Below are 55,609 nucleotides of genomic sequence, written 5' to 3' on the forward strand. Positions count from 1 at the left end.
CATCCGAACTCGACACTCAGATGATCACCGAAGGGCTGCGAGCCCTCATCTCCGGGCCGGATCGGTCAGCGCACCCCGCTTAACTTCGAAGAGCCGTTATACAGCAGCCGTCCGCTACCGTTCTCGGCGTAGGCGAGTCGAAAAACGTCGCGTTTAGGAAACTCCCAACTGTAAATCTCGACGGATGGCGCGTCATGTGGAGAGACTCCGACGAAACTCTTTACTCGCTTACGTATATGGAGACAGGCGGTCGAGTAGTGAGCCGTGGGGCTAACAACGACTATTTTATGGAGTTGAGCTCTATGTCAGAGATTGATTGGTCCGAACGAATGAACACCGCATCCCGACCGCTCGACTTCGGCGACAATTAGTCGCCGAGAATGCGGGCTACCTGAGACTCAATCAAGGGCAGATGGGTGACTAACCGAGTGACAATCATGGTGCCCCACCGTCCACGGACGCTGGCGGATTGTTGTAGCAGCTCAAAGCCCCTATAGCCCCTGGTTGACAGGCCATGATCGTTCCTCGACACGGAAGAGGTCAACCTCTTGGACGGACACCGTCCTGTTTCGACCATTCAGCTCCCGCAAGTGGGCAGTTTATCTGGATGATCGGATGAACGTTCGAGCAGCGGGTTGAAACTCCGCTTTGGAGTGATAACTTCGTGCTTCCCATGCCCGTGCATCGATTTCCGGGAGTTGAAGATGGCGGTTGTCGAATTCGATTACAATGGCCGCACCTACCGCGTTGACCATGGCAGATATGATTCGACCAACATTCACTCTCTGAATCTGATACGCCAAAACATTACATTAAGCACGGATCTTATTACCAATGAAAAGATTCTTGTAGACTGGACTCAGATCTCAGTTCTACGAATCGTATCGTGACTCCACCCGCTCTACAGGGTCCCTGTCGAAGCTTCGCGACGCGCGGACCATCGAGGCCGCACTGGGTGACTGACTGAGTGACAATCGCCAGCGATCAGGGTGGACGTCTGCGGACGTCGCAGGACCGAAGTCAGAGCTCAGACGCTGTGTCGATGGTGCCTCGACCGACGTGTCGGTTGCCCGGGGGTCAAGGGGTCTTGTTTCATTCCTTGTTGGTCTGATCGCTAGCTGCCTCATCTGGACCCGCCGAAAAGCCAAATAGATAGGGGTCCGATGCTCCTGGCCTTATCCGCGAAAGCAGTCTCGACGAGGCCGCCTGAAGGACCGAAGGATCGGCAATTTCAGAATCGAAATCGTCTTCCCTGAACGCTCTGAAAAACAACTCAGTCCAATCGCTCGTTGCACGAGACCACACTGTCAGGTGGTCCGGGAACCAGAGGATCCAAACCGAGTCGAGGACTACCTCGGCCGGCATCGAAGGCATGTGAGGCGCCATCACGTCCCTGGTTGCCTGTTCTACCGAAATGTATTCGAAAGGATGAACAATGAGAAAGGCGTTGCGTGAACTGCCGAGAGGCGCCTTTCGGTTGAGCTGTTGCCCCGCTGCCGTTAGCTGTGGAAAAGCAGACAGAACTATGTCCCTCGCGAGCTGAAACACTACAGAGGTCTCTCTACCTACCGTATTCATCCCGCGCTGTTCATCCCGCTCCATTATTGCGTGCGCGCGCCGATATCCACCTTTCAAGGACTTCACCTCAAAAGCGGCGCGGGTTGCATTTCCAAGGATATCGCTCAAGCCACTCTTGTGGTCCAGGTCAAAGAGGAAGTCAACGCCTCCGTCGTTGTCAATCTCAGAAGGCGGTCTACCCAGAAATGCCGTGAGAAGTATTGCCGCTAGATGCTCACCACTGTTCACCTTAATGCCATCAAGTTGCCCTCCGAGTGAGATCAACTGGTCTACCGCTGCATTGAGAGACCTCGCCTGTATTGCGATAAAGCGTGTGCCAACCGCCGAGTCATCTTCTTCCATTAGTGCAGGCTCGTTGATATCCAGGCCGGGTGTCAACAGCAGTCGGCTGACACCGACGAGGCAGGGCCTGTAGCAGCTGTCCCGGACGGGCAAGGCAAGCCTCCGGGACGCGGCAGGCACAAGGCCACAGGCGTGGTGTCTAGCTGGGTGACAACCGGCAGCAACCGCAGCGGACAACCATGGACTTCGGAGGACTGTTCACGCAGCTCAGCAATACCGCGAGCCACGTCAGCACCTCATGATCGATCTTTGACACGGAAGTTGTCAGCCAGCCGGGCGTGCTGACGCCGACATGCAGAGTATGTGCAGCGGTCGAACGTCTTGATCAGGCCGCGAAGGGTCTTCGCAGCTCACAGGCACGCTCGCGTCCGGGCGCTCTCCCATGCCTAAACCGGGTGCTTGACCAGCATGGATCCCCTCGCGTGTCCGAGGGACACATGTCCGAGGGACATGTGACCCGTCAACTGATGTGCGACGCGGATCCGCCAGGTGATGCGCGAAGGCCTAGAAACCTGCTGAGCACCTTGGCCGGCCACCGCACGGATCAAGTAGCCGAGTTGAGTGCATGAACGAATGCGAGCATTATTCCATTTAAGACTAGCTGCGATCCTAAATGTGGCGATCAAGTAGCGGCATGGGCACCTCGGCGCCACCTGGCCCGTAGGGAGCTATGTAAGCTGGCTCCGCACAACATGCAGTCTCTAGTGATCCGGGGGCGGGCTTGATAAACAGCGAGGACCTTGCGGACGTCATATTGCTTGGCCATGAGCTTGACAGCATCGAGTTCAAGGGTCCTGGCGATCTTAGCGACAAGGCCTTCCTTGCAAAAGTTGCTAGGGCGTGTCTCGGCATGTCGAATCGCCGAGACGGAGGAATGGTGATTATCGGCGTTGAGGATAAGAATCCGAGTGCTTCTGTCGGCTTAAATGAATCTCAGATTGGCGACTGGCTCGACTTTGACAATGTAGCTGATGCCCTACACCGATACGCCGATCCTGCGATCCGTTTTGAGCTAGCGCAACGGAATCTTCCCGGCGGAGCGGCGGTCGTGGTGATCGAAGTTATCGAGTTCGAAGAAATTCCGATTCTTTGCCGCAGAGACTATACTGGAACGCTCGTGACGGGGGCACTATATGTGCGTAATCGGCACAAGCCCCAAACAACTCCGTTTCCGACCCACGAGGATATGCGTCGGCTTCTAGATTTGGCAACGGAGAAGGGTGTGCGCCGCTTCCTTGAACAGGCCGAGCGTGCTGGCTTTGCACCGCCCTCAGCATCGACTACTACCGATCTCGGCCTCTACGCTGAGCAGCTGGGAGGCTTCGCATGAGCGAGCAGCTGGCAGCATTGAAGGCGAAGGGCCATTGGCGCGTTGCCATCCGGCCCTTGCCCTTCGTTGAGTCGCGCCTCCCCCCGGCTGATCTAGAACGCGTGCTCGCCGAACGCCAGGTACAAATACGGGGATGGCATGTTCCCCATATTTCGAACCGAGAGCCAGTCATAAACGGAACCGACTGGATTGGTCAGGAATCCTCGTTTGGATATCACGTGGAAGCATGGCGCTTTTTCACTTCCGGGCAATTTGCTCTAGTCAGAGGGTTTCAGCAGGACTGGCGCGAGTCTAGTCCCTATCAACCTTGGGACTCTCCGCTAGAAATTTCGGCGAAACGCATTCAGGTCTCGGCCGTACTGTTCTTCTTCACCGAGGTGCTAGAGCTGGCGACGCGCCTTTCCTTATCGCCCGCCGGATCTGATCGGATGAACATAAGGATTACAACCGCAGGGCTTGCGGGGAGGCAGCTTGTGGTTGAAGATCAGAGACGGGCCGAATTTAATCAGCCTTACATTTCAGGCGAAGACGAAGTGACCTTCGAAAAGGAACTGTCAAGGGATGATCTGGTCGCTAATGGTGCGGCCATCGCGGTGAGTGCTTCTCGAAAAGTATTTGGCGCGTTCGGTTGGAGATCGGAGAACCCCGCCATCCTAGATGACTATCAAGCAAGCTTCTTAAGGCAATAGCAAGATTGAGGGCTTACCTCTAGGCACCTCTTCGCGTTAGCAGCAACATTGCTGTACCACCTCAATGGGCGACGATCTGCCGCTGTCGGCGAACGGAGGAGTCGCGACACCCTGCCGCAACTCATCAGCGATGTCTACGCTTCTTTTTACGTGTCCGCTTCACCGGCCGGCGTGCCGAGGGCCGGAGCCCTTGGCCCACCGGCTGGAGCTTCATCTCCTTGACGAGCCGGTCGAGCGTGGATTCGCTCTGCGCGACCGAGCTGAAGTAGGAGGTGTCCTCTAGTGAGCCGTTCTCGTCGAAGACCCAGCCGTAGGCGCGGTCTGCTTGCAACTGATACTGCTTGACTTTCGCGTAGAGCTGCAGCGCCAGACACACCGCCCGGGCGGTGGCCCGCTCAACGACCTTGGCGATCACACAGAACCGGGAATGGTCATCGACCGCGGTGACCAGCTTCGCCTCCCGCAGCACCCCGGTCGCCGGATCAACCAGGCGGACACCGCCGACGATGTCCATCTGCCACAACTGCATCGCCGCCGGGCGTTCCCACCGCACGAACGAATCCGTCGACCGTTTCCGCGGCCTCGACCGCAGCAACCCCTGCCGCTGCAGGATCCGATCGATGGTCCGTTCCGAGGGCACCGCCAGACCCCCGCGACACCACGGACCCGGCCCGCGCAGCATCTCCAGGCGAATCCGATGTGATCCCCACCGCGGATGCTCCCGGCGCATCTCCGCCACCGCGACCTCGACCCCGTCCTCGACCTGGGCCGGCGACGAGTGCGGCCGATGCGAACGATCCACCAACCCGGCCAGCTGCTCACTCAGATAACGGCCCACCCACCGATGAACCGTCGACCGGTGCACCCCGACGCTGGCAGCCACTTCCGTGACATCCGCACCCGCCAAGACCACTCGCACGGCATCCAGACGCTGCTCGACAACCGACAAGACAACCAGAGCCAATCCCGGCCTCCCCGAAACACAGACGCCCCGCGGAGACGTCGAGCACAGGGTGCCGAAACAGACCGCTGTCGCAGATCACCTGGCGAACGCGTGTCGCACATCAATCGACGGAGGACACATGTCCGAGGGACAGTACTGCCGAACTCATCTCTTCTGGATCAAGGCGCCGCGCAAGCGCGACGCAGTGCGCGTGCTGGAATCACCCTGCGGGCGGCCTCCGGCCGTCCTCGCGCGACCCAGCACGCGATCACGACAACGCCACGGATCGATCTGAGATCAGTTGTCAGACGACGAGCAGCGAGACTCGGAGCCCCTCGTAGGTTCCCGGCGATCGGGTCACCACAACGCCACGTACAGCCGCCGCTTCATGAACGACATGTCGCGCGGCAAGGCTTCCGGGCCAGCTACCGATCTCGATCGCGGTGTGCTCGGTCAGCGGCAACGACTGGACGCCAGGAGTCAGCAGGATCGGATCCCAGCCACCGCGACCGGCGTTCAACACCGCCTCGGCATCCGCCATGGCAGACGTAGGCATTAGGATCTGCAACCAGCCGGCCTCGGCCTGGTTCAGCAGCTCACCAAGCTCAGGATGACCGTTGAAGAGGTCGACCAGCGATGAGGCGTCAAGGATCCGTGGGGGCCGAACCCTCACGCAGCAGCCTGACCGCGTACGCCCCAGACCCGCTCGGCCTCGGCGTCCGCTCGGTCCTGCGCCGCCTCCAGGGCCTCCAGCTCATCGGCAGGCAACGGCTCAGGCGCAGTCCGTCCAAGAGCCAGCGCGAGACGTTGCGAGGCGGTCAGGTGCGGCGGGACGCGGTCGTCGGGAATCACGCTGAGAGCGTACTACCGGAGCGCCGTCTCGGTCAGGCCGTGACGATCGCGTGGGTGACCGGCTGCCGTCGGGGTCGGGGCGATCGGCTGCCGCGCCGGCGGAGCCGGCTTGCCCTCGATGATGTTGGTCAAGCTGGGCCATTCATGGGCCAGTAACCGAGATCAACAGGGGTCACCGGCGGGCACGAGCGGGCACCCAGTTACCCATGCTGAGCAGACGTTTCGGTCAGATCACCCCAGCGGGGAACGATCTTCCAAACTGATTACGCGAGTTCGATTCTCGTCGCCCGCTCCATCGGCAAAAGCCCAGGTCAGAGGCGGTTTTTCTCGACCTGGGCCTTCGTCTTTGGCCGCCCAGAATGATCTTGCGGGTCGTTGGTGAGCCAGTAGCTCAGCGCTCGAGTTCGTCGGCGACGATCACGATCAGCGGCTCGTCGGTCGAGGGCACGTGCTGACGGGGTCACCCCACGCAGCCGGGCCACGCGCTGCCGCCCAGCTCGAGCGCGGCCATGTCGAGGACCTCAAGCACCGGACCGCACCGGTGAGCGGATCCGGCGGACGAAGTGCAGCACCACCCGCCGGTTGTGCAGGCCCGCGCCTCCCGCAGATGGAACCCCGCACGCCACTCGCGGTGCCGCCGCCACCAGCCGACACAGACGGCGGCGATGAAACTCGGGGTGTCGCCGGCCATCGGTGGTCACCTCGTCGTCGACTGGGAACCGGCGGAGGACGAGGGCGACAAAGTGCTTTGTCTTCGACGGAGGCACCCTTACCGAGCAGCCGCCATCGAGTGGCGTTTCATCTCTGGCGCCGAGCTCAACGAGTGCTTACCGCCCCCCTCTCTCTTCCGCCGGATCCGCACGGCGATCGACGCCCGCAATCGCGGCGTAGCCGTCTCTGCCGAGCATGGCGACGAACCAGCAGTCCGCCGGCCGCGACCCGCAGCCGGGTTTCAGGCCGAGCGCAGCACGATGTAGCCGGAATGGGTGGTCTCCTGCGCCAGGCCGATGGTGCCGTGGCTGTCGATTCCGACGACACCGACGTCGACGTCGCCGAACGGCTCGGGGAACAACGTGGTGTGCCCGCTTTGCCAGCGGAACGGCACGGCGCTGCCTTCCGGGGGCTCGGGCCAGGTCAGGCCGACGACGTCACCGCGGTCATTGATCGCCCTGCCGACGCCGGTGCGGCCAGGCAGTCCGATATCGATCATTGTGCCGGCGCGCCAGAGCACCGGCCGGGACGGATCGGCCCAGCTCGCGGAACCGGTGATCATCCCGGTGTCACTTAGCGCGGTCGCTCGGCCGCTGGTGGCCGTCGTGCGAGCCAGCAGGTCGGTCATCCGGCCACGCTGCCAGAGGAACGGACGCCCATCGGACGCGCCCTTGGCGGTGCTGTTGCCGATCACCTGCCCGCGATCGTTGATCGCCACGGCAGCGCTGCTCTCGCCGCCCAGTGTCCCCAGCCGCACCATCCGGCCACCCCGCCAGAGCACCGCCTGTCTGGTCTCGGCTCCGCGCCGTTCAACGTTGCCGATGACGTCGCCGCGGTTGTTGATCCCCACAGCGGTGCTGATCGTTCCCTTGGGCACGGGCAACAGCGTGAGGCGCCCGCGCTGCCACAGGAAGGCGCGGGTGTCGAGGTTCTGGTCGTACGCCGTGCCGATGACCTGATCGCGATCATTGAGGTCGGCGGTGTCGAGGTCGAGGCCGGCGGGCTCCCGAAGGTACGTGACGGTTCCACGGCGCCACAGGAAGAGCTGGCCGTTTCCCTGCTCGACCCGCCCGGCGATGTGGCCCAGGTCGTTGATCGCCCGTGGGGACGCATGGTCGATGTCGAGATCGGTGGGGGTACGCCGGCCGTGCCACCACACCACGCCCCGCAAGTTCTGCGCGGCGTCGGCACTTTGGCCGATCATGTCGCCGCGCTCGTTCATGTCGTCGGCGGTGGATCCGCTGCCGCCCAGCGAGGCCAGTTGAATCAGCCTGCCGATGTCCGTGCCCGACTGGGCGGCGGACGCCGGGGCCGCCACCGGGGTCGCGGTGGCCAGCATCGCACCGGTGGCCACCAAGGTAATGCTCAGTCTTCGGATCGTTCGCATTTTGCGCCTCCACTTCGCACCCGTCGTCAGCCAACCGCCCACAGTCGGGCCAGCACCGGAAGACCTCAATCAAGCCCTACGTCAGCCGGTGGGCGTCGAGCCAGGGCCAGGACGCTCGACATTGAGGACCTTCGACCAGAACCCCAACGGATGGAGTCATGACGTGTCTGCTGGCGGCGGCGCAGCGAGCGGCCACGTCGGTACAGCATGGCGGCGGCCAGCATGACAACAAGGACAAGCCGCGTCCCCTGCCCGAGGTACCAGGGCAGGGATTTGCAGCCGCTGCGTCCTGCCCCGTTGCAGGATCGGGACAACGACGAGGCGACGGAGACAGCCGTGGACGATCTTGCCGTGCCCGTCATTGTGCTCGCGGCGGGTCTGGGGTTGTGGCTTCAGTACGTGATCATCAAGCTGGCCGTCTACCAGGGACTCCTGATGTTCCTTCGCGACGCGGCCCGGCCCCTGATGCGAGAGGGCCACGACGTCTCACAGCTGCTGGACCAGCTTGCGTCTCACTTGGCCGGCCTCACTCGGAGACAACCTCCTGCGGACTGAATTCCTCGACCAGGGGCCTTCGTCATTCCAGTGCTCGGGGCCCAGCTTCCAGGCTGACTGATCAGCTGTCGGGGAGCGCGGTTACCCGAAGAAGCCGTCCTGGTTGACGGCCGTGTACATGCCGGCCTGCTTGAAGCCCACGATGTCCGGGCGCCCGTCGCCGGTGATGTCGGCCAGGAAGCGTGGGTGGTCCACCACCTCCCAGCCGCTGCTCCGGCCGAAGTCCGCCGAGGCGAACCTGACCGGAGCTTCGAATGTGCCGTTTGTGCGTCCGGCCGCCGTGAAGACTCCCGGGTTGCCGAAGCCCACCACGTCGCCGCGGCCGTCGGCGTTGATGTCGGCTGCCAGTCTCAGGTGCGAGGTGGGGTTCCAGCCGGTGGGGAAACCGAAGTCCGCGATGGCGCCGAGAAAGGCTGCGAAGGTGCCGTCGCCGCGGCCGCGGGCCACGCGGGTGGCGTCGGTGAACTTGATCAGGTCGGCGAAGCCGTCGCCGCTGACGTCGATGATCGCGTCGGGGACCACCGAGGCGCCCATGGCGAACGCCGCGCCGCCGTCCTCCTCGGCGGCGTAGTCGCCGTTACCCAGGGAGGTCAGCGTCAGGAACTGGGGGACGACGCCCTGGTTGCTGGTGATGGTGCCCAGGATGTCGGCGCGCCCGTCCCGGGTGACGTCGACGACGTTGAAGGTCGTGGTCCGGCCCAGGATGTCGTGGACGGGGAACACCGTGGTGACGGGCTTGCGTGCCGCGAAGCCGCCGTCGCCGAGGGCGAGCGCCACCTCGACGCGGGCGTCCCGCATGCAGAACAGGTCGTTCCGGCCGTCGCCGTTCGCGTCGGCCAGCTTGCTGATGGTGCAGGTCGCCTTGCTGAGGCCGGGCGCCACCTGCTTCTTCGGGCCGAACCAGCCGCCGCCGATGGCGACCGCGGTGAAGACGCCCTCCCCCGATACGCCGACGATGTCGGCGCGTCCGTCGCCGGTGATGTCGGTGACGAACCGGTCGTGCTGCTCGACCCGCCAGCCCGTGTCGTACGCGAAGTCGTTGCTGACCTGAAAAGACGCCGCGAACTGTCCGTCGCTGGTGGCGACCGCCGTGTGCACGCCGGTGTCGCCGAAGCCCACGACGTCGGCGCGGCGGTCGCCGGTGATGTCGACGACGAGGCGTGGATGCCGGGCGCCCTGCCAGCCCTGGTCGGTGCCGAAGTCCGGCATGATGAACCGCTGTGCTTGGGCCGGTGTCACCGCGGCCACGGTCGTCGCGGCCGACGTCAGGACGATTGCGATCACCATGCGTAGTGGCTTCATCGGTGTGCTCCAGTCAGGGCTGTGATGCGGTCGAGGAACTGCTCAGGGCGTACGAGATGGCCGGCCTGCTCGTCGACCGCGACGGATGCGCCGGGGATGTGGCCGGCGAGCCAGGCGCCGTGGGCGGCGGGGACCATGACGTCCTGCCGCCCGTAGCGGACCATCACCGGAACCCGGATCTCGGTCACCTCGAAGCCCCACGGGCTGAGGAAGGCCAGGTCGTCGTCGACCCAGCCGTGGACGCCGGGCCGGTGCGCCTCCCGGACCGTCTCGACCAGCACCTGCTGAACGTCGACGCGGGCGAGGACCTGGCGATCGGCGGCGGCGAGCTGCCAGTCGTCGGCGAGCACCTTGGCCGGGTCGGCGGTCATCCGGGCGAGGTCGGCAGCGGCCAGCGCGGCAAGCTCGCGGTGCAGCACCTGCTCGCCCTGCCGGGCCCAGCCGAACTCCGTGACGTTCTCGGGGTCCATGCCGGCGGTCCAGTCCAGCCCCGCGGCGGCGAAGGGCGCCACCCCGACCACGCACTCGGCCGCGGTGACGCGGTCCGGCAGCCGTGCGGCCACGGCGAGGGCGTGCGGGCCCCCACCGGAGCGTCCGGTCACGGCGAACCGCGAGATGCCCAGCGCGTCGGCGACGGCCGCCACGTCGCCCACGCAGTCCACGACCCGGCGGCCCGGGTGCCGGTCGGAGGCGCCGTACCCCGGTCTGTCGTAGGTGATGAGGTTGATGCCGGCGCGGCGGACCGCGTCCTCGTCCGGGTGCCGCCAGAGCCGGGAGCCGGGAGTGCCGTGCAGGGACAGGACCGGCGTCCCGTCCGGGGCGCCCCACCGGGCTACGCCCAGAGTGCGCCCGTCCGGAGTTGTCACCCTCCGCAGCCGCTCACCCATGGCGGCCGTCCTCGCCGGCCGGGAGGACGGCGATCGCCTCGATCGACACGAGCAGGCCGTGCGGCAGCCGTACGTTCGCCGGCGCGGACCGGGCCGGCGGCGGGTGCGGCATGTGCCGGGCGTACACGGCGTTCAGCTTGGCGAAGTCGTCCGGGTCTCGGTAGAAGATCGTCGTCTTCACCAGGTCGGCCATCGAGGCGCCGGCCGCGGCGAGCACCGCGCCGAGGTTGGTCAGCGCCTGCTCGGTCTGTGCCTCGATACCCGGCGGGATCGTCCCGGTGGCCGGGTCGATCCCGGCCGTACCGGAGCAGAAGACGAAGCCGCCGGCGACGATCGCCTGGCTGTACGGGCCCAGCGCGGCGGGTGCACGATCGGTCGTGATCGCGTGCCGGATCATCATGGGGTTCCTCTCGGGTGGTTACCCGACCCACTCTCGACCCGCGGCCGCGCCCGGACATCCGTGCTGACCACGGATTCGGACTTCCGTGGTGGCCACCATCAGGACATGGGCGTCGCGCCCATCGCCGCCAGCGCTGCCTCGCCCTGGGCCCGATGAGCCCCGCCGAGGAGGACCAGCGTCCGCGCCCACTGGTAGCGGCAACCGGCCTCCCGCAGGGCGGCGGCCGCGGCGGCCAGCCCGTCCCGGTCGCCGCCGCGGACCAGCAGGGCCGCCGCCCGGTCCACCAGGGCCAGCGCAATCGGGTTGCCCGCCGTCTCCCGGCGCGCGCGATCGACGCGGTCGGCGGCGTCGACGTGCCCGCTGAGCACCGCCGCCTCCGCCCACAGCGCGGCGTACCAGGGGCGCCACATGCCGCTGGCCCATTTCGTCAGCTTCTCCGGCGGCGTGTCCATCAGCTGGACCGCCTGCTCGGGCAGGCCGCGGTGCAGCAGCAGCAGCGCGTCGAAGAACTCGCCGAAGTGGGCATCCGACAGCGAGCGCCCGGGCGTCTGGAGCGCACCGACGATCTCCAGCCACGCGGCCCGCGCGTGGTCGTCGCCGCGGAGTCCGTGCATCGTCGCGGCGGCGTACGCGGCGCGGGTGAGGTTGCCGGCGCGCGGGCGCCCGGCGCACTCCCAGCCCTCGCGGAACTGCTCGGCCAGCGCGGCGGCCTCGCTCCAGTCGCCCGCCAGCATCGTCACCACCAGCAGCCGCGCGCCGGCCAGGTGGCCGGCCTCGGTGTTGAACGGCAGGTCCCGGAGGCCCTCGGCGAGCCGGCGCGCGGCCGGCAGGTCACCGGCGGCGACGGCGCACTCGGCGGCCATGACGAAACCGTCGAAGTGTTCCATCGCGGCCACGGCCGTCACGGGCATCGGCGCCAGCAGCTCGGTGCGCCGCAACGCGCTGGCCGCCGCGGCGCGGACGTCCCCGCGGCCCAGATGCACCGCCGTGAGCTGATCGAGCGCGGCGCTCTCGATCAGCGGATCGCCGACGCGGCGGGCCAGCGTCAGCGCCCGCTCGATGAGCTCCACGGTGGCCGGATCGGATTCGGAACCGTGGAACGCCTCGGCGGTGAGCAGCCGCGCCGTCGCGGCCGGATCGCCGCCGGCCAGCGCCCACCCGCGCGCGATCAGGGCCGCTGCGGCGCCGGCCGTGGGCTCGGTCGCCATCAGCCCCGGACCGCGATCGATCAGCTCGGCGTTCCGGGCGAGGTCACCGGCGGCACCCGCGCGGTCGCCCGCGCGCAATGCCGCCTCGGCGGCGAGCAGCCGCAGCCGCAACGCGTCGTCACCGACGTGCCTCGACTCGGCGGCGCCCGCCGCGCTGCGCAGCGCGTCGGCGGCGCCCGCGTCGTCTGCGGCGAGCCCGGCCGCCTGCTCGTAGCGGCGTTGCGACTCGCCGGGAAAACCGCGGATCAGGCTCAGGTGGGCCAGTGCCAGCGCCAGCCGGTACGACTCGGCGCGGTGCCGCGGGCGCAACGCCGCTCCGGCCAGCGCGCCCCGCAACTCGTCGGCGACCTGGTCGAAGGCCGCCCGCCACGCACCGGTGATGCCACGCGACGCCGGCATCAGCACGGCACTCTGCTCCAGGCACCACAGCAGGTGACGCGACCGGGCCTCGTCGGCTTCACCGGCCTCGGCGAGCCGGTCGGCGCCGTACTGTCGGACGGTCTCCAGGGCGCGATACCGGGTGTCGCCCGGACCGGCGACCGCGACCAGCAGGCTCTGGTCGGCGAGCCCGGCCAGGACGGCGTGCACGTGACCGGCCGGCACCGGCGGCCAGTCGCCGAGCACCGCCGCGGCGGCGGTCGCGGTGAACGACGCGGCGAAGACCGACACGCGACGCAGCACCGCCCGGCCGGGTTCGTCCAGCAGCGCGTCGCTCCAGTCGAGCGTGGAGCGCAGCGACCGGTGCCGGTCGTCGATCCGCGGGCTGCCGGCCAGCAGCCGCAACCGATCGGTCAGGCCCGCTTCGAGCCCGTCCAGCCCGAGGGACGGATACCGGGCGGCGGCCAGCTCGATCGCCAGCGCCATGCCGTCGAGGGCGCGGCAGATGCCGGCGACACGGTCCGCGTCGCCGGACCACACCGGCCTTCCGCCGGCGGCGGCCCGCCCGAGAAACAGCTCAACCGCGTCGCCCGGGCCGCCGTCGTCCGCTTCGACCGACAACCCGGGTACGGCGAACACCCGCTCGAACGGAACCAGCAACCTCGCCCGGCTCGTGGCCAGCACCGTCAGCCGCGGCGCACCGGCGAGCAACCGTTCCAGCAGCACCGCCACGCCGTCCCGCAGGTGCTCGCAGTTGTCCAGCACGACCAGCGTCTCCCGCGGGGCCAGCCATCTCCCGACGTCATCGGTCGCCGAGCTTCCCGGGCGCTCACCGAGCCCCAGCGCGGCGGCGACGGCGGGCGCGATCATCGCCGGATCGGTCACCGGCACCAGGTCGACGTACCAGACCCCGTCGGCGAACCGCCCGCTCAGCTCGGCCGCTACGGCCAGGGCGAGGCGGGTCTTGCCGACCCCACCCGGCCCCACGGCGGTGACCAGGCGGTGCTCCTGCAACGCGGCCGACAGCGCCGCCCGCTCGGTCGACCGCCCCACGAACGACGTCAACGGCAACGGCAGCGTGGCGACCCCGCCGCCCGGATCGGCCCGCGCGCTCCCGGCCACGGCGGCCAGCTCACGGCGGTCGCTCACCTGCAGCTTCCGCAGCAACGACGAGACGTGGCTCTCGACCGTACGGATCGAGATGAACAACCGCGCGCCGATCTCGGCGTTGGTCAGCCGCTCGCCGAGCGCGGCCAGCACCTCGGCCTCCCGGGCCGAGATCCCCACCTCGCGAGGTCCACCCTGCTTGGCCACCCCCGGATTGTGCCCGAGAGGAACGGATCGCGAAGGCCCGCCTCCGCGCGGACGGCTCGGCTGAGATCGTGCTACCGGGGCGCCGTCCCGGTCAGGCTGTGACGATCGGCCGGGTGACCGGCCGGCGCCGTTCGCGGGCCGCGTCGGTCATCGTCCGACCCTACGGGGGTCAGGACCGGAGCCGTTCGCGCGCCGTTTCCGCCGAGGCGTGGTCCCGGTCGAGGAAGATGTGCAGGGCCCTGGTCCACGCGGCTCGCGCCGCTTCGAGATCGCCCGCCGCGGCCGGGAAGGCGTAGCCGGCCCGAGCACGCCCCTTTCCTCAGTGAGAGCGGGGCCGGCCCGGGTTGGGTCAATGGTTCGGGGGTGACCCAGCCCCGCCGGCCCGGCCCCACCGGCCCGGTGCCGCCCGGCCGGCCAGCAGCTTGCGGACCTCGCCCGGCGACAGGCCCAGCTCGCGGCGCAGCGTGCGGCTCAGGTGGGCCTGGTCGGCGAAGCCCGCCCGCGCCGCCACCGCCGCCAGTCCCTCGCCCGCGTCGCCGAGCTCCGTCAGCGCCGCGCGGGCCCGCAGGCGCAGTCGGTAGGCGTTGATGGTGATGCCGGTCACCTGGTGAAACGTGCGGGACAGGTGCCAGCGGGAGCAGCCGGCCAGCTCGGCCAGGTCGTCGAGGCGGGCGCCCGGGTCGCCGTGCAGCGCGATACGCACCTCGTCGATCGCCCGGCGGGAGGGTCGGCGCACCGGCGGTGGGAGCAGCTCGGCCAGCAGGTCGGTGGCGAGGTCGGCCGGGTCGGCGCCGGTCGTGGCGCGGGCGATCAGGCGGCGGTGGGCCAGGTCGGCTGCCGGTGAGACGGTGACGGGGCCGGCCCAGGCGAGACGGTCGGCCAGGTCGGGCGCGATGCTGATGCTCGTACAGGTGTCGGGGCCGGCCGGGTGGGCGACCTGTTGCACCTCGCCCGGTCGTTGCACGTAGCCCTGCACCGGGTCGGCGACGCCGGCCCGGCCGTCCGCGCGGCGGGCGAAGACGCCGCGGCGGACCAGGACCACCGCGCTGGCGCCGACCTCCTCCGCCGCGCTCCAGCGGGCCGGGCCGGAGCAGCTGACCGTGGCCACCCGCAGGTCCGGGGCGGCGAGCAGCACCGTGTGCGTGAGCATGCCGGCGACGCTAGGCCGGGGGTACGACAAGAACGTTCAAGACCGGGACCCGCGGGCCGGCGCAGGCTCGGGTCATGACTTCTCTGCTCGATCAGCTCGGCGCCGCCGGGCCCGCGCCGGACCTCGAACCCGATCTCTACGGGCCCCTGCTCGGCGTCTGGGACGTCGCCAACCGTTACCTGGTGGAGGACACCGGCAAGTGGGTCGAGGGGACCGTGGTCTGGACCTTCGGCCGGGTGCTCGGCGGGCGCGCCGTCCAGGACGTCATGTGGTTCGTCGCGCCCGGGCCGGACGGCTATCCGGTCCGGGAGAGCGGCAGCACCATGCGGCTCTTCGACCCGGCCACCGGCAGCTGGCACGTCGTCTGGTTCTCGCCCGCGGGCCGGACGGCCGCCCTGGTCGGCCGTCGCGGTGAGCGCGGCGACATCGTCCAGGAGGGCGTCCGGCCCGACGGGCGGGCCATCCGCTGGGTCTTCACCGAGCTGACCGGCGACAGCTTCCGGTGGCTCGGTCACGTCTCCGCCGACGGCGGCCGGAGCTGGCAGCTGGAGCAGGAGATGCTGGCCCGGCGGCGCGAGCCGGGCGAGGTTACCGGCCGCTGAGCGACGCGCCCGTCTCCAGCAGCGACTTGAGGTCGCTGAGCACCCAGGCCCAGCCGCCGCCACCGGCCTCGTCGAGCGGCGAGCCCGCCACCACCGTCGCGGACGCCGGCGCGCCGGCCAGCTCGTGCGTGACGGTGACCCGGCAGACGCCGGGCTGGGACTTCAGCTCCTCGATCAGGTAGGTGAGCGTGGTGTACGGCTCCGCGGCGGTCACCGGGTCCATCAGCATCCGCCAGGTCTGCACCAGCAGCCGCGGCGGGTCGCACTCGACGACCTCGCCGTCGACGATCGGGTCGGGGATCTCGAAGCCGTTCTGCTTGCCGAACTCGCGCATCTCGTCGGTGGCCGAGGAGTGGTACGCGCCGCCCGGCTTGAGCTCGAAGTAGGCCGGGGCGGCGTAGCCGTACTTGGTGGTCCACTCCGGGTCGGTGATCGCGGTCCAGATGCGTTCCGGCGTGGACTTGATCCACACCCGGTAGACCTGCGTGGTCAGGGCGGTCGTCTCGGTGGTCATGTCTCGTCCTCCAGCGCTTTCTTGAGATCGACGAGCGCCGTCACGTGACGCTCGGTGTACTTGTCGATCCAGCGGTCGTGGATCAGCCGGATCGGCACGGGATTGAGGAAGTGCAACTTCTCCCGGCCCGCGCGGCGCACCACGACCAGGCCCGCGTCCTCGAGCACCCGCAGGTGCTTGGCCACGCCGAAGCGGGTCATCTCCACCTCGGACTCGAGCTCGGTCAGCGTGCGCCCCTCGCGGACGAAGAGCAGGTCGAGCAGGAACCGACGGGTCGGGTCGGCGAGCGCCTTGAACACCCGGTCGTCGTCCTCGTTCATGACGCCAAGTTATGTGACCAATGGGTCACATGTCAAGGCCGGAAAAACCCCGCCCGGGCACGGACGCCGGGCGGGGTCGACGGGGGGTCAGCGGCGGCGGACCAGCCGGCGCAGCTGGATGATCCGCACCGAGGCGACGGCCATCGCGATGAACGCGCCGCACACCCCGGCGATCAGCATCGCCAGGGCCAGCGAGATCTGGCCGTCCAGCCAGAGGAAGCTCAGCCGCACGTTGCCGGTGTTCTGCGCGACGAAGACGATCAACAGGATCAGCGCCAGGGCGCCGGCCCAGACCCCGAACCAGACCGCACTGGTACGCGTGCGCGGCACCTTGCCGTGCTCCCGCCGCGGCGGCGCCTCACCGGCGCCTTCCAGGCCCGCGAGCGTGCCGGCCAGCTCCGGCGGCAGCGGCGGTGGCGTGTCCTCGGCGGGGGTGAGCGGACGGTTCTCGGATGGGTACGCCATAACGCCCAGTTTTACCCAGAACGACGCCGCGTTAATCCCGTTCACGCGTGTTGCCAGATTTAAGCGGGAGCTAATAGACCAACGTCGAATAAGGACGTTACCGTCTGCGCCGGACCGACCACCCCCACACGATTCGGATCACCATGCGCAGACCTGTCCTCATCGTCGGCGGCATGGCCGTCGTCACCGTCGTCGCCGGCATCGCCGTAGCGGCCAGCGCCAGCGCCGGCACCACGACACACGAGGCCGAGGCCTCCGCCAACACCCTGACCGGCGGCGCACACGCCGTCGGCTGCCGGCGCTGCTCGGGCGGCAGCCGGGTCACCGGGATCGGCGGCGCGGGCATCCTGACCATCACCGGGGTGCTGGCCGAGCAGGACGGGCCGAGCAGGATCGCGGTGACCTACACCGCCGAGCGGAACCGGACCGCGCAGATCAGCGTGAACGGCGGGGTGCCCACCGCGATCGTCTTCCCCGGCACCCGCGGCGCCACCCGGCCGGGCACCCTGCGGATCACCGCGACGCTCCGGGCCGGCCGCAACGACCTGGCCTTCGCCAACTCGGTCGGCGCCGCGCCGGACATCGACAAGGTGGTCATCACGACCGACGGCACACCGCCCACCACGGCGCCGACGGCGACGGCCTCCGGTGTGCCCGGCGCGACCGCCACGGTCACCCCCGGCGAGACCGCGCCGCCGACCCTGCCGACCTCGCCGCCGGCCTCCGGCGGACCCACGCCGACCAGCCCGTCCCCGGGCGCCACCACCCCCGGCGGCACCACACCGGCCGAGCCGCAGCCCACGGCGACGCCCACGACACCGCCTACACCCTCTACCCCGGCCCCGGCGAGCCCCACCGCCACCAAGCCGCCCACCACCAGCCCGCCGACCGGGAACGCGGCCCTGGAGGCCGAGGTCGTGAAGATCGTCAACACCGAGCGGGCGACGGCCGGCTGCGCGGCGCTGACCACCGACGACCGGCTCATCGCGGCGGCCCGCGGGCACTCAGCGGACATGGCGGCCCGCGGCTACTTCAGCCACACCACGCCGGAGGGCGTCGAATTCTCCACCCGGCTCACCAGCGCGGGCTACCGCTGGTCCGGCGCGGGCGAGAACATCGCCAAGGGCCAGCGCACCCCGGCCGACGTGATGACGAGCTGGATGACCAGCGCCGGGCACAAGGCCAACATCCTGAACTGCGGCTTCAAGAACATCGGCGTCGGCGTGGCGGCGGACGCCCAGGGCGCGCTGGTCTGGACCCAGGACTTCGCCAGCCCGCTCTGACCGCCCGGACGGCCGGGGCGCTCCTGCGGCGCCCCGGCAAGGATCAGCGGAACAGCTCGACGGTCCAGTTGAAGGCCGTCATCACCCATTCGGTCTGGCGCAGGTGGGCGACGCCCACCCCGACCAGGAAGATGCCCGCCATGATGTGCGCGCCGCGGGCGGTGCGCCGGACCCGGCCGAACTGCCGTTCCAGCACCAGCCGGCCGACCAGCCGGGAGAGCGCGAACAGGCCCGCCGCGACCAGCAGCGACACGATGAAGACCACCACCGGGGCGGTCAGCTTGCCGTCGGACGAGATCGCCCAGATGCCCCAGCAGACGAACGCGAACAGCAGGCCCGCGAAGCTCCACTCGCCGCCGCGGCGCAGCTGCCGCAGGTGCCAGCCGAGCGGGCGGCGTTCCTCCGGCCGCCCCTCGCCCGGCCAGCCCGTGCCGGTCGGCTCGTGCTCGGCCGCGAACTGCTGGGTGCGCGGACGCGGGTTCACCGCCGCGCGGCCGCTCGAGAACGGCGAGGGCGCGGGCGCCGGCGGGGCCGGCTGCGCCGGCGGACCCGAGGCCGGGCGCGGCGGCACGTTCGCCGTCGGCGGGTCGGCCCAGGGATCCTGCGGCGGCATGTCGAGCGTCCGCTCGGACCACTGCGGTTGCTCTGGCATCGTTCCCCTCCCCCGGTACGGCCGGACGCCGCCCTGTATCGAGAGTAACGAGCCAACAAATAGGTCGCCCCGGCGCGCGCCGTCCGTTACACAATCAGCATGGACAACTCCGGAATCGCCATCAGGGCGGGCGAGGCCGACGACTGGACAGCTGTCTACGATCTCCTGTCCCACGCCTTCCACGAGCAGCCCACCACCGAGGCCCGCGACGTCGAGGGTTCGGTCGTCGAGGCCGAGCGGACGCTGGTGGCCGAGGACGGTGGTGCGGTTGTCGCGCACGCGGCGGCGTACACCCGGGAATTGACCGTGCCCGGCGCGATCCTGCCGGCCGCGCACGTCACGCTGGTCGGCGTCGCGCCGACCCACAAGCGCCGCGGGCTGCTCACCCGGATGATGCACCGGCAGCTGCGCGAGATCGCGGCCGCCGGCCGCGAGCCGATCGCGGTCCTCTGGGCCAGCGAGACCAAGATCTATCCGCGGTTCGGCTACGGCCCGGCGGCGCAGCGCCTGCGGATGGAGATCATGATGCGGGAGGTACGGCCGCCGGCGGGCATCGCGCCCGGCTCGGCCGACCGGTTGCGCCTGGTCGAGCCCAAGGACGCGATCGCCGAGCTCGGCAAGGTCTACGAACAGGTACGCCCGGAGCGCACCGGCTGGTCCAGCCGCGACGACCGCTGGTGGCGGTTCGTGCTGGCCGACCTCGAGGCGCAGCGCGAGGGCGCGACGGCCCTGCACGGTGTGGTGTACGACACCCCGGACGGCCCGACGGGCTACGCGCTGTGGAGCACCAAGGGTCGCTGGGACCGGCACGGGCCGGACGCCGAGGTGCAGGTCCGCGAGGTGGTCGCCGCCGACCCCGCCGCATACGCCGCGCTGTGGCACTTCCTGCTCACCATCGACCTGGCCCGCTCGGTGACGGTCAGCTTCGCCGCGCTGGACGAGCCGCTGCAGTACCTGGTCGACGAGCCCCGCCGGCTCGGCAGCACGCTGGCCGACGGCCTCTGGATCCGCATCACCGATCTGCCCGAGGCGCTCGCCGCCCGGCACTACGCGGCCCCGGCCGACGTCGTGCTGGAGGTCACCGACCCGCTGCTGGCGCGGAACACGGGCCGCTGGCGGCTGACCGCCGGCCCGGACGGCCGCGCCACCTGTACGCCTACGACCGACCCCGCCGACCTGGCCTGCACGGTGCTGGAGCTCGGCTCGGCCTACCTGGGCGCCACGTCGCTGGCCGCCCTCGCCGCGGCCGGCACGGTCCGTGAGCTGACCCCGGGCACGCTGCGGCAGGCGTCCGTCGCCTTCGGCTGGCATCGGATGCCGAACCCCACCGAGGTGTTCTGAGTGGGCCGGGCGACGGTAGGTTCGGCGACATGGGCGATGAACCCGAACGTCGACGCCGTCGCTTGCGTCCCTCCTCGTCGGCCGCGACCCCGCCCGCCGCGCCGGCCGACCCGGCCGCCGGGACGCCCGACCCACCCGTGACCGAAGACGCCGGTCCGGTCGCCGAGACGGCCGCGGTGCTCGACCCCGAGCCCGAGCCGCCCCCGGCCACCCCGGTGGAGGTCACCGCGGCCACCCCGGTGGAGGTCACCGCGGCCGGCCCGCGACCGGCCGCCCGGCCGCCCCGCGCCGTGCCGCCGCCGGCCCGGCCCGTACGGCCCGTGGCCCGGCCGACCTCCGGCGCCGGCGCGGGCGGGGACGACCAGTCCGAGCGGGGGCTGCGCGGGCTCGTCGGGTCCGGCTCGTCGCAGGTCAGCGTGGGCGCGGCGCTGCGGGCCCGGGACGCCGCCCGGCCCACGGCCGAGCAGCTCGCCGCGGCCGAGGCGGAGCTGGTCATCGTGCGGCGCAACTGGATGCCGCGCGAGGACCTGCCCCGCAACCGGTAGAGCTCAGCTCGCCGGCAGCGGCGGCAGCTCGCGGGTGCGCTCGTACTCGGCGAGCTGGTCGATCCGGCGGGCGTGCCGTTCCTCGCCGGAGAACGGCGTGGTCAGGAACGCCTCGGCCATCGCGGTGGCCTCGTCCAGCGGGTGCTGGCGCCCGCCGATGGCGAGCACGTTGGAGTCGTTGTGCTGGCGGGCGAGCTGGGCGATCTCGACCTTCCAGGCCAGCGCCGAACGGACCCCGGCGACCTTGTTCGCGGCGATCTGCTCGCCGTTGCCGGAGCCGCCGATGACGATGCCCAGGCTGCCCTGGTCCGCGACCACCTTCGCGCCGGTGGCCAGGCAGAAGGCCGGGTAGTCGTCCTCGGGGTCGTAGACGTGCGGTCCGACGTCGACGACGTCGTAGCCCTGCTTGCCGAGGTGGTTGACGAGGTGCATCTTCAGCTCGTAGCCGGCGTGATCGGAACCCAGGTAGACGCGCATGACCGAAGTCTGTCAAACCGCGATCAGAACGTCAGCGCGGCCCGCAGGCTCACCGCGATCTGATCGGCCGCGGCCCGCGCCGCGTCGAACAGCGCCAGCTTGCGGACGAAGCCGTGGTTGACCCCGGCGTAGCGGACGTGGACCACCGGCACACCCGCGGTGAGCAGCGCGTCGCCGTAGTCGGCGCCCTCGTCGCGCAGGACGTCGTACTCGGCGGTGAGCAGCAGCGTCGGCGGCATGCCGGCCAGGTCCTCGACCGCCAGCGGCGCCACGTCCGGGCCGAACCGGTGCATCGGCTCGGGGACGAACGCCTCCCACGCCATCCGCATCGAGGCCCGGTCCAGGCCGTGCCCGCCGACCTCGTCGTAGGACTCCGAGGCGGTCATCGGGTCGATCGCCGGGTAGAGCAGCACCTGGTAGTCGAGCGGGGTGGCGGCGTCCCGCTGGCGCCGGGCGGCGACGGTGGCCAGCTGCGCGCCCGAGCTGTCCCCGCCGATCGCCAGCCGGGACGGGTCCACACCCAGGCCCGTGCCCTCCTTGCGGACCCAGCCCAGCACCGTCTCCACGTCCTGCAGCGCGGCCGGGAACACGTGCTCCGGGGCGAGCCGGTAGCCGACCGACAGCACGGCGCAGCCGGACCGGTCGGCGATCCGGCGGCAGAGCCGGTCCACCGTGTTGATGCTGCCGTAGCACCAGCCCCCGCCGTGCACGTAGACCAGGACCGGCGCGCCCACCCGGGCCGCGTACAGCCGGCAGGGCACGCCGCCGGCGTCCACGTCGACCACCACGGGCAGCGGGATCGCCGGGCCGCACTCGGCCTCGTTCGAATCCTCCATCGCCTGCCGGGCGAAGACCAGCTGCTCGTACGGATCAGCGGCCAGCACCTCGGCGCTCGGCCGGCGGCGGATCGCCAGCGACGCCGCCACTTGGGGGTGGAGCATCAGTCGAGCTGGGCCAGGACGAGGCCGCCGCGAGCCTTCGGCGTGAACCAGGTGCTCTTGCGGGGCAGCTTCTGCCGGGCCAGGTTCACCGCCACGAAGTCGTCGACGGTGACCGGGGCGATCAGCACGGCCAGCTCGGACCGGCCCGCGTCGACCTCGCCGCGCAGCCACTCGGCCGGGTAGTCGCCGCCGACGTACGAGATCCGCTTGTCGCCCGGGTCGAGCCCGAGCACGTCGCCGAGCAGGATCCGCTCCACCAGGGCGTGGTCCAGGTTCTCCACCGGGGAGGCGCCCTCGGCCGGCGGCAGCACCACCGCGTACGAGCGGCCGGCCGCGTACAGCTCGATGGTGCCCTTGCCGGGCACCGCCGCGGGGCGCGGCAGCTCCTCGACCCGGGCCCCGCGCGCGGTCAGCCCGGCCACGAAGTCGTCCAGCGGAAGCTCGCTGACCAGCCGGTTGTACGGCTGGATGGCGACCGAGCCGGGCGTGGTCACCACGGCCAGGAAACGCGGCAGCCCGCCGGTCTGCGCGGCCAGGCTGCGGTGGTTGCCGTCGGCGACGACCAGCTCGCCGCCGCCGGCCAGCGCGGTCAGCTCGTCCTGCCGCGGACCGGCCGGGAGCACCCAGATGGCGTGCGTGCGGCCGCTCTGGTCGGTGTCGGTGGCGGCCGGCGTCCCCGCGCTCGCCGTGGCCGCGGCCAGCGCGGCGTGCAGCTCCGCACCCCGGCCGGTCTGCAGCAGCAGCACCGGGGAGAGCAGGGTGTGCAGGGCCTCGGCGAGCGCCACCCGCTCGCGCACCTTGGCGATGAACACGTCCTCGTTGCGGATCACCAGGCCCGGCTCGTCGGCGCTGGTGGAGATCTGGTCGGTGTCGACCATCGCCCACAGGCCGAAGGCGTCGGGCTCGCCGGGCGCGGTGATCCGGTAGAGCACGACCACCTGCTCGGCGGGCGAGTAGCCGCCCGCGGCCTGCTCCCGGGCGAGCCGCTCGGCGGCGTCGCCGAGGCAGTCGAGGAACGACCTGCCCACCGACTCCGGCGCCCGGTGGGGCATCTCGATGGCGAGCGCGCTGTGCGGGTTCGCGGCGATGACGCCGGTGATCTCGGCGTCGTCGGCGAACTCGTCGTAATTCTGCGCGCCGGTGCCGCCAGTGGTGATCCAGGCCCGGCTGATCGGGTGCACGACCGTCATGCCGCGAACCTACCTACCGCTTGTGACGGCGCTGCGCACACCCCGGTGTCGTCCCACCTCAGGTGGTCCGGCGCGGCCGGCCGTACGTGGGCACGGACGGCATGTTGCCGCGCAGCTGCGCCTGTTTGGCCTTGCGGACGGCCGCGCTCGGCGGCGCCGGCTCGGCCACCGGGAAGCTGGACACGGTGACGGGCGGCGCCACCATCGCGGCGACGTGGGCCGGCAGGTTGGGGCAGAAGCTGTCCCACACCCCGCGGTGCACGGCGATCGTGGAAGTGGCAACGGTGTCGGACTCGGCCATCGGAGCCTCCGGTCAGGAAGTGGTTCGCATTACATCCAACGACCTGCCGGAGGCTCAGGTAGCTGGTTAGTCGAAGATCGGACCGATGTCGCGGCTGCGCTTGAGCTCGTAGAAGCCCGGGGTGCCGGAGACCAGCAGCACGCCGTCCCAGAGCTTGCCCGCGGCCTCGCCCTTCGGCGCCGGGGTGACGACCGGCCCGAAGAAGGCCACCTTCTCGCCCGCCACCGGGCCGGGCGCGTGGATCACCGGCGTGCCGACATCCGTGCCGACCGGCTTCATCCCGGCGTTGTGGCTGGCCTTGAGCGCCTCGTCCCAGGCGTCGCTGGTGGCCGCGTCGGCCAGCGCCGGGTCCAGGCCCACCTCGGTCAGCGCCTCGGTGTAGAGCTTCCGGTCCAGCTCGTACCCGTGCAGGTGGATGCGGGTGCCGAGGGCGGTGTAGAGGTCGCGCAGGACCTGCGGTCCGGCGGCCTCGGCGGCGGCGACGCAGACCCGGACCGGGCCCCATCCGCGGGTCATGAGCTCCTGGTACTGCTCGGGCAGGTCGCGGCCCTCGTTGAGCACCGACAGGCTCATGACGTTGAACGTGATGTCGATGGGCCGGACCTGCTCCACCTCGAGCAGCCAGCGGGAGGTGATCCAGGCCCAGGGGCAGAGCGGGTCGAACCACATGTCGACCGGCGAGCGTTCTGTCATGCCCCTGATCCTGCCTCGCCGGCCCGGCGCCCGGCGGTGACATGCGCCACGGGACGAGCGCATAGGGTGACGTGGAAAGCTCTAGGTCAGGGCGACGAAGCCTGGACCAGCATGGAGGAGAGTGAACGTGGCCGGAGTTCGTAACCTGACCCAGGTCGAGGCCGCCGAGCGGGCTCGCCTGCTCGAGGTGACCGGATACGACATCGCCTTGGATCTGACCGACGGCAGCGGCGGGCCCGGTGCCGGCACGTTCCGGTCGACCACCGAGGTCACGTTCCGCTGCGCCGAGCCGGGCGCGCAGACGTTCATCGAGGTCGCCGCGGCGACGGTGCGCTCGGCGGTGCTCAACGGCACCCCGGTCGACCTGTCCGGGTGGTCGGCGGAGAAGGGCCTGGAGCTGACCGGTCTGGCCGCGGAGAACACCCTGGTGGTCGACGCCGACTACGCGTACTCGGCGAGCGGGCAGGGCATGCAGCGCAGCGAGGACCCGGTCGACCGGGAGATCTACCTGTACAGCCAGTTCGAGACGGCGGACGCCCAGCGGGTCTACGCGTGCTTCGACCAGCCCGACCTCAAGAGCGTGTTCACCTGGCACGCCAAGGTGCCGGCGCACTGGAAGGTCGTCTCGAACATGCCGGTGGAGCGCCGCGACGACGACGGCGTCCACTTCGCGACCTCGGTCCGGATGAGCACGTACATCACCGCGCTCTGCGCCGGGCCGTACCACGAGGTGCGCGACAGCCACGACGGCATCGAGCTGGGCATCTACTGCCGGGCCTCGATGGCGCAGTACCTCGACCCGGACGACCTGTTCCTGATCACCAAGCAGGGCTTCGACTTCTTCCACGAGCAGTTCGGGGTGCGCTACCCGCTGCCGAAGTACGACCAGCTCTGGGTGCCCGACTTCAACGCCGGCGCGATGGAGAACTTCGGCTGCGTCACCCACGCCGAGGCGCACTACATCTTCCGCTCGCAGGTCACCGACTACGAGTACGAGCAGCGCGCCAACACGATCCTGCACGAGCTGGCCCACATGTGGTTCGGCGACCTGGTGACCATGCGCTGGTGGAACGACCTGTGGCTGAACGAGTCGTTCGCCGAGTGGGCGAGCCACTGGTGCAACACCTCCGCCACCCGCTTCACCGACGCGTGGTCGACGTTCCTGTCGGTCCGCAAGGCCTGGGGCTACCGGCAGGACCAGCTCTCCTCGACCCACCCGGTCTACTGCGAGATGCCCGACCTGGAGGCCGTCGAGGTCAACTTCGACGGCATCACGTACGCCAAGGGCGCCAGCGTCATCAAGCAGCTGGTCGCGTACGTCGGGCTGGACTCGTTCCGGGCCGGGCTGCGGGCGTACTTCCAGCGGCACGCGTGGGGCAACGCGACCTTCGACGACCTGCTCACCGAGCTGGAGACGGCGTCCGGGCGCGAGCTGCGCAAGTTCGCCGCCCAGTGGCTGGAGACCGCCCAGGTCAACACGCTGCGCCCGGTGCTGACGATCGGCGCCGACGGCACGTACGACAAGGTCGTGGTCCAGCAGGAGGCGCCCGCCGCCTATCCCACGCTGCGCACCCACCGCATCGGCGTCGGCCTCTACGACGTCAAGGGCGACCGGCTGGTGCGCCGCGACCTGCTGGAGGTCGACGTCACCGGCGAGCAGACCGAGCTGCCGGCGCTGGCCGGGCTGCCGGCGGCCGACGTGCTGCTGCTCAACGACGACGACCTGACCTACGCCAAGCTGCGGCTGGACGAGCGCTCGATGGCCGCGGTGGTCCAGCACATCGACGGCTTCGAGTCGTCGCTGCCGCGGGCGCTGTGCTGGGCCGCGGCCTGGGACATGCTGCGCGACGCCGAGCTGGCGGCCCGCGACTACCTGGCGCTGGTCAGCACCGGCCTGCCGAAGGAACGCGACATCAACCTGACCACCGCGACCCTGCGGCAGGCGGCCACCACGCTGACCATGTACGCGGACCCGGCGTGGGCGCCGACCGGCTGGGCGCTGCTGGCCGACACGACCCGGCAGGCGCTGGCCGCCGCCGAGCCGGGCAGCGGGTTCCAGCTCGCCTGGGCACGCGCGTTCGTCACCGCGGCCCGCGGCGCGGACGACCTGGTCGTGCTCCGCGGCTGGCTGGAGGGCACCGGCGTGCCCGCGGGGCTGACCATCGACACCGAGCTGCGCTGGTCGCTGCTGGAGGCGCTGGCCGCTCGGGGCGCCGCGACCGAGGCCGAGATCGACGCCGAACTGGCCTCGGACCGGACCGCCAGCGGCGAGCGGGAGGCCGCGCTGGCCCGCGCCCTGCTGCCGACGCCGGAGAACAAGGAGCGGGTCTGGGCCCGGCTCACCGGCGGCGAGGAGCTGCCGAACTGGCTCAGCCGCTCGCTGCTGCAGGGCTTCCAGACCTCCTCGCAGGTGCCGCTGACCGCGCCGTACGCGGCGAGGTTCTTCGAGGTGGTCGACGACGTGTGGGCGCGCTCGGACAGCGAGCCGGCGCAGGAGTTCGCGATGCTGGCATACCCGGCGTACCAGGTGAGCCAGGAGACGGTCGCGCTGACCGACGCCTGGCTGGCCGACGACGCGCACTCCCCCTCGCTGCGCCGCCTGGTGGCCGAGGGCCGTGACGGTGTGCTGCGGGCGTTGAAGGCCCGGGCCAAGGACGCCGCCGCCGGTTGATGAGTTTGCGCGGGTCGTGCGGGATCGAATTCCGCACGACCCGCAAAACTTACCGGGCCGAAACCCGGCAGAAACAACACAGCGTGAGTACGCTGGCACTCCACAGTGATGGAGGTGGCCGGTGGCGATCGGTGCGAACTCCCTGTCGAGGTGGACCGCCCCCGACGGCCGCTGGACCGAGCCGGACCTGCACCTGTTCCCGCAGGACGGGCACCGCTACGAGATCGTCGACGGCAGCCTGCACGTCACCCCGCCGCTCGACGGCCCGCACGAGACGATCGTCCGGGCCGTGCTCACCACGTTGCGGGGCGCGGCGCCGAGCGGCTGGTGGGTCTGCGCCCGGCTGGGCATCGAGACCGGCGGGAGCAACCTGGTCCCGGACGTGACCGTGCTGCGGCCGTTCTCGTCGGGGGCGATCTGGGCCGACCCCGCCGACGTGGCCTGCGTGATCGAGGTGGAGACCGCGTCCAGCCGCCGCTACGACCGGCTGCTCAAGCCCACCCTGTACGCGGAGGCCGGCATCCCCGCCTTCTGGCGGATCGAGCCCGAGCCGGCGCCGGTGCTGCGCATCTTCACCCTGGGCCCGGAGGGCTACCTGCCGGAGAAAACGGTCCGGGGCGCCGACCTGGTGCAGGTCGACGCCCCGTTCCCGGTGCGGGTCACCCCGTCCGCGTGGCTCTAGTGGCCGGTGGCTCAGTGCCGCCCGGCGTGTGAGGCGAGCTGGTCCAGCCCGGAGAGCACGCCCCCGGCGAGGTCACCGCCGGCGAACGCGGCCGCCATCGACAGCGCGGCCAGCTTGGCGTCCCGGTCGGAGATGCGCTTGCGGGCCTCGTTGCCGGTGACGATCTCGAGCAGTCGCTGGTTCGGCGAGATGGCGACGAGCACGGCCTTCGCGGCGCCGTCGAGCTGGCGGTGCAGCTGCTCGGCGTAGTCGCGGGTGGGCTCCGCGAGCTCGCCGATGTAGACGCTGAAGGTCAGGCCGGTCTGCTGGTCGGCGACGCGCAGCGCCTCGTCGAGACGCAGCAGCTGCCGGGTGGTGAACGGCCCGTCGAGCGCGTCGATGCCCTCCTGCGTCATCGTCAGCTCGGGCTGCTCGGGCTGCTCGGTCAGCGTGGGGCCACCGGCGTGCGCGAGCGCGGTCATCGGCTGCTCGGAGCCGCTGACGATGGCCTGGTGCTCACCAACGGTCACTTGCGCCTCCTGTCGGTCCGGGCCGCACCTGCATGCCCGAGGAGTCCTCGAGGACGCCGGCGGGCAGCTCCGGAGCGGCTGAGGTCTTGCCGCCGAACGCCGGGCTCACCTGAGCCGGCGACGCCAGGAACCAGATCGGCTTGAAGTCGTACGGCCGGCCGGGCCGGTAGCGGCGCGCGGGCCGGGACCGGGTGGAACCGGACGCGACGAGAGCCGCGACCACGGCGATGATTCCCACCGGGATGATCGCGTAGACAAGAATCGTGCTGAATATCGACAACCTCAACGCCCCCAGGCGTCATAAGGAACCGGGCCAATTCACTGTGTTCCCAGTGATCCGAACGTCAATCACGGTAGCGGAGAGCGGGTCGTCGCGGAGCGTCGGGTGTCAACACTCATAAGCGGGATCTCCGCACCCACGCAAAATCGGCCCGGAGGTGCGAAAATCACCCTCACGCGCTGTCCGCGACGTTCGTGCCCCGGACGGCAGGAGGGGGAAGTCATGCGCACACCCGTCCCGGCCGCCCTGGCGGCGCTGGTCCTGGCCGTACCGGTCGTGCTGGCCGACGACTCCCCGGCCCGCGCGGCGAGCGTCTTCGTGGAGACCAACCCGAGCACGGTCCGCGCCGGCGACGAGATCGGCATCCGGGCCAGCTGCGACGACAACCTGAAGGCGGCGACGGTCACCTCGGCCCCGACCGGCGCGATCATCGTCTCCCCGCGCTACGGCTTCCTGACCGCGACGGCCCGGGTGCCGACCACCACCGACCCGGACGACTACGAGGTCAGCCTGGAGTGCCCGGACGGCAAGACCGCCACGACCACGCTGCACGTGGTGCTGAAGGTGGAGCCGGCCCGCGGACCGGCGACCGGCGGGGGCGGCACGGCCGGGGGCGGGCCCGCGCCGATCCTGATCGGCGGCGGGCTGACCGCGCTGGCGGCCGGGCTCGCGCTGAGCGTGCTGGCCCTGCGCCGCCGCGGCCTGCGCTGAGGCTCCGCCGATGTCCCGCCCGGCGATCTCCCGGCCGGACCCGCCCGGCCCCCGGATGCCCGACTCGGTGCTGCGGCGCCGGCCCGCCGAGATCGTGGTGCGGCCGCAGCCGCGGGCGGTCGCCGTGCCGGTCCGGGCCCCGGCCGGCCCCCGGGTGCGGCCACCGAGCCGGCCGCTGCCGCTGGGCCCGGTGGCGGCGATCCTGGTGTTCGTGGGCCTGTTCGCGCTGGGCGCGGGCCTGGGCGCGGCCACCGGCTTCGACCTGGGCGAGCTGTTCCGCGGACCGGACAAGCCGCCGCCCCGGGCGTTCCCGGTGCTCGATCCGAGCGAGCCGAAGCGGCTGACCATCCGGGCGATCAAGGTGGAGGCGCCGATCCTCCAGGTGGGGCTGGCCAAGGACGGGTCGGTGGATGTGCCGCCGCTGCGGCGGCACAACGAGGCGGGCTGGTTCGGCCAGGGGCCCACCCCGGGCCAGTTCGGCCCGGCGCTGATCGTCGGCCACGCGGACACCACCACCGGCCCGTCGGTCTTCCACCACCTGGGCAAGCTGAAGCCGGGCCAGAAGATCGAGGTGCTCCGGCAGGACGACTCGGTGGCGGTGTTCCAGATCAACTCGGTGGAGCACTTCGGCAAGGAGCGGCTGCCGATCAAGCGGGTCTACGGCGACTACAGCCGGCCGTCGCTGCGGCTGATGACCTGCGGCGGCAAGTGGCTGGGCGGCCGGCAGGGCTACAGCGACAACGTGGTGGTCTTCGCCAGCCTGGTGAGCGCCACCGAGCCGTAGCCGGTCAGGCCGCCTCGGCCCCGGCCGGCTTGGGCAGGTCGAGCCAGTCCGCCCAGCGCGGGTCCGGCGTGCGGTGGCCCAGGACCCGCCAGGCCACCCCGCGCGGCGCCGCCGGCGCCGCGTGCAGTCGCCAGCCCAGCTCGGCCGGCGTCTTGTCACCCTTGCTGTGGTTGCACTTGGCGCACGCCGCCACCACGTTCTCCCAGGCGTGCAGCCCGCCCCGGCTGCGCGGGAACACGTGGTCGATGGTCTCCGCGGAGCCCCGGCAGTACGCGCAGCGACCGCCGTCGCGGGCGAAGATGGCACGGCGGGAAAGTCCGACGTGGGTCCGGTACGGCACCTTCACGTATCGCGTCAGCCGGACCACCGAGGGCACCGGGAGCGCCTGCCGGGCGCTGTGCAGGATGCCGTCACCGTCGGACACACACTCAGCCTTGGCCGTCAGCACCAGGATGGTCGCTCGACGCACCGATACGACGCACAGCGGCTCGTAGGTAGCGTTCAACACCAACGCGGAGGAGCCAACTATGGGTCGTATGTCAGGCATCGCGATCACCCTTCGGTGTCAGTGCTTGCAACCGCTCCCGAGTGCTTGTTCGTCATGGCACGAGCGCCGGAGAACACCGGTGCTCGTGCGCCAATAGTCCCTGATGACTGACGAAATGGCGAGCACAATCTGTGGCCGGCTCGTAAACGTCTGAGGTCTCCGGGGAAGATGTCCGATTCCCCGGACGACCCGGCGGGCCGGTAGGTTAGGGCCCCGTGATTCCGTTGGCCCCCATCCCGACCCCGCCCTCCGGTTCCGCCGAGCCCGCCTTCAGCACACCGGACGTCTCCGAGAGCTGCAAGACCGACGCCCTCTGCAGCTGGGTCCTCGACCGGACCGACATCCAGTGGCTCGCCAACGGCAGCTACGTGTTCGTCGTCAAGCCGCTGCGGATCCTCGCGATCGTGCTGGTCGCGATGCTGATCCGGTGGCTGCTGCACCGCGGCATCCGGCGGCTGACCGCGACCACCTCGCGCGCCGCCATGCCGGCCCTGCTCAAGCCCCTGCGCGAGCGGGCGGACAAGCAGCAGGAGGCCGCCGCCAACACCTTCATCCCGGAACGCCGGCGGCAGCGCGCCGAGGCGATCGGCTCGGTGCTGCGCAGCTTTGTCACCGCCGTCGTGTTCACCATGGCCACGCTGCTGGTGATGGGCGAGCTCGGGTTCAACCTCGGCCCGCTGCTGGCCAGCGCCGGCATCGTCGGCATAGCTCTCGGCTTCGGCGCGCAGAGCCTGGTCAAGGACCTGATCGCCGGCCTGTTCATGCTGCTGGAGGACCAGTACGGCGTCGGCGACTCGGTGGACCTGGGCGACGCGGTCGGGGTCGTGGAGACCGTCGGACTGCGGGTCACCACCGTGCGCGACATGCGCGGCGTGCTCTGGTACATCCGCAACGGCGAGATCATCCGGGTCGGCAACAAGAGCCAGGGCTGGGCGATGGTGGTCATCGACATCCCGATCGGCTTCGTCAACTCCGAGCAGGCCACCGCCGTGCTGCGGCAGGCCGCGCTGGCGCTGGCCGAGGAGCCGGAGCACGCCACCGAGTTCCTCGAGCCGCCGGACGTCATCGGGGTGGAGCAGATGACCGTCGACGGCGCGGTGATCCGGACGATCGCCAAGACCACCGCGGAGGGTCAGCCGATCGTGCAGCGCGAGTTGCGGCGCCGGCTCACCGAGGCGCTGGAGACCGCCGGCATCTCCGAACGGATCGCCGCGTCGCGGATGCTGCCCCGTTCGGCGGTACCTCCGATGTTTTCCAGCGCGCCGAGCGATTCGTCCGGTACCCCTGGAGGTGCGACCTGACCTGGGACGACGGCATAATGGGGGATGTCCGGCCTCGACCGAATGGCCGACATTCCGCCCGTACGCCCTAGCCAGGGCTCGGCCGATCGGGCAGAATCGTGCAAAGAGCATCTGCACTTGCAGCTTCACGTTCGGGCGGGATCTGACCACCCCAGCCGGTCCCCCGGACGTGTCCGGCCGCCGTCGGCGATCCCGCCGGCCGTCGCGATCGATGGAGGGTCCAGGTGTCGGACGACCGACCCGCGGCGCAGCCGGCTGACCGAGCCGGGCGCGCACGGGAGCCGGACAGTCGTGTCACCTTCCGGGACCTCTTCGCGGTCCGGGAATACCGCGCGGTCTACTTCTCGCTCGTCATCAACTGGCTCGGCGACTACCTGGCCCGAGCCGCCATCGTCACGCTGGTCTATCAGCAGTCCGAGTCGGTGCTGCTCTCCGCGGCGTCGTTCGCGATCAGCTACCTGCCGTGGATCGTGGGCGGGCCGGTGCTGGCGGCGCTCGCGGAGCGTTATCCGTACCGCCGGGTGTTGATCGTCGCCGACCTGGCCCGCGCGGTCCCGATCGCGATCATCGCCCTGCCCGGCATGCCGATCTACGCGATCCTCATCCTGCTCTTCGTGGCCATGCTGGGCGCGCCGCCCACCCAGGCCGCCCGCTCGGCGCTGCTGCCGCTGATCCTGGACCGGCGCAAGTTCGTCACCGGGCTCGCGGTCAACGCCTCCACCGCGCAGGCCGCCCAGGTCCTCGGTTACCTGGCCGGCGCCGTCATCGCCACCGGGATCAACGCCCGGCTCGGCATCGCGCTGGACGCGCTCTCGTTCCTGCTCTCGGCCGCGATCATCGCGCTCTGGGTGCACCCGCGGCCCGCGGCCGCCGCGCTGGACCAGCGCCGGCACCTGCTGCGGGAGACCGCCGCGGGGTTCCGGCTGGTCTTCGGCACGCGGTTGCTCCGCTCGATCGCGCTGATGGTCTTCGCGCTGACCACCTTCACGATCCTGCCGGAGGGCCTGGCCGCCGGCTGGGCCGCGCTGTTCCACTCCGACCCCGGCGCCCGGGGCTTCGACCAGGGCCTGATCATGGCGGCCGGCCCGGTCGGCTTCGTGATCGGCGGTCTCGCGGTCGGCCGGCTGGTCCGCCAGCCCGTCCGCCGGCGGCTGGTGAAGCCGTGTGCCGTGCTCACGCCGCTCGCGCTGGCGCTGACCATGTTCGCCCCGAACGCCGCCACGGTGGCCGTCCTCTCCGCGATCTCCGGCGTCGCCCTGGGCGGCCTGATGCCCACCCTCAACGGCGAGTTCGTGCTGGCCCTGCCGCACGGCTACCGCGCCCGGGCGTACGGCGTCATGCAGGGCGGCCTGCAGTTCACCCAGTTCTTCGCCGTGGTGTCCACCGGCGCGCTGGCCCAGATCTCGTCGATTCCCCTGGTCGTGGGCCTGTGGAGCGCCGGCGGCCTGGTCCTGATGCTGGTGCTGGTGGCCAACCTGCCGCAGCCCGAGCCGGCGGACCCGGCGGACCCGGCGGCCCCGCCCGGGCCCACCGACGCAACGCACGTCACACCGGGCCGGGTTCTGCCCAGCACGGCTGGCAAACTGGAGCGGTGAGCGCATCCAGCGAGGAACCGGCCGTGACCTTCTTCGAGGCCGTCGGCGGCGAAGCGACGTTCCGCCGGCTCGTCGACGCCTTCTACGCGGGCGTGGCGCAGGATCCCCTGCTCCGCCCGATGTATCCGGAGGAGGACCTCGGCCCGGCCGCGGAGCGGCTGACCCTGTTCCTGATGCAGTACTGGGGGGGCCCGAACACGTATTCCGCGCAGCGCGGCCACCCCCGGCTGCGGCTGCGGCACGCACCCTTCACGGTCGGCCCGGCCGAGCGGGACGCCTGGCTGCTGCACATGCGCGCGGCCCTCGACTCGCTGCGGCTGCCGGAGCCGCAGCACACCACGCTCTGGGAGTATCTCGAGCGCGCCGCGTACTTCATGGTCAACACCATGGACGCGCATCCCGGAGGTCAGCCCGCTCGTTGATCGGACGAATGACGCGATCCCGTCACGGACCTCGCGCCCCGATCCCTGGAGCCGCCCGATGCCTCGCCGCCTGTTCGCCGCCACCGCGCTGACCTGCGCCGCCCTGCTGGGCGCGACGCCCGCGGCGGCCGACATGGCCCAGTCGTCGGTGGTGTCGGCCAACCCGGTCGACTTCACGCCGCACGTCCTGGACGGGACGGTCTGGGCGCTCGCGGTGGTCGGTGACACGGTCGTCGTCGGGGGCAGCTTCACCAAGGTCCAGGACAGCACCCGCCGGACCACCTACGCCCGGAAGAACATCTTCGCGTACGGGCTGCGCGACGGCGCGGTGCGCTCGTTCGCCCCGGCCGTCGACGCCGCGGTCTACGCGCTCGCGCCGGGCGCGCGCAACACCGTCTACCTGGGCGGCGGCTTCAAGACCGTGAACGGTACGGCCCAGCGCGGCCTGGCCCGGGTCGCAGTCGGCACCGGGGCGCGGATCAGCAGCTTCGGCGCGCGGATCAACTGGGGTGACGTCCGGGCGCTGAACGCCCGCGGCACCAGGCTCTACGCCGGCGGCACCTTCTCCAAGATCAATGGGCTGACCCGGGTCGGCCTGGCCCGGGTCCACGCGGGCACCGGCGCGGTCGACACCGGCTTCAACCCGCGCATCTCCGCACCCGGGCTGAGCCGGCCGCGGGTCGAGCATTTCGACATCTCCCCCGACGGCACCCGGCTGATCGCGGTCGGCGCGCTGCTCAAGGTGGGCGCGGCCGCCCGCACGCAGATCGCCATGTTCGACGTCCGCGGCGCCGCGGCCACCCTCACCAGCTGGTACACCAACGCCTACGAGCCGCAGTGCCTGGCCGGCTTCGACACCTACCTGCGTCAGGTGAAGTTCTCCCCGGACGGCAGGTGGTTCGTGGTCGCGGCGACCGGCCGGGCCTCCTCGCCGACCAAGCTCTGCGACTCGGCGGCCCGCTTCGAGGCGACCGGCGGCGGCCGGCACAACCCGACCTGGGTCCAGCGCACCGGCGGGGACTCGCTCTACGCGGTCGCCGTGACCGGCAGCGCGGTGTACGTCGGCGGGCACCAGCGTTACCTGGACAACCCCTACGGCAGCGACGCGAAGGGCCCCGGCCCGGGCGCCGTCCCGCGGGTCGGCATCGGCGCGCTCCACCCGTCGACCGGCCGGGCGCTGGGCTGGAACCCGAGCCGGGACCGCGGGGTCGGCGTGCGCGCGTTCCAGGTCGTGCCGGAGGGCCTGATCGTCGGCTCGGACACCGACAAGCTGGGCCGGGAGTACCACGGCCGGATCGGTATGTTCCCGCGGAGCTGAATGCCTCATGCGCCACGGGTGCCCGGCGTCAGAGCAGCGCGCCCTCGTCGTGCAACCAGTCGACGAACGAGGTCGCGACGGCCGCACCACAGTCGAGCATCTCCACCAGCAGCGCGTCGTGGGCACCCGAGGCGAGCGGCACCTGGAGCTCGGCGTAGATCGGCAGCTGTCCGCGCTCGGTGGGATCGCCGACGTAGGCCTTGCAGAACCGGCGGGTGTGGTTCCACTCGTTGACCACGCGGTAGGCCCGGTCGGCCCAGTCCGGCGGCACGGTCGCGTGCGGGCGGGCCCGCATCACCAGGATCTCGTCATCGGGCCCTTCCAGGGTGAACAGCACGGCGTGCCGTTCCCACATGGCCAGCAGGCTGCCGCCGCCGTCGGCCAGGAACCGGATGTCGAGCAGATCGAGGGCCTTGCCGATCCGCGCCAGATCGACCGGCGCGACCTGATCGGGCTCGTCGATCGCGGACAGATCGGCGGAGGACATCGAAGAGTGTCCCGGCTCACGCTGCGTCGGTACTCCGACGCGGACGCTGCTCTGCAACGCCACCTCGCCGCCGGTCTCAGGCTCGTCGCCGCCGGCCGACCCGGGACGCCATGACCACCACGGCATCGTTGTGCACCTCACTCCCCAGCAGGCCCGCCGCCGGACGTTGCGGTGGACCTCGGGGCGACGGTACCCGTACAGGTCGCGGAGGTCATCCCCTCAAAGGGAGGGCGCGACCGGACGACCGATGCAGCATCACCCTTTCGGGTGACCCCCTATAGGCATGACGGTCAATATCTGGACCGGCTGTAGCCAGGCGACTCCATATGGTGCAGAAAGTCCCACCCAGCGTCCCGCTACGCATACGCGCGTGGCGGGAGCCTCATGCTCGGCCGGCCCCAGGAAACCCATCCGGGAGACCGCCTGGACGAGTCGCTGGGAGACCTCCACCGGCTCGCCCTCGGCGCGCGTCACCACCAGCGCGACGTGATCCAGCAACGCGTCGCGGACCGCCCGCTGCCCGACCGCGCGGCCCGCCAGCCCGCCCGCGGTCACCTCACGCAGCGTGCCCGCCGCCGCCTCGGCCAGCCGGCTCAGCTCGGCCGCCGCGACCGCCTCGACCGCGGCCGACCGGGCCGGCGGCAGCGGCCAGCGCCACTCGGCGTCCCGCCGGGCCGGCAGCTCCGGGCTCTGCGCGGCCAGCGCCGCGAGCAGCTCGGCCGCGGACACGGTCGCGTCGCCCGGCCCGGGCCCGGCCACCTTGCGGGTGACCAGCACGCCCCAGGGCAGCACGGCCCACAGCGCGGTGTGCTCCCCCGCCGACCGCAGCCGGACCGGCACCTTGCGGTCGAGCCGGGTGAGCCGGGCCAGGAACGCGCCGGCGTCCGCGACCCCGGCGATGCCGTGCGCGGCCATGTTCAGCTCTCCAGGTACGGCTTGAGGAAGTCCCGCTCCGCGGCGGTCAACCGGCGCGGAAACTGCTCGGCCAGGTTGAACGGCACACAGACCGACCGGGCCCGGCTGGCCAGCGCCCCGTCGTCGAACAACTCGTACGCCACGGTGAAGCTGCCGGCCCGCAGCTCGGCGATCCACAGCTCGATCCGGACGTCCTCGCCGAAGTCCACCGGGCGCAGGTAGTCGATCTCGTGCCGGGAGATCACGATGCCGTCCTCGAACGACGTCAGCCCCTGGGCCCGGGCGCCGAGGAAGAACATGGCAACGCGCGCCTCCTCGTACAGCGTGAGGAAGCGCGCGTTGTTGACGTGGCCGTACGCGTCCATGTCGGACCAGCGCACGGCCACGTCAAAAATGAAACGGTTAGTCACACTGATCAGTCACGAGTGAGCTTGCGGTATGTCACCCGGTGCGGGCGGGCGGCGTCGGCACCGAGCCGGTCGATCTTGTTCTTCTCGTACGCGTCGTAGTTGCCCTCGAACCAGAACCACTTGTCCGGGTCCTCGTCGGTGCCCTCCCACGCCAGCATGTGGGTGGTGATCCGGTCCAGGAACATCCGGTCGTGGGAGATGACCACGGCGCAGCCCGGGAACTCCAGCAGCGCGTTCTCCAGGCTGGACAGCGTCTCCACGTCCAGGTCGTTGGTCGGCTCGTCGAGCAGCAGCACGTTGCCGCCGATCTTCAGGGTCATCGCCAGGTTGAGCCGGTTGCGCTCACCGCCGGACAGCACCTTGACCGGCTTCTGCTGGTCGGGCCCCTTGAAGCCGAACGCGGCCACGTACGCGCGGGACGGCATCTCGACCTTGCCGACCATCATGTGGTCAAGACCGTCGGAGACGACCTCCCACACCGTCTTCGACCCGTCGAGGCCGGAACGGCTCTGATCCACGTACGAAAGCTTGACGGTCTCGCCGACCCGGACCTGGCCGGCGTCCGGCTCCTCGAGCCCGACGATGGTCTTGAACAGCGTGGTCTTGCCGACGCCGTTGGGGCCGATGATGCCGACGATGCCGTTGCGCGGCAGCGAGAACGACAGGTTGTTGATGAGCACCCGGTCGTCGAAGCCCTTGACCAGTTCCTTGGTCTCGATGACCGTGTTGCCCAGGCGCGGGCCCGGCGGGATCTGGATCTCCTCGAAGTCCAGCTTGCGGGTCTTCTCCGCCTCGGTGGCCATCTCCTCGTAGCGGTCGAGGCGGGCCTTGGACTTGGTCTGCCGGGCCTTGGCGTTGGAGCGCACCCACTCGAGCTCGTTCTCGAGGCGCTTCTGCAGCTTCTGGTCCTTGCGACCCTGAAGCTTCAGGCGCGCGGCCTTCTTGTCGAGGTACGTGGAGTAGTTGCCCTCGTACGGGAACGCGCGGCCGCGGTCGAGCTCGAGGATCCAGGTCGCGACGTTGTCCAGGAAGTACCGGTCGTGGGTGATGGCGATGACCGTGCCTGCGTACTTGGCGAGGTGCTGCTCCAGCCACTGCACGCTCTCGGCGTCCAGGTGGTTGGTGGGCTCGTCGAGCAGCAGCAGGTCGGGCGCCTCGAGCAGCAGCTTGCACAGCGCGACGCGGCGGCGCTCACCACCGGAGAGCTGGGTGACGTCGGCGTCGGGCGCCGGGCAGCGCAGCGCGTCCATCGCCAGCTCGAGCTGGGAGTCGACGTCCCACGCGTTGGAGTGGTCGAGCTCCTCCTGGAGCTTGCCCATCTCCTCCATCAGCTCGTCGGTGTAGTCGGTGGCCATCTGCTCGGCGATCTTGTTGAACCGCTCGAGCTTGGCCTTGGTCTCCGCGACCGCCTCCTCGATGTTGCCGAGGACGGTCTTGGCGTCGTTGAGCGGGGGTTCCTGGGCGAGCATGCCGACGGAGTAGCCCGGCATGAGCCGCGCCTCGCCGTTGCTCACGGTGTCGATCCCGGCCATGATCTTCAACAGGCTGGACTTACCGGCGCCGTTGGGGCCGACCACACCGATCTTGACGCCGGGCAGGAAGTTGAGCGTCACATTGTCGAGCACGACCTTGTCGCCGTGCGCCTTGCGCGCCTTTTCCAGGACGTAGATGAACTGGGCCACGGTGCGGCCTACCTCCGAGATCGTGATTTCCGGTTGCCGGAACGAAAGGACAATCTTTCCAGGTCCGCTACCGGCCACCTACAACAACCCCGACCGGCCCGCACGGATTCCCCCCGGAAGTCACTCCGGCGTGACCTCCGTGGTCTGCTTCTTACCCTTGATCACGACCTCCAGCCGCTCGGAGTTGACGGAGAACGTGTTCCCGTCGGCGGCGGTGGCGTGGTAGTCGTCGTCGCCCTTGACCACGTCGGCCAGGAACAGGGCGGTCTCCCCCTCGACCCACGGCTGGCCCTCCCCACCACGCTTGGCCTGGTAGAACAGCCGGCCGGTGCGATCGGAGCAGATCCACACGGTGGTGCCGGTGCTGGCCGCCCGCACCCGCAGCACCTGGGTCAGCGCGAGGTCGTAGCCGAGCCGGCGGGCGGTGTCGTGCATCTCCTCGGGACAACCGACAGGTGAATTCGTCGGCTGCGGGGGTACGTAGCCCGTCTCGTCCCCGGCCTGTTCCGGCGCCTCGTACCGGGAGCCGAGCACCAGGCCCGCCGACATCGCGATGATGCTCAGCAGCACGGTGGCAATGACCACAGGGAAGAACAGTGGCCGGCGCGGCGGGGGAAGATCATCGGACTGGCTCACCGGCCCAGGATGACACCTTCCCACCAGAGGCGACGCCGCGCGGCCGGACCGTAGCGGGGCCAGCCCCGAGCAGCTACGCACAGTAGGCTCGGGACGGGAACCCAAGAACCACCCGGAGGTGCACTCAGCGTGGCCGAAAGAAGTTCCTTCGTCGTAGTCGCCAACCGCCTGCCCGTCGATGAGGTCATGGTCGACGGTGAACGCCAGTGGCGGCCCAGCCCGGGCGGGCTCGTCACCGCCCTGCATCCGGTGCTGGCCGAGCAACGGGGCACCTGGATCGGCTGGGCCGGCGGTGACGGCGAGGCGCCTGAGCCGTTCGAGCTGGAAGGCATCAAGATCCACCCGGTGCCGCTGAGCGCCGAGGAACTCGAGCGCTACTACGAGGGCCAGTCCAACGCCACCATCTGGCCGCTCTACCACGACGCCGTCGAGACCCCGGTCTACCGACGTCGCTGGCGCGAGGCGTACCGGCTGGTCAACCAGCGCTTCGCGCAGGCCGCCGCGGACGTGGCCGCGCAGGGCGCGACCGTCTGGGTGCAGGACTACCAGCTCCAGCTGGTCCCCTCGATGCTCCGGGAGATGCGCCCCGACCTGCGGATCGGCTTCTTCCTGCACATCCCGTTCCCGCCCATCGAGCTGTTCATGCAGATGCCGTTCCGCGCCGAGATCCTGCGCGGGCTGCTCGGCGCCGACCTGGTCGGCTTCCAGCAGCGGCTGGCCGCGCAGAACTTCGTCCGGCTCGCCCGGCACCTGCTCGGCCTGCGCTACGAGGGACAGTCGATCCAGGTCGACGGCCGCAAGGTCAAGGCCGGCGCCTTCCCGATCAGCATCGACACGGCGGAGATGGAACGGATGGCGGCCGACCCGGCCGTCCAGGCCCGGGCCAAGCAGATCCGCGCCGAGCTCGGCGACCCGGAGACGGTGATCCTCGGCGTCGACCGGCTGGACTACACCAAGGGCATCGAGCTGCGCCTGAAGGCGTTCCGCGAGCTGCTCGCCGACGGCAAGCTCAAGGTGCCCGAGGCGGTGATGGTCCAGGTCGCCACGCCCAGCCGGGAACGCGTCGAGCACTACCAGACGCTGCGGGTGAAAGTGGAGCGCGAGGTCGGCCGGATCAACGGCGAGTTCGGCCGGGTCGGCGTGCCGGCGGTGCACTACCTGCACCAGTCGTACAGCAAGGCCGAGCTGGCCGCGCTCTACGTCGCCGCGGACGTCATGATGGTGACCCCGCTGCGCGACGGCATGAACCTGGTCGCCAAGGAGTACGTCGCCTGCCGCGCCAACGGCGGCGGCGCGCTGGTGCTCAGCGAGTTCGCCGGGGCGGCCACCGAGCTGCGCCAGGCGTTCCTGTGCAACCCGCACGACCCGGACGGGGTCAAGGACGCGCTGCTGCGCGCGGTCGGCGCCGAGCCGGCCGAGCTCAAGCGCCGGATGCGGGTGATGCAGCGGCACCTGCGGACCCACGACGTCACCGAGTGGGCCCGCACGTTCCTGCACGAGCTCGGCGTGCTGGACACCGAGCCCAAACCGGACACCGAGGCCGCGCAGACCGCCGAGGCGGACGGGGCCTAGAGGAACAGGCAGAAGGGATGGCCGTCCGGGTCGAGGTAGACCCGGACGTCGTCCTGCGGCTGGAAGTCGGCCTTGGTGGCGCCGGCCTTCTCGGCGTGCGCCCCGGCCGCTTCCAGATCCTCCACGTGGATGTCCAGGTGGACACTCATCTGCGGATCGCCCGGCCCGGCCGGCCAGACCGGGCGCACGTAGTTCGGCTCGCTCTGGAAGGACAGCCCCGGCCCGCCGTTGGGCGCGCCCAGCTTGACCCAGCCCGGCTCGTCCTGGGTGGCGCTCCAGCCCAGCAGCCGCTGATAGAACGCGGCGAGTTCGTTCGCGTCCGGCGCGTCGAGCACGATCCCGGACAATGTCATGTGCGGTCGCTCACTCATATTGTTGCGTTACCCACCTGTCAGCACCGAAACCACGTCACCGACCACGACGACCGCGGGCGGCTTGATGCCGGCTGCGGCGGCCGCCGCGGCCACCTCGCCGAGCGTGCTGCGCAGCACCCGCTGGGCGTCCGTTGATCCCTCTTGGACGATCGCGGCCGGGGTGTGCGCGGCCCGGCCCTCGGCGACCAGCCGGGCGGCTATCGCGGGCAGGTTCTTCAGGCCCATCAGGATCACCAGGGTGCCGCGCAGGCCGGCCAGCGCCGGCCAGTCCACCAGCGACTCCGGGCTGTCCGGCGGCACGTGCCCGGAGACGACCGTGAACTCGTGCGCCACGCCGCGGTGGGTGACCGGGATGCCGGCCAGCGCGGGCGCCGCGATCGAGCTGGTCACCCCGGGCACAACGAGCACCGGTACGCCCGCCTCGACGCACGCCACCACCTCCTCGCCGCCGCGGCCGAAGACGAACGGGTCGCCGCCCTTGAGCCGCACCACGAAGGCGCCGGCCCGGGCCCGCTCGACGATGACCCGGTTGATCTCCTCCTGCGCCACCGAGGCCCCGTACGGGATCTTGGCCGCGTCGACCAGCTCCACGTCGGGCCGCAACTCGTCGAGCAGCATGCCGGGCACCAGCCGGTCGGCGACCACCACGTCGGCGCGGGCCAGCAGCCGGCGGCCCTTCACGGTGATCAGCTCCGGGTCGCCGGGACCGCTGCCGACCAGGGCCACCTGGCCCCGCAGCGGCTCGTGCTGGCGCTGCGGGGTCTCCTCGAGCGCGGCGGCGATCAGGTCGCGCACCGCCCGGGCCCGCTTGCGGTCGCCGCTGTCGGTCACCGCCACGGTGACCTCGTCGTGCCGGGTCACCGCGGGGGTCCAGGCGGTCGCCGCGTCCCGGTCGTCCGCGCGTACGCAGAAGACACCCCGTGCCTCGGCGGCCACACTGACCTCGGCGGCGGCCGCGGGGTCGTCGATCGCGACCTGCACCAGCCACGCGCCGTCCACATCGGAGCCGGTGAACCGCCGCTCCTGCCAGGTCAGCCGCCCGGCCGCCGCGTACGCACGCAGCGCCGGGGTCAGCTCCGGTGACACGACGTCGACCCGGGCACCGGCGGCGAGCAGGGCCGGCATCCGCCGGGTCGCCACCGCACCGCCCCCGACGACCAGCACCCGCCGGCCGTCGAGCTTGAGCGCCATCGGATAGAGGTTCACTTCTCCGAGACTCCCGCCGAGTCGAAGGTGGCCACGTCGTGCAGGACCCGCACCGCGCCGGCGACGATCGGCAGCGCCAGCGCCGCGCCGCTGCCCTCGCCCAGCCGCATGCCCAGATCCAGCAGCGGGGTGAGCCCGAGGTGGGCCAGGGCCACGGTCGCGCCGGGCTCGGCCGAGCGGTGCCCGGCGACCATCGCGGCCACCGCGTCGGGGGCGAACGCCGCGGCGACCACGGCCGCCGAGCCGGCGATGACCCCGTCGATGATCACCGGGACCCGCCGCTCGGCCGCGCCGAGGATGAACCCGGCGAGCGCGGCGTGCTCAAGGCCGCCCAGCGCTGCCAGGGTGGCCAGCGGCTGGCTCGGGTCGGGGGTGTGCCGGGCCAGCGCGCCGGCGACGACCTCGATCTTGTGGGCGTGGGTCCGATCGTCGATCCCGGTGCCCCGGCCGGTCACCGCCGCCGCGTCCGCGCCGGTGAAGGCGGCCACCAGGGCCGCCGCCGGGGTCGTGTTGGCGATGCCCATGTCGCCGGTGAGCAGGCACTTCGCGCCGCCGTCGACCAGTGCGGCGGCCACCGAGATGCCCACCTCGACCGCCGCGCGGGCCTCGTCGGTGGTCATCGCGGGCTCCACGGCGAGGTCGCGGGTGCCCCGGCGGACGTTCGCGTCGAGCAGGGTGTCGCCGCCGTGCAGCGGGATCGCCACCCCGACGTCCACCACCATCAGCGAGGCGCCGACCTGGCGGGCGAACGCGTTGATCACCGCGCCGCCGGCCACGAAGTTCGCCACCATCTGGGCGGTGACCTCCTGCGGCCACGGCGTGACCCCCTGGGCGTGCACACCGTGGTCCCCGGCGAAGACGGCGATCGCGGCGGGCTCCGGCAGCGGCGGCGGGCAGGCGCCGGCCAGCCCGGCCAGGCGGACGGACAATTCCTCGAGGGCGCCCAGCGAGCCGGCCGGCTTGGTCAGCCGCGCCTGCAGGTCGCGGGCGGCGGCCATGGCCGGCTCATCGGCGGGACCGATCGCGGCGAGGGTCGTCTCCAGGGTCACTGTCGCTCCTTCAGCACATCCGTCAGGGTCGCAAGAAACGCGTCCGTGGTGGCAGTGTCGCGCACCGCGATCCGGAGCCAATCGGCACCCAGCCCCGGAAATGTGTCGCCGCGGCGCACCGCGTACCCCCGTCTGCGCAGCTCAAGGCGCACCTGGCCGGCGCCGGCCAGGCGCACCGCGACGAACGCGCTGGCCGCCGGGCCCGCGACAGTGACGTCCGGCACGCCGGCCAGCCCGGCCACCAGATGCGCGCGCTCCGCGGCCAGGTCGGCGGCGATCACCCGCTCCGCGGCGACGGCGACCGGGCTCGCGCAGGCGGTCGCCGCGGCCAGCGCCGGGGTGGACACCGCCCAGAGCGGCTGCGCGGTGGCCAGCCGGGCCAGCAGCTCGGCCGGGCCGAGCGCATAGCCGATCCGCAGCCCGGCCAGCCCCCAGGTCTTGGTCAGGCTGCGCAGCACCAGCAGCCCCGGGACGTCGCGGCGGGCGGCCAGCGACTCCGGCTCGCCGGCCACCCCGGGCCGGTAGGTGGTGTCGGCGAACGCCTCGTCGACGACCAGCACCCGGCCCGGCCGGGCCAGCGCCGCCACGTCGGCGGCCGGGTGCAGCACCGAGGTCGGGTTGGTGGGGTTGCCGACGAAGACCAGGTCCGCCTCGGCGGGCACCAGGGCGGGATCGAGCCGGAAGCCGTCCGCCTCGCGCAGCAGCACCCGCTCGACGACGTGCCCGGCGTTGCGCAGCGCCGCCTCCGGCTCGGTGAACTGCGGGTGCACCACGACCGGGCGGCGGGCGTGCCGCAGCGCCTGGGCGATCAGCACGAAGGCCTGCGCCGCGCCGGCGGTGAGCAGGACCTCCGCCGGGTCGCGGCCGTGCCGGGACGCCACGGCCGCGGTCGCTTCGGCATCCCTGGGGTACGCCGCCAGCTCGGTCAGCGCCGCCTGGATCGGCTCGGCGAGCCAGGCCGGCATGGGCTGGCGCCGCACGTTGACGGCCAGGTCGACCAGGCCGGGAGCCACCTCCGCGTCCCCGTGGTGGTGCAGGCCGTCGGACAGGTCTACCGATGAGGTCACGCGGCCCAGCATGCCTGATGAGATCCGCTCGGCTACTTCGGCCTTTCCGGCGGTACATGGGCTGATTTGTCATACCTTCGAGGGGTGACGAAGACCGGACTCGCCCAGGCAGGCCGCCTCGCCCCGCTGATCCGCGCCGGACTCATCGCCGGCGTGGTGGTCGCCGGCCTGATCTTCCCACTGGTGGCGCTCGCCGGGGTGGGTGCCAAGAACGGCGCCGACGCCCTGCAGAGCATGCCGGAGGGCCTGACCGAGGTGCCGTCGGCGCAGACCACCTACGTGTACGCCAACGACGGCAAGACGCTGCTCACGACGTTCTACGAGGAGCACCGGCGGCCCGTCAGGATCGGTGACATGTCGCCGTACATCACCCAGGCGATCGTGGCCTCCGAGGACACCCGGTTCTACGAGCACAACGGGGTCGACGCCAAGGGGGTGGCCCGGGCCTTCGTCGCCAACCAGCAGGCCGGCGGCGTCTCCCAGGGCGCCTCCACGCTGACCATGCAGTACGTGCGGATGGCGCTGCGCGACGGCGCGCAGACCCCGAAGGAGGCGCTCGAGGCGACCGAGCAGACCACCGGCCGCAAGCTGCGGGAGATGCGCCTGGCGATCGAGCTGGAGAAGCGGATCTCCAAGGCGGACATCCTGGAGCGCTACCTCAACTCGGCATACTTCGGCCACCGCGCGTACGGGATCTTCGCGGCCGCCGAGGTCTTCTTCTCCAAGAAGCCGAAGAACCTCACGCTGACCGAGGCCGCGCTGCTCGCCGGGCTGGTCAAGGCGCCCTCGGCGTACGACCCGGCGACCAACGACCAGCGGGCGGCGACCGACCGGCGCAACTACGTGATCGACCAGATGCGCGAGATGAACACGGTCACGGCGGCCCAGGCGGCGACGGCGAAGAAGACCAGGATCAAGCTGAAGCTGACCACCCCGCCGAACGACTGCGTCTCGGTGCCGAAGAAGCACAACGACTGGGGCTTCTTCTGCGACTACCTGCGCAACTGGTGGATGGAGCAGCCGGCCTTCGGCAAGACGTCGCGGGAGCGCATGGAGAACCTGCGCCGCGGCGGCTACAAGGTGGTCACCACGATCGACGCGAAGATCCAGAAGTCGGCGATGAAGCACATCCTGGACAAGGAGAAGAAGAAGAGCGTCTACGCGCACGGCGAGGTCGTGGTCGAGCCGGGCACCGGCCGGATCAAGGCGATGGCGGTCAACCGCAAGTACTCGCTGAACCAGAAGAACAACGGCGAGCACAGCGACCGGCGCAAGCGCGACGACTTCAAGGGCAACTACCCGAACACGGTGAACCCGCTGCTCGGCGGCGGTGACATGGCGGGCTACCAGGCCGGCTCGACCTTCAAGATCTTCACGATGCTGGCCGCCCTGGACGAGGGCATGCCGCTGGAGACGGCGTTCTACGCCCCGCAGCGGTACGTGTCGAAGTACATCACCGCGCCCGGCCCGGCGACCTGCGGCGACAACTGGTGCCCGAAGAACTCCAGCGCCTCGATGAGCGGGCGGCAGACCATGTGGAGCGGCTTCGGCAAGTCGGTGAACACGTACTTCGTGCAGCTCGAGGAGAAGGTGGGCGCGGAGAAGGCGGTCCGGATGGCCGAGCGGCTGGGCATGCGGTGGCGCACGGACATCGACCGCACACTGGCCGGCCCGGACCACGCCGACGGCTGGGGCGCCTTCACGCTGGGCGTCAGCGACGCGACGCCGATCGAGATGGCGAACGTCTTCGCCACCCTGGGCGCCGAGGGCCGGTACTGCGAGCCGATCCCGGTGAAGCTGATCAACACCCGGGACGGCGCGTCACTGTCGTTCCGGGGCAAGAAGGTCGCCGGGCCCCGCTGTCACCAGGCGCTGCGACCGGAGGTCGCGCAGGCCGCGACCGACGCGGCCCGGTGCGTCACCGGCTACGGCGCGGCGAAGGGCAGCTGCGGCGGGTGGGAGACCTCCCCGATGGTGTACGCGACGCTGAACCGGCCGGTCGCCGGCAAGAGCGGCACCACCGACAGCAACCGGAGCGCGTGGTTCTGCGGCTTCACACCCCAGCTCGCGGCGGCGGCCTTCGTGGCGGACCCGGACAACCCGGAGAACACGGTCGGCACGAGCCGCGGCACGATCTCGAAGTTCACGGTGGCGGAGACGCTGAAGGACGCGCTCGAGGGCCAGCCGAAGAGGAAATTCAACCCGCCGCCCCGCGAACTCGTCTACGGCACGCCGTAGCGCAGCCTCCCGTTCAGTGGGCTGCCGAGGTCGGGCGCCAGCGGGGGTTGCGGCCGGCCAGGGACACCGCCTGGTCGAGCAGGTCGGCCTCGTCCTCGATGGCCACGACCGGGCCGAACAGCCCCGGCACGCCCTCGGCCGGCCCCCGGGAGAGGAACTCGATCAGCGGCTCCAGCAGCCGCGGGTCGGCGGCGTATTCCTGGCCGGTGGCGCGGGCCAGGTCCCAGCCGTGCATGGTCAGCTCGTTGATCGCGACCGTGCCCGTCTCGACCGCCGGCATGGTCACCCCGCCTGCCCGGGCGGTGCCCTCCCAGGCCGACGGCGCGCGCCAGGCGATCGCCAGCTCCTCGAGCACGACGGTGAGCCGGCTGCGCCACTGCGGCGGCAGGTTGGCCGCCGAGGGCGGCGGCGGGGCGGCATCGGTGCCGGGCGCGCCGGACTTCTTCTGCGCCGCCTGGGTGAACGCCCGGGACAGGCCGATCAGGTGATCCAGCAGGTCGCCGACCGTCCAGTCGGGGCAGGGCGTGGGCCTGCCCAGCTGATCGTCGGTGATGCCCAGCAGCAGCGACCGCAGCTGACGGACCGGCGGGGCGAAATCCAGCGGAACACGATCGGCCACGGCGGGGCTCCCTTCTCATGGAACACCATCACCGTACGGCCGGGGTGCGACATCGGCAGATGTCGCTCCGGTGATCAGTTCTGCGGCGGCGTCAGCCCGGACAGCGAGAGGGTCTGCTCGCCCGGGTCGTCGTCCGGCGGCGGGACCACGGGCGGTGCGGTCGGCTCCGGGTTCAGCATCGCCGCGACCAGCCGGCGGGCGATCTCCGGTGCGCCGGCCCAGTGCAGCCCGAGCTGCGAGGCGTGCACCTGCCGCCAGACGAAGCCCTCCGGGTTGCCGCCGGCCCAGGTCCAGGCCGGGACCGGGCCGGACCGCGGGGTGACGATCGCCCGGTGCTGCTTGTAGCCGGTGATCCGGGCGCCGGGCGGGGCCAGCGGCGAGGTCGCCGGGGCGATCGCCTCGCGGTAGCCCGCGATCGTCTGGCCGGCGGTCAGCGCCGACGCGTCCAGCACCCCGCACATCGGCCGGCCGTCAAAATCGCGGGTCAGCCAGGGCAGGCCGACACCCTCGGCGATGATCGGACGGTGGTCGTGGGCGAGCTGGGCCACCGCGGCGCACAGGCGACGGTTGGCGGACAGCTCCTCGGCGTACCCCTCCGGCAGGGCCGCACCGATCATCAGCCCGCGGGTGCCCGCCGGCAGGGTCTCGTCGCGCAGCGGGTCGACGATCGCGACCTCCGCACCGGCCGCGGTGAGCAGCTCGACCGTCTCCACGTACGTGTAAGGGGCGCCCGGACCGCCGGCCAGGGCGATCACCGGCCGCTGCTCCGGCGGAACCGGCGGCTCGCCGGTCGCCTCGGCGAGCGCGTCCGCCGGCGACCAGGCCTGGTCGGGCAGCGGCGGCGCCGCCTCGGCGAGCACCATCACCCGATCGAGGTCGATCGCGCCGGCCACGGCCTCCCCCAACCGGCGGACGGCGCGGACCGCCTCGACGCTGCGGTGCGCGACCGGGACCGGCCCCTGCGCCCGCCCCGGCAGCACCGCCGGAAGATCACCGCGACGCAGCGCGCCGAGCACGGGCATGCCGATGTCGTCCAGCGCGGTCCGGAGCATCTCCTCGTGCCGGGGCGAGGCCACCCGGTTCAGGATCACGCCACCGAGGTGCACCATCTCGTCGAACATCCGGAACCCGTGCACGAGCGCGGCGAGCGAATGACCCATCGCGGCCACGTCCACCACCAGCACCACCGGCGCGCGCAGCGCGGCGGCGACTGCGGCCGTACCGTCGATCTCCGGTTGCCCGGTCAGGCTGTCGAACAGGCCCATCGCGCCCTCGATGACCGCGATCTGCGACCCGGCAGCGCCGTGCGCGAACAGCGGCGCGATGCGCTGCGCGCCGACCAGGCGCGGGTCGAGGTTGCGGCCGGGACGCCCGGCGGCCAGGCCGAGGTAGGCGGCGTCGGTGTGGTCGGGGCCGACCTTGAAGCCGGTGGCCGGCACCCCGCGCGCGGAAAAGGCGGCCAGCAGCCCGACCGCGATCGCCGTCTTCCCGTGCCCGGACGAGGGAGCGCTCACCACCAGGCGCGTGTGGGCGGACATCGTGCTCCCTCGGGGATACGGAAAACGGCGGCGACATGATATTTACCGCTGGACATCGCACCCTACCTGCCAGCCGAAAGCCACCGCCGGGAGCCGGGTAGCCTCAGAACGTGTACCGGTTCCTGCTGACGCCCCGCTGGCTGGCCGCCGCGGCGCTCACCGTGGCCGCCTCGGTGATCATGGTGTTCCTCGGCAACTGGCAGCTGCACCGCTACCAGGAGCGCAGCGCGATCAACGCCCGCATCGACGCGGCCGACGCCACCCCGGCGGTGCCGATGACATCCGTGCTGGCGAAGCCGACAGCGCCCGGCAAGCCGGGCGCGTCACCCGGCGAGGACGCGGCATGGACCAAGGTCACGGTGACCGGACGGTACGACCCGACACACGAGATCCAGGCACGCGGTCGCACGGTCGGGGGTGCGGTGGGCTTCGAGATCGTGACGCCGCTGTTGCTGACCGACGGCACGGCGGTGCTGGTCGACCGCGGCTGGGTCCGCTCGAAGGACGGCGACGCGATCTCGGCGCCGGTGGCCCCACCCGCACCGACGGGCGAGGTGACGGTGGTCGGCCAGGTGCATCTGTCGGAAAGCCGCCCGGCGCCGCTGACCAGACGCGACGGCCGCATCGACACCCGGCGAATCGCGCTGCCGAAGCTGGCGACGGCGCTGCCGTTCCCGGTGTACGGCGCGTACCTGCTGGTCAGCGACCCGGAGCCGGGTTTTGAGCCGATCCCGATCGACCACGAGGATTCGTGGCAGAACGGGGGGTATGCGGTGCAGTGGTGGCTGTTCGCGGTGATGGCCCTGCTGGCGTACGGATGGCAGGCACGCAAGGAAGCTCAGGGGGACGCACCGAAGCAGCGGGTGGACCGGGTGGCTGCGGCGGATGAGCGGCTGGCTGCGGTGCCGGGCGCTCGTAAGCCTGACTGAGGTCGCTTTCCTTCGTCTGGTCCTGGCCCGGGGTGCCACTCGCGGCATGTCACCTCGCTGCGACATCTCGTAGGGGCATCTCGCATGCCGTCGGGCGCGGCGGCCGCGCGCCGCTCCGCTCGCGCGCTGTCGAGCGCGGCGGGCTCCCGCGGGGTTGATTCCCGGCCGGCTGGTCTCGCGGAGGTTTCCCGGCGGGACTAACCTCGGCGGAGTGACCTTTCCGGACTCCACGCCGAGTGATCCCTGGAGCGTGCCCGCCCCCGAACAGCCGCTCGCCCCGGAGCCGGTGGCGCCGGGCCCGGTGATCGCCCAGATCGGCGACATGGCGGTGACGTCCACGGTCGTGCACACCCCGGCCGGCGACATCCCTCTGGCAGGTTCGACGTGGACGGTGAACGACTACTGGCACAACGAGCAGAAGATCCCGCCGTGGGCGATCGTCGCGGCGATCGTGGGCTTCTGCGTGCTGACGGTTTTCAGCCTGCTGTTCCTGCTGGTCAAGGTGACGGTGCCGCGCGGAACGGTGCAGGTGACGGTAACCAACGCGACCCGCCAGTACGTCGCGCGGATCCCGGTGACCGACCAGTCCCAGGTCACCTACGTGCATCAGCAGGTCAACTACGTCCGCTCCCTGGCCGCGCTCTAGCCTCCCCTGCGCCTGGGGCTTCCCATCACCATCCCCCTTCAGCGTGAGGCGGCCCGCACGCGTCCGCGTGAGGCGGCCCGCACGCGTCCGCGTGAAGCGGCCCGGCGCCCGGCCGTGTGGGGCGGCCCCCGCTGCCCACGTCCGTGCCGGCTGCTGTCTTGTCGGCGGTTTGTCGGCCGGGTCAAGCTTCGGGGGCGGCGGGCAGGCCGATGGCCTTGACCATGTCGATGGTGTCCGCCTCCTCGGCCCGTTTGTCGTCGCGATACCGCAGCACCCGGGCGAACCGCAGCGCCACCCCGCCCGGATAGCGCGGTGACGTCTGCACCCCGTCGAAGGCGATCTCCACCACCTGCTCCGGCCGGACCGTCACCACCCAGCCCGAGTCGTTGACGGCCAGCTCCTTGAACCGGTCGGTCTGCCACCGCAGCAGCTCGTCGGTGAGGCCCTTGAACGTCTTTCCCAGCATCACGAAACCGCCGGTCCGCGGGTCTCGCGCGCCCAGGTGCAGGTTGGACAGCCACCCCTGGCGCCGGCCGTGCCCCCATTCCACCGCGAGCACCACGAGGTCGAGCGTGTGCCGTGGCTTGACCTTGACCCAGGCGGCGCCGCGCCGGCCGACGTCGTAGGGGGCCTCCTGTGCCTTGATCACGACGCCTTCCTGACCGGCGGCGAGCGCGGCACGGAAGGCCTCGGTGGCCTGCGCCTCGGTCTCGACGGTGCGGCGCCCGACGATCAGCTCGGCGGGCAACGCGTCGGCCAGCGCGGCCCAGCGCACCCGCCCCGGCTCGTCCAGCAGGTCTGTGCCGTCGAGATGCAGCAGGTCGAAGAAGTAGGGAACCAGCGCAGGACCTTCCGCCGGGCCGGCGCTCCCGCCGCGCCGGGCGCCCCGGGTCGCGGCGCGGCTCGAGGTCTCCTGGAACGGCCGGGGCCGTCCCTGGGCGTCCAGCGCCATGGCTTCGCCGTCGAGCACTACCTCCCGGGCCGGGACGGCCCGCACCGCGGCGACGACCTCGGGCAGCCGGGACGTGATGTCGTCGAGGCTGCGGGTGAACACGGCGACGTCATCGCCGGAGCGGTGCACCTGGATGCGGATGCCGTCGAGCTTGACGTCGACGGTGGCCGGCGAGCCGGTCGCCAGCAGCGCGGCCCCGACGTCGGGTGCGCTGCCCGCCAGCATCGGGGTCAGCGGCGTGCCGACCCGCAGGCTGATGTCGGCGAGCGCGGTCGCCCCGCCGGTGAGGGCGGCGACCGCCACCTGTTTGAGGTCGCCGGAGAGCAGCAGTGCCCGGCGCACGGCAGTGGCGGGCACCTCGGCGGCACGCGCGATCGCATCGGCGAGCAACCCGGACTGGGCACCTTGCCGCAGCTCACCGCTGAAGAGGCCGACGAGCAGGCGCTGCTCGTCGGCGGTGGCGCGCCCGAACAGCTCGGCCAGCAGCTCCCGGCGCCGGGCCTGCGAGCCGGCGCCGGCGACGACGGAGATGGCGGCGATCCGGGCGTCGACCTCGGCCACCGTGAGGCTGGGCTCGGCGGCGGGCACGGGCCGGTCGCGCAGGCCGGCGTAACCGACACCGGTCTGCCGCTGCGGCAGCTCACCGGCGAGGTAGGCGGAGCCGGGAGCCAGCTCGTTCGGCTCGAGGCGCCGCAGGGCGTCGGCGAGCAGGTCGATCTTGGCCTTCCGACCGGACGTGGCGGTAACGGCTGCCGAGGTGGCTGCCAGGTCGAGGAACTGCACGAACCCCATCCTGGCAGCCACCTACGACATTCGCGGGCCGGCCGCGATCCGCTCCCCCGTGAAGCGTTCGCAACCGGACCGAACTGCCGCCCGCGCCGCATCGGGCACCCGCGAGGCAGGGCAACCGATCGGCGGTGGGCGCCGAAATCGCCGGCACCAGGCCGGAAGGACCTGGCACAACTTGCGGGCCGGACGCGGCGGCGAGGTGACCACCTCCGCACAAGACCCACCATGCCGGAGACGCACGCCCAGCGGGCCAGTTCAGCGCGACCCGGTCCCGGCCGTCACCCGACCAGGCATGATCCCCTCGACCCCGCCGGCCGGCCGTGCCACCCGCCGGCCGCGGCACGGAGCACCCGGTGGCGGGGGCCTGCCGTCCAGCACGCCTCGTGGCGACGACGTGCGCCGACCTGCCGTGGCACCCACCGACCGCGGCGCGGAGAACCCGGTGGCGGGCCCGCCGGCCGGCGCGCCTCGTGGCGACGACCTGCGACTGCCGGCTGTGCCTCCCACCCGGCCGGGTCGGGAGAACCCGGTGGCGGGGGCCTGCCGTCCGGCGCGCCTCGTGGCGACGGGGTGCGCCGGACGGCCGGCCCGGGGACATGGAACAAAGTCAGGCGGCCACCGGCTCCGTGATGCGGAAACCGCGGGCGCGGATGGCCTCGGCGACGCGGCTGAGCTGCGCGTCGAGCTGGCACAGGGCGTCCGACAGCTCGGCGAGCTGGTCGGTGAGGGCGGTCTCGTCCCACCCGGAGACGTCGACGTCCCCCAGAGCACTGCCGGCGGCGCGGAGCGCCACGATAGCGTCGTTCGAACTCATGTTCGAATCCTATCAGGAGTGATCGACCGCGTGCAGCAGGACTCACCCGATCAAGCGAGCGGATTACGTCGGCTCAGCGACCTCGGCGCCGACCGCGCCCCGGGCCGGCCGCGACGGCATAGCCTGCCGGAAAATCGCGGCTGCCTCGGCCGGCGCGGCCGCCGCGGCCACGAAGCCGTCCGGCCGTACGAGATAGAGCTGCCCCGGCACCAGCGGCGTCTCCGGCGCGGGCTTGAACAGGTGCACCGGCAGCCCCAGATCCGGCACCTCGGCCGCCTCGATGCCGCCGTACCCGTGGATCTGCCAGCTCAGGGACCGCAGCACCTCGTGGTTGCCGCCCGCCCACGCCAGCCGGCGGCCGACCACCGGGTCCCGCCGCCCGTCCGGTGTCATCGGGTAGCGGATCCGGATCTGCGAGACGTACCCGAAGAAGCGCGAGCCGCCCGCGGTCCGTGGCAGCAGCCGCACCCCGACCGGCGCCAGCAGCGGCACGATGAGCCGGCGCAGCACGCGAAAGGTCAGGCGCTGGGAGGTGATGAAGCCGAACAGCCGGTCGGTCGTCGCGACCAGGGTCTTGGCGACCGGCCGCCGCTCGGCCTCGTAACGGTCCAGCCACGCGTCGCCGGCCCGGCCGTGCAGCACGTCCGCGAGCTTGAACGCCAGGTTGTGCGCGTCCTGCAGGCCGGTGTTCATGCCCTGGCCGCCGACCGGCGAGTGCACGTGGGCCGCGTCGCCCGCCAGGAAGAACGGGCCGTCGCGGAACCTCGCCGCCACGCGGTGGTGGACCTTGTAGGTGGCGAACCAGCGGGACTCGGTGTAGGTCACCGCGAATTCGCGGCGGATCCGGGCCTGGGCCTCCTGCTCGGCCATCGTGCCGTCGCCGTCGTCGTCACGGGCCAGGCCGATCAGGCGCCACGCCCCGTGGCCGCGCATCGGGAAACCGAGCAGGAACTCGTCGCCGCCCGGCCGGACGTTGATCGCGCCGCCGACGAGGCCGCCCACCGCCGTGGCGTCGATGACGTAGAACGTGTGCGGGTTTGTCACCCCTTCGAAGGCGATCTCCCGCGACCGGCGGACCACCGAGTTGGCCCCGTCCGCGCCGACGCAGAACCGGGCCGTGATCGTCTCGTCGCCGAGCACGGCCTCGACGCGCTCCGGGGTGGCGGCCAGCGAGGTGACCTGCCGGCCCCAGCGGACTTCGCCGCCGAGGGCACGCAGGTTCTCGTACAGGATCTCCTCGTTGCGGCTCTGCTCCAGGACCTCGATCCACGGGTACGGCGTCACGCCCGCACCCAGCGGCCCCAATGGGATCCGGCCGAACACGCGACTGCCGAAGCCCGGCGCCACCGCCTCGGCCCGGTGTGCCGCCGCGAGCACCTGCTGCGAGATGCCGAGCTGGTCGTACACCTCGATGCTGCGGGCCTGGAGCACGAGCGCCCGTGACTGGCGGGTCGGGCCCTCCTTGCCGTCCACCACGACGACCCGGACGCCGAGCTTCACCAGCCAGTTCGCCAGCATCAGCCCGGTGGGGCCGGCACCGATCACGAGAACGTCGCAGCTCAGCTCGGCGGCCATGTCAGCTCCCCAGCGCAGCCACGTTGCGCAGCAGCAGCGCCTCGGCGAGGCACACCCGGGCGAACTCGCCGAGGTGCAGGCTCTCGTTCGGCCCGTGTGCGCTCGCGTACGGGTCCTCGACGCCGGTCACCAGGATCGCCGCCTCCGGGAACAGCTCCTGGAACGTGGCGATGAACGGGATCGAGCCGCCCACGCCCATGTCGACCGGCGCGACACCGTCCCAGGCGTCGCGGAAGGCGGATCGGGCGGCGTCGAAGGCGGGACCGGTCGCGTCGATCACGCACGGCTCACCGCCGCTCTCCAGCGTCACCTCCACGTGGGCGCCCCACGGCACGAACTTCTCGACGTGGGCACGGATCGCCGCGTATGCCGAGTTCCAGTCGTCGCCGGGCGCCAGCCGTACGCTGAGCTTGGCCTTGGCCCTGGGCACCAGGGCGTTCGGGGCCTCGCTGGTCCTCGGCGCGTCGATGCCCAGCACCGCGATCGACGGCTTGGTCCAGATCCGGTCGGTGAGCCGGCCCTCGCCGAGCAGCTTGACCCCGTCGAGCACGCCGGCCTCGTGGCGGAACCTGTCCTCCGGGTAGTCGACCGTGGCGGCCTCGCGGCGGGCCAGGCCGTCGACGAGCACCTCGCCGTTGTCGTCGTGCAGGGTGGCGATGAGCCGGGCCAGCACGGTCAGCGCGTCCGGCACCGGGCCGCCGAACATGCCGCTGTGCACGGCGTTGGTGAGGGTGCTGACCTCGACGAAGCAGTTGACCAGGCCGCGCAGCGACGTGGTCAGCGCGGGCACGCCGATGTCCCAGTTGCCGGAGTCGGCGATGACGATGACGTCGGAGCGCAGCGTCTCCTTGTGCGTCTCGAGCAGCTCGTCGAGCGACTCGGAGCCGAACTCCTCCTCGCCCTCGACGAACAGCACGACCCCGACCGGCAGCGCATCCCCG

56 protein-coding genes (1 of these 56 cut by a window edge) are annotated in these 55,609 nt (G+C 71.2%); 19 read left to right on the forward strand and 37 right to left on the reverse strand.

Annotated features, from left to right (window positions below; genetic code table 11):
* Nucleotides 1-1,092: 1,092 nt before the first annotated feature.
* A complete protein-coding gene (locus ACIBQZ_RS08940) occupies nucleotides 1,093-1,920 on the reverse strand; it encodes a hypothetical protein (RefSeq protein WP_396087946.1) in 828 nt (275 codons plus the stop codon).
* Between the two features lie 721 nt (nucleotides 1,921-2,641).
* Between ACIBQZ_RS08940 and ACIBQZ_RS08945 the strand changes: the two genes are divergently transcribed.
* The gene (locus ACIBQZ_RS08945; RefSeq protein ID WP_396087947.1) at nucleotides 2,642-3,250 is read left to right on the forward strand and encodes a helix-turn-helix domain-containing protein; all 609 of its coding nucleotides are present in this window, start codon (nucleotides 2,642-2,644) and stop codon (nucleotides 3,248-3,250) included.
* Nucleotides 3,247-3,939 (forward strand): hypothetical protein, encoded by a 693-nt coding sequence (locus tag ACIBQZ_RS08950; protein WP_396087948.1) that lies wholly within the window; start codon nucleotides 3,247-3,249, stop codon nucleotides 3,937-3,939. Before ACIBQZ_RS08945 ends, ACIBQZ_RS08950 begins: the two co-directional genes overlap by 4 nt.
* Before the next feature lie 124 nt (nucleotides 3,940-4,063).
* On the opposite strand, the gene ACIBQZ_RS08955 is transcribed toward ACIBQZ_RS08950, so the two are convergent.
* From ACIBQZ_RS08955 to ACIBQZ_RS08970, 4 genes are all read right to left on the reverse strand, one after another.
* On the reverse strand, nucleotides 4,064-4,903 hold the full coding sequence (locus tag ACIBQZ_RS08955; protein ID WP_396087949.1) for a helix-turn-helix domain-containing protein: 840 nt from the start codon (nucleotides 4,901-4,903) through the stop codon (nucleotides 4,064-4,066).
* 283 nt (nucleotides 4,904-5,186) lie between these two features.
* Complete coding sequence (locus tag ACIBQZ_RS08960; protein ID WP_396087950.1) at nucleotides 5,187-5,555, reverse strand: hypothetical protein; 369 nt, start codon at nucleotides 5,553-5,555, stop codon at nucleotides 5,187-5,189.
* Nucleotides 5,552-5,734: a hypothetical protein gene (locus ACIBQZ_RS08965; RefSeq protein WP_396087951.1), complete on the reverse strand. Its 183-nt coding sequence runs from the start codon at nucleotides 5,732-5,734 to the stop codon at nucleotides 5,552-5,554. Before ACIBQZ_RS08965 ends, ACIBQZ_RS08960 begins: the two co-directional genes overlap by 4 nt.
* 952 nt (nucleotides 5,735-6,686) lie before the next feature.
* Nucleotides 6,687-7,799, reverse strand: a complete 1,113-nt coding sequence (locus ACIBQZ_RS08970; RefSeq protein ID WP_396087952.1) for a hypothetical protein — start codon at nucleotides 7,797-7,799, stop codon at nucleotides 6,687-6,689.
* A gap of 369 nt (nucleotides 7,800-8,168) precedes the next feature.
* On the opposite strand from ACIBQZ_RS08970, the gene ACIBQZ_RS08975 reads away from it, so the two are divergent.
* Nucleotides 8,169-8,387, forward strand: coding sequence for a hypothetical protein (locus ACIBQZ_RS08975; RefSeq protein WP_396087953.1), 219 nt, complete (start codon nucleotides 8,169-8,171; stop codon nucleotides 8,385-8,387).
* A gap of 81 nt (nucleotides 8,388-8,468) precedes the next feature.
* On the opposite strand, the gene ACIBQZ_RS08980 is transcribed toward ACIBQZ_RS08975, so the two are convergent.
* The 5 genes from ACIBQZ_RS08980 to ACIBQZ_RS09000 form a co-directional block, all read right to left on the reverse strand.
* Entirely contained in the window at nucleotides 8,469-9,674 is a 1,206-nt protein-coding gene (locus ACIBQZ_RS08980; protein WP_396087954.1) for an FG-GAP repeat domain-containing protein, read from the reverse strand.
* A gap of 11 nt (nucleotides 9,675-9,685) precedes the next feature.
* Nucleotides 9,686-10,576: an alpha/beta fold hydrolase gene (locus ACIBQZ_RS08985; RefSeq protein WP_396087955.1), complete on the reverse strand. Its 891-nt coding sequence runs from the start codon at nucleotides 10,574-10,576 to the stop codon at nucleotides 9,686-9,688.
* Nucleotides 10,569-10,976 carry a Rid family detoxifying hydrolase gene (locus ACIBQZ_RS08990; protein WP_396087956.1) on the reverse strand — a complete coding sequence of 136 codons (408 nt, stop codon included), beginning with the start codon at nucleotides 10,974-10,976 and terminating at the stop codon, nucleotides 10,569-10,571. The genes ACIBQZ_RS08985 and ACIBQZ_RS08990 overlap by 8 nt, the downstream gene beginning before the upstream one ends.
* 98 nt (nucleotides 10,977-11,074) lie before the next feature.
* Nucleotides 11,075-13,876 (reverse strand): ATP-binding protein, encoded by a 2,802-nt coding sequence (locus ACIBQZ_RS08995; protein WP_396087957.1) that lies wholly within the window; start codon nucleotides 13,874-13,876, stop codon nucleotides 11,075-11,077.
* 349 nt (nucleotides 13,877-14,225) lie between these two features.
* Nucleotides 14,226-15,026 (reverse strand): helix-turn-helix domain-containing protein, encoded by an 801-nt coding sequence (locus tag ACIBQZ_RS09000; RefSeq protein ID WP_396087958.1) that lies wholly within the window; start codon nucleotides 15,024-15,026, stop codon nucleotides 14,226-14,228.
* 74 nt (nucleotides 15,027-15,100) lie between these two features.
* Here ACIBQZ_RS09000 and ACIBQZ_RS09005 point away from each other — a divergent pair, with 74 nt between their 5' ends.
* The gene (locus ACIBQZ_RS09005) at nucleotides 15,101-15,628 is read left to right on the forward strand and encodes a hypothetical protein (protein WP_396087959.1); all 528 of its coding nucleotides are present in this window, start codon (nucleotides 15,101-15,103) and stop codon (nucleotides 15,626-15,628) included.
* On the opposite strand, the gene ACIBQZ_RS09010 is transcribed toward ACIBQZ_RS09005, so the two are convergent.
* The 3 genes from ACIBQZ_RS09010 to ACIBQZ_RS09020 all read right to left on the reverse strand — a co-directional run bounded on the left by ACIBQZ_RS09010 (nucleotide 15,615) and on the right by ACIBQZ_RS09020 (nucleotide 16,927).
* Nucleotides 15,615-16,142, reverse strand: a complete 528-nt coding sequence (locus ACIBQZ_RS09010; RefSeq protein WP_396087960.1) for an SRPBCC domain-containing protein — start codon at nucleotides 16,140-16,142, stop codon at nucleotides 15,615-15,617. The two genes, ACIBQZ_RS09005 and ACIBQZ_RS09010, sit on opposite strands and share 14 nt — an antisense overlap.
* Nucleotides 16,139-16,462: an ArsR/SmtB family transcription factor gene (locus tag ACIBQZ_RS09015; protein WP_396087961.1), complete on the reverse strand. Its 324-nt coding sequence runs from the start codon at nucleotides 16,460-16,462 to the stop codon at nucleotides 16,139-16,141. Before ACIBQZ_RS09015 ends, ACIBQZ_RS09010 begins: the two co-directional genes overlap by 4 nt.
* 87 nt (nucleotides 16,463-16,549) lie before the next feature.
* The gene (locus tag ACIBQZ_RS09020) at nucleotides 16,550-16,927 is read right to left on the reverse strand and encodes a lipopolysaccharide assembly protein LapA domain-containing protein (protein ID WP_396087962.1); all 378 of its coding nucleotides are present in this window, start codon (nucleotides 16,925-16,927) and stop codon (nucleotides 16,550-16,552) included.
* Nucleotides 16,928-17,070: 143 nt separating this feature from the next.
* Between ACIBQZ_RS09020 and ACIBQZ_RS09025 the strand changes: the two genes are divergently transcribed.
* Nucleotides 17,071-18,210, forward strand: coding sequence for a CAP domain-containing protein (locus ACIBQZ_RS09025; protein WP_396087963.1), 1,140 nt, complete (start codon nucleotides 17,071-17,073; stop codon nucleotides 18,208-18,210).
* Nucleotides 18,211-18,253: 43 nt separating this feature from the next.
* Here ACIBQZ_RS09025 and ACIBQZ_RS09030 read toward each other — a convergent pair whose 3' ends face one another.
* On the reverse strand, nucleotides 18,254-18,862 hold the full coding sequence (locus ACIBQZ_RS09030; protein WP_396087965.1) for a DNA-directed RNA polymerase II: 609 nt from the start codon (nucleotides 18,860-18,862) through the stop codon (nucleotides 18,254-18,256).
* 99 nt (nucleotides 18,863-18,961) lie between these two features.
* Here ACIBQZ_RS09030 and ACIBQZ_RS09035 point away from each other — a divergent pair, with 99 nt between their 5' ends.
* Together ACIBQZ_RS09035 and ACIBQZ_RS09040 are read left to right on the forward strand one after the other, a co-directional pair.
* The gene (locus tag ACIBQZ_RS09035; protein WP_396087966.1) at nucleotides 18,962-20,203 is read left to right on the forward strand and encodes a GNAT family N-acetyltransferase; all 1,242 of its coding nucleotides are present in this window, start codon (nucleotides 18,962-18,964) and stop codon (nucleotides 20,201-20,203) included.
* Nucleotides 20,204-20,418: 215 nt separating this feature from the next.
* Nucleotides 20,419-20,748, forward strand: coding sequence for a hypothetical protein (locus ACIBQZ_RS09040; protein WP_396088385.1), 330 nt, complete (start codon nucleotides 20,419-20,421; stop codon nucleotides 20,746-20,748).
* 3 nt (nucleotides 20,749-20,751) lie between these two features.
* Here the strand turns inward: ACIBQZ_RS09040 and ACIBQZ_RS09045 are convergent, their stop codons facing one another.
* The 5 genes from ACIBQZ_RS09045 to ACIBQZ_RS09065 all read right to left on the reverse strand — a co-directional run bounded on the left by ACIBQZ_RS09045 (nucleotide 20,752) and on the right by ACIBQZ_RS09065 (nucleotide 24,350).
* Nucleotides 20,752-21,225 carry a ribose-5-phosphate isomerase gene (locus ACIBQZ_RS09045; protein ID WP_396087967.1) on the reverse strand — a complete coding sequence of 158 codons (474 nt, stop codon included), beginning with the start codon at nucleotides 21,223-21,225 and terminating at the stop codon, nucleotides 20,752-20,754.
* Between the two features lie 23 nt (nucleotides 21,226-21,248).
* Nucleotides 21,249-22,166: an alpha/beta hydrolase gene (locus ACIBQZ_RS09050; protein WP_396087968.1), complete on the reverse strand. Its 918-nt coding sequence runs from the start codon at nucleotides 22,164-22,166 to the stop codon at nucleotides 21,249-21,251.
* On the reverse strand, nucleotides 22,166-23,356 hold the full coding sequence (locus tag ACIBQZ_RS09055) for a DUF1015 family protein (RefSeq protein WP_396087969.1): 1,191 nt from the start codon (nucleotides 23,354-23,356) through the stop codon (nucleotides 22,166-22,168). Before ACIBQZ_RS09055 ends, ACIBQZ_RS09050 begins: the two co-directional genes overlap by 1 nt.
* Nucleotides 23,357-23,414: 58 nt before the next feature.
* Entirely contained in the window at nucleotides 23,415-23,657 is a 243-nt protein-coding gene (locus tag ACIBQZ_RS09060) for a hypothetical protein (protein ID WP_396087970.1), read from the reverse strand.
* Nucleotides 23,658-23,723: 66 nt separating this feature from the next.
* Nucleotides 23,724-24,350 carry a disulfide bond formation protein DsbA gene (locus tag ACIBQZ_RS09065; RefSeq protein WP_396087971.1) on the reverse strand — a complete coding sequence of 209 codons (627 nt, stop codon included), beginning with the start codon at nucleotides 24,348-24,350 and terminating at the stop codon, nucleotides 23,724-23,726.
* 127 nt (nucleotides 24,351-24,477) lie between these two features.
* Between ACIBQZ_RS09065 and pepN the strand changes: the two genes are divergently transcribed.
* Together pepN and ACIBQZ_RS09075 are read left to right on the forward strand one after the other, a co-directional pair.
* Nucleotides 24,478-27,021 carry an aminopeptidase N gene (gene pepN, locus ACIBQZ_RS09070; protein ID WP_396087972.1) on the forward strand — a complete coding sequence of 848 codons (2,544 nt, stop codon included), beginning with the start codon at nucleotides 24,478-24,480 and terminating at the stop codon, nucleotides 27,019-27,021.
* A gap of 121 nt (nucleotides 27,022-27,142) precedes the next feature.
* A complete protein-coding gene (locus ACIBQZ_RS09075) occupies nucleotides 27,143-27,703 on the forward strand; it encodes a Uma2 family endonuclease (RefSeq protein WP_396087973.1) in 561 nt (186 codons plus the stop codon).
* Nucleotides 27,704-27,714: 11 nt separating this feature from the next.
* Here ACIBQZ_RS09075 and ACIBQZ_RS09080 read toward each other — a convergent pair whose 3' ends face one another.
* Nucleotides 27,715-28,098 (reverse strand): DUF5130 family protein, encoded by a 384-nt coding sequence (locus ACIBQZ_RS09080; RefSeq protein WP_396088386.1) that lies wholly within the window; start codon nucleotides 28,096-28,098, stop codon nucleotides 27,715-27,717.
* Between the two features lie 100 nt (nucleotides 28,099-28,198).
* Nucleotides 28,199-28,492, reverse strand: coding sequence for a hypothetical protein (locus ACIBQZ_RS09085; RefSeq protein WP_396087974.1), 294 nt, complete (start codon nucleotides 28,490-28,492; stop codon nucleotides 28,199-28,201).
* A gap of 222 nt (nucleotides 28,493-28,714) precedes the next feature.
* Here ACIBQZ_RS09085 and ACIBQZ_RS09090 point away from each other — a divergent pair, with 222 nt between their 5' ends.
* On the forward strand, nucleotides 28,715-29,203 hold the full coding sequence (locus tag ACIBQZ_RS09090) for a hypothetical protein (RefSeq protein ID WP_396087976.1): 489 nt from the start codon (nucleotides 28,715-28,717) through the stop codon (nucleotides 29,201-29,203).
* A gap of 10 nt (nucleotides 29,204-29,213) precedes the next feature.
* A complete protein-coding gene (locus ACIBQZ_RS09095; RefSeq protein WP_396087978.1) occupies nucleotides 29,214-29,987 on the forward strand; it encodes a class F sortase in 774 nt (257 codons plus the stop codon).
* Between the two features lie 4 nt (nucleotides 29,988-29,991).
* Here the strand turns inward: ACIBQZ_RS09095 and ACIBQZ_RS09100 are convergent, their stop codons facing one another.
* Complete coding sequence (locus ACIBQZ_RS09100) at nucleotides 29,992-30,534, reverse strand: HNH endonuclease (RefSeq protein WP_396087979.1); 543 nt, start codon at nucleotides 30,532-30,534, stop codon at nucleotides 29,992-29,994.
* Nucleotides 30,535-30,749: 215 nt separating this feature from the next.
* Here ACIBQZ_RS09100 and ACIBQZ_RS09105 point away from each other — a divergent pair, with 215 nt between their 5' ends.
* The 4 genes from ACIBQZ_RS09105 to ACIBQZ_RS09120 all read left to right on the forward strand — a co-directional run bounded on the left by ACIBQZ_RS09105 (nucleotide 30,750) and on the right by ACIBQZ_RS09120 (nucleotide 35,170).
* Nucleotides 30,750-31,835 carry a mechanosensitive ion channel family protein gene (locus ACIBQZ_RS09105; RefSeq protein ID WP_396087980.1) on the forward strand — a complete coding sequence of 362 codons (1,086 nt, stop codon included), beginning with the start codon at nucleotides 30,750-30,752 and terminating at the stop codon, nucleotides 31,833-31,835.
* A 224-nt stretch (nucleotides 31,836-32,059) separates the two neighbouring features.
* Complete coding sequence (locus ACIBQZ_RS09110) at nucleotides 32,060-33,430, forward strand: MFS transporter (protein ID WP_396087981.1); 1,371 nt, start codon at nucleotides 32,060-32,062, stop codon at nucleotides 33,428-33,430.
* On the forward strand, nucleotides 33,427-33,852 hold the full coding sequence (locus ACIBQZ_RS09115) for a globin (RefSeq protein ID WP_396087982.1): 426 nt from the start codon (nucleotides 33,427-33,429) through the stop codon (nucleotides 33,850-33,852). The genes ACIBQZ_RS09110 and ACIBQZ_RS09115 overlap by 4 nt, the downstream gene beginning before the upstream one ends.
* A gap of 58 nt (nucleotides 33,853-33,910) precedes the next feature.
* Nucleotides 33,911-35,170, forward strand: a complete 1,260-nt coding sequence (locus tag ACIBQZ_RS09120) for a PKD domain containing protein (RefSeq protein ID WP_396087984.1) — start codon at nucleotides 33,911-33,913, stop codon at nucleotides 35,168-35,170.
* 28 nt (nucleotides 35,171-35,198) lie between these two features.
* On the opposite strand, the gene ACIBQZ_RS09125 is transcribed toward ACIBQZ_RS09120, so the two are convergent.
* From ACIBQZ_RS09125 to ACIBQZ_RS09145, 5 genes are all read right to left on the reverse strand, one after another.
* Complete coding sequence (locus tag ACIBQZ_RS09125; protein WP_396087985.1) at nucleotides 35,199-35,783, reverse strand: YbjN domain-containing protein; 585 nt, start codon at nucleotides 35,781-35,783, stop codon at nucleotides 35,199-35,201.
* 129 nt (nucleotides 35,784-35,912) lie between these two features.
* Entirely contained in the window at nucleotides 35,913-36,572 is a 660-nt protein-coding gene (locus ACIBQZ_RS09130) for a hypothetical protein (protein ID WP_396087986.1), read from the reverse strand.
* Between the two features lie 2 nt (nucleotides 36,573-36,574).
* The gene (locus ACIBQZ_RS09135) at nucleotides 36,575-36,982 is read right to left on the reverse strand and encodes an acyl-CoA thioesterase (RefSeq protein ID WP_396087987.1); all 408 of its coding nucleotides are present in this window, start codon (nucleotides 36,980-36,982) and stop codon (nucleotides 36,575-36,577) included.
* Nucleotides 36,983-36,987: 5 nt separating this feature from the next.
* Nucleotides 36,988-38,664 carry an energy-dependent translational throttle protein EttA gene (gene ettA / locus ACIBQZ_RS09140; protein ID WP_396087988.1) on the reverse strand — a complete coding sequence of 559 codons (1,677 nt, stop codon included), beginning with the start codon at nucleotides 38,662-38,664 and terminating at the stop codon, nucleotides 36,988-36,990.
* Nucleotides 38,665-38,784: 120 nt separating this feature from the next.
* Nucleotides 38,785-39,300 (reverse strand): hypothetical protein, encoded by a 516-nt coding sequence (locus ACIBQZ_RS09145; RefSeq protein WP_396087989.1) that lies wholly within the window; start codon nucleotides 39,298-39,300, stop codon nucleotides 38,785-38,787.
* Between the two features lie 129 nt (nucleotides 39,301-39,429).
* On the opposite strand from ACIBQZ_RS09145, the gene ACIBQZ_RS09150 reads away from it, so the two are divergent.
* Nucleotides 39,430-40,872, forward strand: a complete 1,443-nt coding sequence (locus ACIBQZ_RS09150; protein ID WP_396087990.1) for a trehalose-6-phosphate synthase — start codon at nucleotides 39,430-39,432, stop codon at nucleotides 40,870-40,872.
* On the opposite strand, the gene ACIBQZ_RS09155 is transcribed toward ACIBQZ_RS09150, so the two are convergent.
* Genes ACIBQZ_RS09155 through cobC form a run of 4 tightly spaced genes read right to left on the reverse strand, consistent with a single transcriptional unit; the run spans nucleotide 40,869 to nucleotide 44,568 of the window.
* Nucleotides 40,869-41,243, reverse strand: coding sequence for a VOC family protein (locus ACIBQZ_RS09155; RefSeq protein WP_396087991.1), 375 nt, complete (start codon nucleotides 41,241-41,243; stop codon nucleotides 40,869-40,871). The genes ACIBQZ_RS09150 and ACIBQZ_RS09155 overlap by 4 nt on opposite strands.
* Before the next feature lie 9 nt (nucleotides 41,244-41,252).
* The gene (cobA, locus tag ACIBQZ_RS09160) at nucleotides 41,253-42,437 is read right to left on the reverse strand and encodes a uroporphyrinogen-III C-methyltransferase (protein ID WP_396088387.1); all 1,185 of its coding nucleotides are present in this window, start codon (nucleotides 42,435-42,437) and stop codon (nucleotides 41,253-41,255) included.
* An 11-nt stretch (nucleotides 42,438-42,448) separates the two neighbouring features.
* Entirely contained in the window at nucleotides 42,449-43,501 is a 1,053-nt protein-coding gene (cobT, locus tag ACIBQZ_RS09165) for a nicotinate-nucleotide--dimethylbenzimidazole phosphoribosyltransferase (protein WP_396087992.1), read from the reverse strand.
* Nucleotides 43,498-44,568, reverse strand: a complete 1,071-nt coding sequence (gene cobC, locus ACIBQZ_RS09170) for an Rv2231c family pyridoxal phosphate-dependent protein CobC (protein WP_396087994.1) — start codon at nucleotides 44,566-44,568, stop codon at nucleotides 43,498-43,500. Before cobC ends, cobT begins: the two co-directional genes overlap by 4 nt.
* 84 nt (nucleotides 44,569-44,652) lie before the next feature.
* Between cobC and ACIBQZ_RS09175 the strand changes: the two genes are divergently transcribed.
* The gene (locus tag ACIBQZ_RS09175) at nucleotides 44,653-46,806 is read left to right on the forward strand and encodes a transglycosylase domain-containing protein (protein ID WP_396087995.1); all 2,154 of its coding nucleotides are present in this window, start codon (nucleotides 44,653-44,655) and stop codon (nucleotides 46,804-46,806) included.
* 13 nt (nucleotides 46,807-46,819) lie between these two features.
* Here ACIBQZ_RS09175 and ACIBQZ_RS09180 read toward each other — a convergent pair whose 3' ends face one another.
* A complete protein-coding gene (locus tag ACIBQZ_RS09180; protein WP_396087996.1) occupies nucleotides 46,820-47,425 on the reverse strand; it encodes a TIGR03086 family metal-binding protein in 606 nt (201 codons plus the stop codon).
* 74 nt (nucleotides 47,426-47,499) lie between these two features.
* A complete protein-coding gene (locus ACIBQZ_RS09185; RefSeq protein ID WP_396087997.1) occupies nucleotides 47,500-48,963 on the reverse strand; it encodes a cobyrinate a,c-diamide synthase in 1,464 nt (487 codons plus the stop codon).
* Nucleotides 48,964-49,073: 110 nt separating this feature from the next.
* Here ACIBQZ_RS09185 and ACIBQZ_RS09190 point away from each other — a divergent pair, with 110 nt between their 5' ends.
* Nucleotides 49,074-49,892: an SURF1 family protein gene (locus ACIBQZ_RS09190; RefSeq protein WP_396087998.1), complete on the forward strand. Its 819-nt coding sequence runs from the start codon at nucleotides 49,074-49,076 to the stop codon at nucleotides 49,890-49,892.
* Between the two features lie 211 nt (nucleotides 49,893-50,103).
* A complete protein-coding gene (locus tag ACIBQZ_RS09195) occupies nucleotides 50,104-50,538 on the forward strand; it encodes a hypothetical protein (protein ID WP_396087999.1) in 435 nt (144 codons plus the stop codon).
* 181 nt (nucleotides 50,539-50,719) lie between these two features.
* Here the strand turns inward: ACIBQZ_RS09195 and ACIBQZ_RS09200 are convergent, their stop codons facing one another.
* The 4 genes from ACIBQZ_RS09200 to ACIBQZ_RS09215 all read right to left on the reverse strand — a co-directional run.
* Nucleotides 50,720-52,282 (reverse strand): ATP-dependent DNA ligase, encoded by a 1,563-nt coding sequence (locus ACIBQZ_RS09200; RefSeq protein WP_396088000.1) that lies wholly within the window; start codon nucleotides 52,280-52,282, stop codon nucleotides 50,720-50,722.
* 604 nt (nucleotides 52,283-52,886) lie between these two features.
* Complete coding sequence (locus ACIBQZ_RS09205; RefSeq protein ID WP_396088002.1) at nucleotides 52,887-53,093, reverse strand: hypothetical protein; 207 nt, start codon at nucleotides 53,091-53,093, stop codon at nucleotides 52,887-52,889.
* 63 nt (nucleotides 53,094-53,156) lie between these two features.
* Nucleotides 53,157-54,668, reverse strand: coding sequence for an FAD-dependent monooxygenase (locus ACIBQZ_RS09210; RefSeq protein ID WP_396088003.1), 1,512 nt, complete (start codon nucleotides 54,666-54,668; stop codon nucleotides 53,157-53,159).
* A gap of 1 nt (nucleotide 54,669) precedes the next feature.
* A protein-coding gene (locus tag ACIBQZ_RS09215) for a dipeptidase (RefSeq protein WP_396088004.1) crosses the window boundary here: on the reverse strand, nucleotides 54,670-55,609 show its 3' portion. Its footprint extends 410 nt past the window's final position; 940 of the gene's 1,350 nt are visible here — the last part of the coding sequence; its start codon lies beyond the right edge, outside the window; the stop codon is at nucleotides 54,670-54,672.

The sequence above is a fragment of the Actinoplanes sp. NPDC049599 genome, assembly GCF_044465625.1.
GTDB lineage: Bacteria > Actinomycetota > Actinomycetes > Mycobacteriales > Micromonosporaceae > Actinoplanes.

Coding starts and splice junctions, on each gene's coding strand:
- ACIBQZ_RS09185 (WP_396087997.1), bottom strand. CDS start 48,963: ATGTCCGCCCACACGCGCCTGGTGGTGAGCGCTCCCTCGTCCGGGCAC.
- ACIBQZ_RS09010 (WP_396087960.1), bottom strand. CDS start 16,142: ATGACCACCGAGACGACCGCCCTGACCACGCAGGTCTACCGGGTGTGG.
- ACIBQZ_RS09045 (WP_396087967.1), bottom strand. CDS start 21,225: ATGCGCGTCTACCTGGGTTCCGATCACGCCGGCTACGAGCTGAAGATG.
- ACIBQZ_RS08940 (WP_396087946.1), bottom strand. CDS start 1,920: ATGGAAGAAGATGACTCGGCGGTTGGCACACGCTTTATCGCAATACAG.
- ACIBQZ_RS09015 (WP_396087961.1), bottom strand. CDS start 16,462: ATGAACGAGGACGACGACCGGGTGTTCAAGGCGCTCGCCGACCCGACC.
- ACIBQZ_RS09060 (WP_396087970.1), bottom strand. CDS start 23,657: ATGGCCGAGTCCGACACCGTTGCCACTTCCACGATCGCCGTGCACCGC.
- ACIBQZ_RS09065 (WP_396087971.1), bottom strand. CDS start 24,350: ATGACAGAACGCTCGCCGGTCGACATGTGGTTCGACCCGCTCTGCCCC.
- ACIBQZ_RS08985 (WP_396087955.1), bottom strand. CDS start 10,576: ATGGGTGAGCGGCTGCGGAGGGTGACAACTCCGGACGGGCGCACTCTG.
- ACIBQZ_RS08980 (WP_396087954.1), bottom strand. CDS start 9,674: ATGGTGATCGCAATCGTCCTGACGTCGGCCGCGACGACCGTGGCCGCG.
- ACIBQZ_RS09205 (WP_396088002.1), bottom strand. CDS start 53,093: ATGAGTTCGAACGACGCTATCGTGGCGCTCCGCGCCGCCGGCAGTGCT.
- ACIBQZ_RS09200 (WP_396088000.1), bottom strand. CDS start 52,282: ATGGGGTTCGTGCAGTTCCTCGACCTGGCAGCCACCTCGGCAGCCGTT.
- ACIBQZ_RS09050 (WP_396087968.1), bottom strand. CDS start 22,166: ATGCTCCACCCCCAAGTGGCGGCGTCGCTGGCGATCCGCCGCCGGCCG.
- ACIBQZ_RS09035 (WP_396087966.1), top strand. CDS start 18,962: ATGGACAACTCCGGAATCGCCATCAGGGCGGGCGAGGCCGACGACTGG.
- ACIBQZ_RS09000 (WP_396087958.1), bottom strand. CDS start 15,026: ATGCTCACGCACACGGTGCTGCTCGCCGCCCCGGACCTGCGGGTGGCC.
- ACIBQZ_RS09120 (WP_396087984.1), top strand. CDS start 33,911: ATGCCTCGCCGCCTGTTCGCCGCCACCGCGCTGACCTGCGCCGCCCTG.
- ACIBQZ_RS09210 (WP_396088003.1), bottom strand. CDS start 54,668: ATGGCCGCCGAGCTGAGCTGCGACGTTCTCGTGATCGGTGCCGGCCCC.
- ACIBQZ_RS09025 (WP_396087963.1), top strand. CDS start 17,071: ATGCGCAGACCTGTCCTCATCGTCGGCGGCATGGCCGTCGTCACCGTC.
- ACIBQZ_RS09125 (WP_396087985.1), bottom strand. CDS start 35,783: ATGCCGTGGTGGTCATGGCGTCCCGGGTCGGCCGGCGGCGACGAGCCT.
- ACIBQZ_RS09020 (WP_396087962.1), bottom strand. CDS start 16,927: ATGGCGTACCCATCCGAGAACCGTCCGCTCACCCCCGCCGAGGACACG.
- ACIBQZ_RS09155 (WP_396087991.1), bottom strand. CDS start 41,243: ATGAGTGAGCGACCGCACATGACATTGTCCGGGATCGTGCTCGACGCG.
- ACIBQZ_RS09005 (WP_396087959.1), top strand. CDS start 15,101: ATGACTTCTCTGCTCGATCAGCTCGGCGCCGCCGGGCCCGCGCCGGAC.
- ACIBQZ_RS08950 (WP_396087948.1), top strand. CDS start 3,247: ATGAGCGAGCAGCTGGCAGCATTGAAGGCGAAGGGCCATTGGCGCGTT.
- ACIBQZ_RS09055 (WP_396087969.1), bottom strand. CDS start 23,356: ATGACGGTCGTGCACCCGATCAGCCGGGCCTGGATCACCACTGGCGGC.
- ACIBQZ_RS08990 (WP_396087956.1), bottom strand. CDS start 10,976: ATGATGATCCGGCACGCGATCACGACCGATCGTGCACCCGCCGCGCTG.
- ACIBQZ_RS09030 (WP_396087965.1), bottom strand. CDS start 18,862: ATGCCAGAGCAACCGCAGTGGTCCGAGCGGACGCTCGACATGCCGCCG.
- ACIBQZ_RS09080 (WP_396088386.1), bottom strand. CDS start 28,098: ATGACGCAGGAGGGCATCGACGCGCTCGACGGGCCGTTCACCACCCGG.
- ACIBQZ_RS09090 (WP_396087976.1), top strand. CDS start 28,715: ATGCGCACACCCGTCCCGGCCGCCCTGGCGGCGCTGGTCCTGGCCGTA.
- cobA (WP_396088387.1), bottom strand. CDS start 42,437: ATGGCGCTCAAGCTCGACGGCCGGCGGGTGCTGGTCGTCGGGGGCGGT.
- ACIBQZ_RS09095 (WP_396087978.1), top strand. CDS start 29,214: ATGTCCCGCCCGGCGATCTCCCGGCCGGACCCGCCCGGCCCCCGGATG.
- ACIBQZ_RS09100 (WP_396087979.1), bottom strand. CDS start 30,534: ATGCCTGACATACGACCCATAGTTGGCTCCTCCGCGTTGGTGTTGAAC.
- ACIBQZ_RS09130 (WP_396087986.1), bottom strand. CDS start 36,572: ATGGCCGCGCACGGCATCGCCGGGGTCGCGGACGCCGGCGCGTTCCTG.